The sequence below is a fragment of the Streptomyces sp. NPDC056503 genome, from assembly GCF_042794995.1.
In the GTDB taxonomy this organism is placed as follows: Bacteria; Actinomycetota; Actinomycetes; order Streptomycetales; family Streptomycetaceae; genus Streptomyces.
The window spans coordinates 1-57671 of the sequence record NZ_JBHTST010000031.1; the positions used below are offsets into that span (position 1 = coordinate 1).

Consider the following 57671-nt stretch of genomic DNA (forward strand, 5'->3'; position numbering starts at 1 on the left):
CGGGTGATCTTGGTCGAGAACCCGTCTACCAGGAGCTTCGCCGTTGCGCAGGCCCGTCCAACTCGCGGTCATCACCGCCAGCTTGGAAAGAGCTCAGTACTTGTCTCTCCGACTACCGGCATGGGGAGGGCTGCGTCGAGTGGCATCCCCGGCCCTGACGACGATGCCGACACGCCGGAGTCTTGGAACGAGGGCCGCTCGAGGCTCTTGATCGAATGGGGCGACGGCACCGGCAACGGTGTCATCGGCCTTGAGGACTTTCTCGCGGCAGCAGGCTTGGCGTTGGCGCCGGGTGCATCGGTGAGCTGAGGTCGTGGCACGCGGTCACGTGCGGAGCCAGACGGCGAGTGCGGCCACGGTGACAGTACCGAGGAAGACGTAACCGCGCTTGTCGTAATGGGTCGCGACGGCGCGGGGGGCTTTGTCCACGACTTCGAGGTTCTGCCACAGATCTTGGGGAGCCGTCGCGGAGGGTGACGGTTTCGTTCGATTGGAAGGGAGGTGCACGCGCCCCAGGCACGTCAGCGTTCCCGCATTCTGGTCCACCACCAGCCGAACGTCGCGAACTCGATGTAGTTGGGTTCCGGCAAGGTACGGCGCTCCAGTTCTTCATCGATGCGCGTGATCAGTCGGCCCAAGTCCCGTTTGGCTCCCGGAGGAAGGCACCGTAGCGCCCACTCCAGATCATCACGGGCATCGTTTATCCCGGGCGAGCAGAACACGGAGGCATCCAGGTACCGGCCAGGCTGCTCGAAAGCCCACTCGATGCGAGAGAGCGCGTCAGCAACCGCGTTGGGCCACATCTCCTGGTCCTCGGCCCTGCGGATCGCTGCACGAGTCCGCGAGGAGACACCATGGACTTTCAGGACCGGACACTGCCATCGTGGCCGCCACCGCTCTGCGCGGACGGCCTTGGGACGCCTACGCGGCATCGCCCTTTCGGATCAGCATGAGGCCATCCTGCCACGGCTGGGCACCTGCCTGGGCCTCGATCCGCACGCCCGCCGCAGCAGGTGCTCCTGTTTCCCGGTTCCGGCGCAGGTCTTTGGGGGGGCGTCTCGGGGTGCTACTGGAGCAGGATCATCTTGCGGAGTAGTTCGCATCCGGCTGGGCCGTAGAGCTGTCGTTTGATCTTCTTGATGCGGTTGACCACTTCCTCGATGCTGCCGGCGCTCCAGTGCAGGGTGAGGCCGGCGGTCACGGCGTCGAGGTCCCGGAGCAGGTGGAGTGCGAAGCTGGTGAGCCCGGGCAGCCGGCTGGCGTCGACGGCGTCGATCCAGACAGGGAGGGTGGCGCCGAGGCGGTCGGTGAGTATCTCCGAAGCCGCGGCCGTGTCCGGCGGCCGTGTCCGGCGGCCGTGTCCAGTTCGGGGCAGCGTGTCAGGACCTCCCTCAGGCTGACGCGGTCTTCCTCGCTCAGGGCGGCGGGGTGGCGGGTGAGCCAGCCGGTCGCCTGCCGTACCGTCGGCGGCCGCGGCGATGAGACGGAGGAGCCCCGCGCAGGGTGGCGATGTGGGCGCGGAGCATGCCGTAGGTGACGGGAGCCTGTTCGGCGGCCGGCTCGCCGTACAGTCGGGTGACGCTGGTGCATCCCTTGGCGGAGCGCCGTCCCTGGTAGGGCTTGTAGGGGTCCAGCCTGTTGGGCCGGGGCCGGTTGTCGCGGATGGTGTCCTGCCGGCGTGCGGTGTTCGCGTACCGGAGCACGGTGTTCAGGCCCCGGTCCAGGTGCCGGGTGGATCGCCCGGCGTGAGTGGCCTTGGGTGAGCAGTTCGTGGACCAGGGCGTGTACGGCCTTCTTGCGCTCGGCCCGCCGGCCGGCGGGGTCGGAGTCGTCCTGCGTCGGGCCAGAGTCCGGGTGGGGTGTCTTCGGCAGTGTGCCGCTGGGTGATGGGTTGCGCAGGCAGTCGCGGTGGGCGGCGACGCAGGTCTCCACGGCCCGGCCGAGGTCCTGCCCCAGGTGGAAATCGGTCGGCTATCTGCAGGGCGTCGGGGGCGCCGCGTCGGGCGCCCTCGGCGTAGGCGCCTGCCCGGTCCCGGCAGATGATCTTCGCGCCAGGATGGCGGTCCAGCGGCCCGGCTTCACGGGTCGGGAGCACGTCGACCACGCGATGGTCTTCGACGCTGGTCAAGACGGTGGAGTAGGTCTGGCCACGGCGGATAGCGAAGTCGTCCATGCCCAGCACGCGCGGTGTGGTGAACTGCGGATCGGGCGGTGCCATGACCCTGCGTAGCAAGGTCATCCGTCCCGCGCCGAAGCCCAGCCGGGCCGCCAGTCGGGCGCCGGCCCGCTCCGCCAGGGCGATCCCCACCCGCTCCAGGGCGTGGTTGAGCCGCGTGGGGAACCGTGCGTGCGGGACGGCCGGCCGGGAGAACGGCTCGGCGAACGTCCGGCGCGGGCAGTCCGTCGACCCGCAGATGAAGCGCCGGACCGTCAGCCGGATCGCAAAGCCCTGTTCAGCGAGCGGAAGGTCTCTCAGTCTGCGCTGGTAACGGTCGTGGACCCGATCCGAGAAACGGCCGCGATCCGGACACGCCGCCGCGGCCGCCCGGCCTCTCGCCCCTCCTCGACCGTGCCGAATGAGGCCGCAACCGCCTCGACCTCCACATCGTCGATCCCCTCGAACACCAGCGAGCGCCAGAACGGTGCATCGGTCTGCATGACCAGCACCATCACCGTCCACCGCCGACCACGGCATCGACCGACAAGCACCTGAGGGAGCGCCACTTCTGGTTGCCGGACGACAAGGCGTACGCCGTCTCACGCGAACCACCCACTCGCAATCGAACGACATCGTCACCTTCCGCGACGACTCCCCAAGGTCTGTGCCAGAACCTCCTAGAAACAGACGAAGCCCGACACCCGGACACCGTCATCGTCCCAGTTCGGCGCCAGTGAAACCGATGGCATACAACCCATGCACAACATGCACAACACGAGAACCGTCACCGAGTGAGGCACGCAACGTGATGCCCATTTGGCCTAGCGTCACGCGCTCGGGGCTCGGTCCGCTTTTAGCGTGGGGTGAGGCCTACAGGGCCCTGAGGAGGTCTTCCGATGAGCAGTCGCACTGTGGTGGCGGGTATGGCGCTGGCGATCGCCGTTGTCGCACCGTTGTCCGGTACCGCTCATGCCCAGGATCTCAACTGCCGGGACTTCCGCTTCCAGGAAGACGCGCAGGCGGAGTTCGACCGGAACCCGAGCGACCCGAACCGGCTCGACGAAGACCAGGGTCCCGATGACGGCATCGCCTGCGAAGCACTGCCCAGCCGCTCCGGCATGGGTATCACGCCGCAGGTGAGCCCGAGCTCCACCACTCCGCCACCGGTGAGTCCGAGCGCTACCGCCATCCAGCCGGTGAGCCCGAGCGCCACCGCTCTGCAGCCGGCGGCTTCTGCCGTCCCGAGCCGCGGTACCCGGGCCGGAATCGGCGGAGCATCCGGCCCGTCCGCTCTCAGCGTGGGCGTGGGCCTCACCCTGGCCGTCGCAGCCACCGTGGCAGGCGGCTACCTCACCGCACGCCGCCTGCGCCGCAAAGCAACCCGGCTGTGAGAAGCGTTTCTCGGCGAGCCTCTCTTTCATCCTGTACCGGGGGGTGAAATGAGCTGGCCAGCGAGTGCGGTGACGAGGCAGGGCCCCTCGTCGTCGGCGTGGTGATTCCACTCAACACGCTGGCGACCGAAGGGGCTCTGATGGTTTTCGTATCCTGCCACGCTCGACGTCCCGCACGAGCTCGTCGAGCAGGTCGCGGAAGGCAGTGGCGGAGGCGCACAGGGCGAGGGCCATGCGTACGGTGTCGAAATCGAGCGTGCTGGGCATGAGCGTCTGCTGCTGGCGGTCCACCTCCTGGTGGGCCAAGTCCCGGATGGGTGGGCAGCCCTGCTCGGCGGGGGACCAGAGAAGCAGCCGCGGCGCGAGATCGTGCACGCGATCCACTACATCTCCTTCCCTGTCAAGTCAGCATGTCAGAGGTTGACTTGCTGACGCGATTCGCTGCGGCTACCAGGACAGGTGTCGGCTTATAGAGTCCCGGCATGTCACTAGTGAGTGCTGAGAGTGAGTTGATCCGACTCTGCGGAAGGGCCGGGCTCAGTAACGGCCAACGGGCCCTGCTGGAAGCTGTGCTGGCGGCTGGCAATCCTGGGGCGCTGCTGACCCGACACGTCAGTAGCGAGCCGACCGGGGTCGCCGCGATTGCCCGGGTGCATTCTGCCTTGGAGTCTCGGGCACGGCCGGGCCGGGCGACGCTGCAGCCCTATGCGAGCCTCGCGTTCAGCTTGGTCGAGGCCGCGCTCGAAGAACTGAAGGTGGTCCGGCTGCACGTATCGGCGGGCCGACTCGACGGACCGGTCGGCGTGCTGGAATCGATCAAGGCAGGCGGCAAGGCGGGACTGACCAGTGCGGCGGACTGCCGGACGAAGGCCGTGCTCGTGGAGGGCATGAGGGCCGACGTCCGCGCCGCCGTCGTAGACGGATTCGCAGAGGCGTGGCGGAGCCATGGGGCGGAGGGCACCGGACAAAGGCTCGCGCTCGAGATGGCTGCCCTGTGCGTGATGGAAGGCCGCCAGCATTACTTGCTCAGCGCTGAGGTACGCACCGCGCTGAGCAGGGGAAGCCTCGATGCCGACCATATGTTGAAGGTGCTGCTCCCGGCGGAGCGGGATTTCCGTGTGGCAATGATCGTCGAAGGTACCTCCGGACTGGAATCGCTGGGAGGGTTGATGGACCCGGCCTGTGCGGCGATGGGGGTTTCGCCTGGCGAACCCATGACCGGGTGGGGTCGAGGGGCGTCCGACCTCGAAAAACTAGGCGCCATGGCCAAGAAGGCATCCGACACGCGTCGCGAATGGTCCCGGGACCAAGCAGGCGGCCAGGTCCTGCTGACCCTTAGCGTTCGTGCGCGCGACCTGGGTGGCGCCGCGCTGCTGGGCCGGCGCCGGGCCTCGGAATTGCTCGACCAGTACGTGGCAGGCCAGCGGAGGTCGGAGATCCGGCTGCGTCCCGAGACACTCGCCTATGACCCAGGCTCGGATCGGACGCTGCGGCTTTCCGTACCCGCCCTGGGGACGCGCCCGGTGCAGCCACTGACGACAGGCTGGCCGCCCGCTCTGCGCGAGAGCCTGCGCACCGCCCACATCGCCCGGGTGGTCGAGGCGCCCACCACGGCTGCCGGGTTGTGCTGGGCCGCGTTGGAGGCGCTGGACGTGAAAACGAACAAGGGCCCGGATCAGAAGACGGGCCCTGAAAAGTTGGCACAAGCTCTGAGTCTCCAGGCCGCCCGTCAGCAGATCGTCGACCTGCACCAGCGGACGCGCACCGCAGTGGCGGCCGAGGTCGCGGCCGCACGCGCAGCACACCACGACGCACAGGCCAAGGCCGACAGGTTGGAGGCTGCCGCCCAGAAGGCCACAGGCGACCACGCGGCAACAGTGGCACGGAAGGCGACGGCGGCGCGGGCCGCCGAACTCGATCAACGCACCGCACTTGAGGAGGCAAGGAAAGCCGAGGCACACTGCGCGGCCCTGGACGCCTGGACCGGGGTCGGTGACGACGGGTTGCTACGCAAGCCGGACCGTTGGCTGGACGCGTTCGCGCCGCCCGCCGACGCGGAATCGGCACTTCACACGGCCGCCGAAGCTCTGGCTGCCCTCACCGACTTCCTCGGTGGGGAGACTGCGGCTCGACTGCGTTACTGGCGTGCCATGCTGGCCGCACCCGCCTCTCTTTCCCTATGGATCGAGGAGACCGCGGACCGGTTCAAGAAGAGCCTCGATTGGCTGTACGTGATACGGAACACCGCCTTGCATGACGGCCGGTTCGAATCCGCGACCGACCTCCTGGACGTTCACGTCGGGCGTGCCCTGGTGGACCTGACGCTGGAGTTCCTGGGCAACTGGTACCAGCACGGGACCAAGGCCACCCCGGAACAAGCTGCTCTGCCAGCGATCAAGGTCATCGAGCACCTGGCCGCCCGTCAGGAGGAGGTGCTCGAGAAGCTGCGCGGTGGTACCCGGGAGGGATGGCACGTAGCCAGGCTGACGAGCTCCACCTCCACTGGGTGGGACCGGGGCTGACAGGCGATTCGATGTCGGTAGGAGGGGGAAAGTCCTCCGCCCCGTCACCGGATCAGCGATCCGGTGACGGGGCGGAGTAGGGGAGCGTCCTGCCAATTGAACGAGTTCGCCACGAGGGCGTTGGGGACTTGAACCCCGATTTCTCCCTGTGAGCCGACGCGATGGCGAATCGCTGCACCTGACGTGCTCGGCCCTGCTCGGCACATCATACGGCCACTTCCCCGCCAGTCACCCTCTGGCGGTCCGGAAGGAAATGACGATGGGGTCAGGGCGGTAGCGGCCTTCACACCGTCCTCTTCCAGACCGGCAACACCCTGGGGAAAGCCGGACAAGCCGCCGCCCACGACTCCTACGAACACCTCTGCACGACCGCAGACCTGCTCCTCGGCCCCGCGCACCCTGACCACCCGCAACAACCTCGCCCATTGGCGCGGCGAAGCCGACGCCCCCGCCACACCCTGGCGACCCGATAGCAGTGGGCGGTCTGCATCGGGAAGGCCGTCCTCGATGCCGAGAGCGAGGCATGAAGGCTCGGCAGGCGCAGCGCGACGGCCCAGGGTGGCCGGTGGGTCCGGCTCGGGCCACCTCGCAGGTTCCCGTCAGCGAGCACGATGCAGGGCGGCACCCCAGCAGGCGCAGGAAGGACGGGGTGGGGCCGGTACCGAGCGGGGATGGTGCGGTGCGGTGCTCACTGGTCCGGTGTCTGCCGTGCCCGGGCTGTTCGGCGGCGGTGAAAAGGACTTCGAGGAAAGTTGTCGTCGGATGTCGAGGGCCTGCTGTTGGCTCCGACCAAGGGGTGACAGCGCGCCGGCGGGGCGTGCGGCATGGGGAGGACACCCGGGATGAAGTACGTCGCGATGATCTACGGCAGCCAGGCCAAGTGGGACGCCATCCCGGCCGAGGCGTGGCCCGAGGCGATCGCCCGCCAGGAAGCCTTCAACCGGAAGTACCGGCAGAGCGGTGAACTGCTGGGTGCCTACGGGCTCGCGGACGCGGCCGCCGCCCAGCTGGTGCGCCGCAGGGACGGTGCCCCGGCGGTCGCCGAGGGTACGTACCTGGAGGTCAAGGAACACATCGCCAGTTTCTACCTCCTCGACTGCGACAGCCTCCAGCGGGCGCAGGAGATCGCCGCGGACATGCCCATCGCCGACGTGGAGCCGGTCGAACTCTGGCCGATCCTCCACGAATCCCCGGCGGGCATGTGAACGAGCCGGGCAGCGGCGCCGGGGGGGCGAGTCCGCAGGCGGTATGGGGCGGACCGCCCCATCGGGCTCGGGCCCGTGGGACCTGACACCCGGTCTCACGTCCGGCAGGAGGGCGGTCCCCCCTGCGGGACTGTAAATCGTTCGACTCTGTTCCATATTCGGTGATGGCGGCACATGACGGGTCTCGCTGACATCACATGCGAGATCTCGACTCTCTTGACTGTCATGCCTCATCAACCTGCTGTACCGATCGCCGGTGGCTACTCCTTCAGGTCACATCGTGGGGCGAAGAAAGTACGTAGCGTGCCGGGCCACTGCGGCTGTGATGCATTGGCCCGCTCCTGTGTGTGGGCGGTGTCAGTCGGCGCTTGCGGGGCGGGAAGTCTCCTTGTGGCGTGTCGTGCGCTGGCGCGCGGCTTGGAGAGTGCGCCGCTCGGTGAAGGCTGTGTCTGCCTGCCGCAGCTTCGAGGCGTACGGGTCGGTGGTGATCTGGTCGATCCTGGCGCTGTACCGGCTTGCGGCGGCTTTGAGTGCCTCGGCCGGCGGCAGGAGATCTTCTGCGGTGCGCAGGGAGCGCAGCACGTCTTGGGTCAGTTGCATGAGCCGGGCCAGCTCGTCTTCGACCGTGCCGCTGCCTACTTCCGCGTGGCCGTTGCGGGCTGCGGCACTGCGGGCTTGTTCCTCCATGGCCAGGATCACTGCCTGGCGTCGGCGTTCGAGGGTGCGGAAGGTGTGGTGTGCCGGGTCGGCCGCTACCGATTCGGCGGCCTGGATGGCCTTGGCCAGTTTCGTGGAGAAGCGGGTGGCGGCCAGCGCGGCAGCCTCCTGCTCTTTCCTTGCGGCTTCTCGGCGCTGCTGCTGCAGACCGGGCCATGCAGGGAACTCCTCCCTGCCGGCGAGCTGGGCTCTGGTCCGGGGGCTCGCCTTCTCGGACTTCGTCAGGCGACTGTCCCAGTCGCCGTGCAGGGTGAAGCTGTAGGCGCTGCATCCGACAGTCCCCCATCCCCCGTACCCATAGCGGCCGTGCGACCAGCGGCCGTCGAAGCGGGTGATCGCCTCTCCGCAGTTGCGGCACAGCTCGGATTCCTGACTTGCCAAAGTCCACCCCCACGGTGTCTCTGCCTGCCGACGCGGGCTTCGCATCAGATCGGCGCCTTTCATCCTTGCATCGGGTACTGACAACCGTTCAAGGGCAGGTCGGTAGCGCGGGGCTGTCCGGACAAGGCGGCGGGCGGAGCAAGGCGCTCGCTGCCAGGACGTGCTCCACGTGCTCCAGGTGCCCCTCGGCTCTCTCAGATGCGCGGACCGGACGACGCCGACGCCGACGATCGTCGCGAGGACGGCCGCCGAGGGGTGGAGGAGTGGGGGACGTTGCCCTCGGGCGGGGTCGTGGTGGCTCAGCGGTACGGGATGGCGGGTTACGAACTGGGCCGGTTCAACGTGGCGCTGTCAGGGCATCACCAGGCTCGGGATCGAGGTAAGCGCGCAGGCCTGGGGTTCCGCTGCGGGTGTGTGGCGGTCGCTCCTGGCGCCCTCCCCTCCAGGGCCGATGCAGTGCGTCACGGAGCGGGCGTGCAGTGCGCATGGGGGGTTCGTCCTGGGGTCGGTGGCCGGGGATGCCGACGATGATCCGGTTTGGGCGGTGGCGTCGGTGGGCACTTCGGCGTGGTTCTGCCCGGGAAGCCGGCTGGGAGGCGCACTTCTTCGCCGCCGTGGGTGGCGTCTCGACGCGATCAGCTCCTGTGCGGGGCCGGCCGTATCGAACTTCCTCCGGTCGTCCCGCGACCTGGCCACGTGGGGCGTCGCACACCGGCCGGCCAGCAGCGCCGCGAGGCCCGGCTGGGCCACCGGTGCCATGAGTGGGTTGGGCTGACGGGAACGTTAGGGGCCAGTCGATCCCGCATTCCCCCGTACGGATGCTTCTTTCCGGCCAGCGGACCAGCCCGCCCGGTGCTGCCGTCGTTGGGAGCATGCAGATCGACGAGCAGCACATCGCCGAACCGGTCCTGGTCGTTCTGGACGTCACCGCCACTGACGGGGAGACAGCTCACGCAAGGCTGGACGGTCTCCAGCAGCAGTGGGCCACCTCCGGCGTCACGTCGGTGTGGCACGTACCGGGCCAGGAGGGGGTGCGAGCGCGGGTGTACGCGGACATCCGCGCTCGGGCCTGCCTGGCACTCCAGATCTCTAGGCCCGGGGTCGTTCGTACGCGGCTCGGCCATCTCCTGGCCGAACTTCACAGTTTCCGCACATGCGGCGCTCTTTGGCGGCGGTAATCGCTCTTCGCAGACGCCGCCCCCCTTTCGCCAGATAGGTGCTTGATGAGCCGTACCGTACGTATCGCCGCACTCGCTTCCGTCGCACTCAGTGTGGTCGCTCTGGCCGCGCCGAGCCAGGCGGCCTCCACCACCGGCGTTCTGATGGTCACGCATGTGCGGCCGAACGCCTCTGGAGCCGACACCAGCGGCACCGCCTACGGCTGCTGAAACCCCCCGCGCCCGGAGCAGCGGGACCACGCTATGGCGCCAGTTCCTGTTGCGGGCTCCACCGTTCGGAAAGGCCCTCTCGCACACGGGCACCGGGACTTCCTGCTGAAGGACCACCCTGACAAGCGCGACGAGACCAACTGCTGGGGTCAGGACGACCAGAACGCCCTCGTACCGTTCCGCGTCAGCACCGGGTGAAGCCCCGGCTGGCCAGGACTTGCCCGGCCGATCATGGCTGTAGGCGGTCGGGCATGCTGCCCGGGTGAGCATCATCGTGAAGTTCTTCGTGGCGCCGGACGACACGTCAGCGGGTCTGGCCCTCCAGTCCGGGCCGGGACCGGCATTCGAGTCGCTTTCCTTCGGCAACTTCGATCCCGAAGAGGCCGTGGTGGAGTGGGAATGCCTTCTGTCCGGCGGCAGCTTCGAGGAACTCTTCGAAGCCGGTGAGCCTCGCCTCGTCGCCGGCCAGGACAATGACGGGTGCGTCGTCTTCGCGCTCTCGCCTCGCCTGTCCACTGCACTCGCGGACGCCGAGCACGCCAGGTTGCGAGACGTCGCCGCCTCGTGGACTCGGCTGCGTGCGGAGGACGGCGAGGTCATCGGCACGGAGATCGCCGACGCGATCGTGGGTGATCTGGCCGCTCTCGTCAGCAGCGCCCGGCGCCGGAACCAGAGCGTCTACTGCTGGGTCGCATAGCAGTTCACGCCCGAAGCCAGATCACGACGGCCGCCGCAGTGGCGGTGCCGAGGATGAGCTTGATCATGCGGTTGATGCCTTCCAGAGGCCCGCGTACCGTTCGATCGTGCTGCCGTACTCGAACAGACCGTCCGCCGAGGCCATTCTCGCCGCGGTCCCCACTCTGGCTCCCTACGCCCGGCCCGCGATCGTCCTCCATCCGACGCCAGGGACACCAGGGCACCAGGACAGCTCCATCGCCGGGCCGATGCTCTGGCCGGTACGCGAGCCGTGGCCGCACTGCTCCGTGCCGGACGAACAGGAGCCGTCCGGGCTGCCGCCCGTGGCGATGGTCCCGGTGGTGCAGGTCTTGCGACGGGACGCGCCGGGAGACTGGTGGCCACAGGGCGCCGATGTGTTCCAGCTGTTGTGGTGCCCGAACCCGCACTGGGACCCGCCGGCTCCGCACGCGGACGGAAGCCCGGTCGTGGACGTTCGCTGGTGGCGGGCAGCCGACCTGCCAGAGGAACCCTTTCCGGCCCCCGGGCCCGTGCGGCAGGAAGAAGACGACTACGGCTTCTCGCCCCGGCCGTGCCTGCTGACCCCCGTGCCGCTGACGGATTTTCCCTACCCGAAGGAACTGCCGGACGACGTCGCGGATGACGTGAAACGGCTGGTGAAGGAGACCTCCGACGCGGACGGGGACGACGTCATCACACGCGTGGCGGGATGCAAGTTCGGCGGCTGGCCCACCTGGCACCTCACTGAACCCTGGGAGTTCCGCTGCCGTACGTGTGACACCCCCATGAGACTCCTGTTCACCGTGGCAAGCGACCACACCACACGTATCACCGTGGGCAGGTGGGGAGACCTCCGGGTGTTCAGCTGCCCCCAGGACATCCGGCACGGCTACAAGTTCGACGTGCACTAGTGACCTGAGTCGGAGATTCGTCGCTGGTTGGGCATGACATGAGTCGTCCGGGTCCGAAGATTCCGCCGTTGTCGGTGACCGGTGCCCAGCGGGCTGTGTTGGAGGGCTGGTTACGTCGCCGGACGACGGCTCAGCCCTGGCCCAGAGGTCGCGGATCGCGCTGGCGTGCGCCGAGGGCCACTCGATCATGGAGGTGTCCCGTCGACTGCGGATCACTCCGGACACGGTCCGCACCTGGCGTCGCCGGTTCATCGAACGTGGTCTGGACGGCTTGTGCGACGACCCGAGGCCCGGCGTCCCCCGGAAGATCACCGACGCCGACGTCGAACGGGTGATCGTCAAGACGCTCGAGGAAACGCCGAAGAACGCGACCACTGGTCGACCCGGTCGATGGCCGCGGCCACGGGTACGTCGCAGTCGACCCTCTCGCGGATCCGGCGGGCGTTCGCCCTGGCACCGCACCGGTCGCAGTCGTCTCCGCTGTCGACGGACCCGTTGTTCGTCGACAAGGTCCGCGATGTCGTCGGTCTGCATCTCGACCGCCGGAGAAGGCGCTTGTTCTCTGCGTGGACGAGAAGTCGCAGATCCAGGCCTTGGACCGGTCCCAGCCCGCCCTGCCGATGGGGCCCGGCACTCCTGAACGGCGAAGCCACGACTACGTCCGGGCCGGCACGACCACTCTCTTCGCCGCCCTGGAAGGAGCGGCCGGCAGGGTCATCGGTTCCCTGCACCGCCGTCACCGGGCGGCGGAGTTCAAGAAGTTCCCGGCCAAGCTCGACAAGGAAGTCCCGGCCGGCCTCCAGGTCCACCTGATTCTCGACGAAGTCGCCGCCTCCTGCCGACGAATCTCCGACTCGGATCACTAGGTCCTCCTGCTGGGAGTGCCGGCCGTCGATTGCCTGGAAGGTCGCGTCGTCACCGAGCCGGGCACCGATGACGACGCCGCTGTCCAGCGCGCCGCCCGCCCCTGTGAAACGGGACCGGACCGAGCCGCCGAGCGGCCGGTGCGGTCCCTTCCTCAGCCCAGGGGCAGGGGTCAGACGGCCGAACGGAAGGCGGGCAGGTAGCCGCCCGACTGCCCGGCGGCCTTGGGGTGGTAGGAGTTGTAGACCGGTACGGACAGGCTGTGCAGCCAGGAGTCCCCGGAACAGATCTCGTGGCCCGTGAACTCGTCGACGACGCTGGAGAAGGTGAAGCCCGCGTTCGCCGCCTGCTTCGCCAGAACACCGTTGAGGGTGTCAGAACCCCGATTGATGGCCGCTCGCTCGGTCTCAGTGAGTCCGGCGATACAGCTTCCGGACAGCTTGTAGAACCGGGGGTACCCGAGAACCACCACGCGCGCCTGGGGTGCGCGGCTGCGGATGTCTCCGTAGAGGGCGGAGAGGCCACCGGGCAGCGTGCTGTTCATCTTCACGACCGCAGCGTTCACGGCCGCGACGCAGGTGGCCTCGCTGTTGAGCACGCATGTCTGCATGATGTCCGCGAACCCGACGTCGTTGCCGCCTGCCGTGACGCTGACAAGGGTCGTGGTCGAGTTGAGGGGGCCGAGCTGGCCGCTGCGGACGGATCCGGTGGTCGCACCGGAGCATGCGGTGAAAGAGAACGAGGAGGGGGAGTTGGCTGCCGCCCACAGGCGGGGGTACGCATTGGTGCTGCGACGGCAGTCGCCGCTGTCCGAGAGGTAGCTGCCGGCGCCGACGCCGGAGGAGTACGAGTCCCCGAGGGCCACGTAGCGGTGGCCGGCAGCGGAGGCCGGCTGGGCGAATCCGAGGGTCGCGGCGGCCACTGCGAGCGCGGTTGATGCGGACAGCACGAATCTTCGCCAGAGCATGGCGATCAGCCTCAAATCCAGAGTGCGGGAGGTGGGTTGGTTGAACGCGACACTTCTAGCAGGGTGTACGTACCGGCGGGTAGCCCCCGGTACGGATGTCTTCCGCTTTTGGGCGCCCGCTTTTTCTCCGCGCGTAGACTCGTCCCGATTGCGCCAGGTACGCGCGTCAAGCCGCGACCTGGATGTATGGATCCCGAGTGTTGTCGACGCTGCTTGGTCTTGATCATGGCGAAGACCTCCGGTGTGGTGGAGGTGTCCAGGCCCCACACCGCACACGGAGGTCTTCGTGTCCCACCGTGATGTCCGGCTGACCGTTCACGGCAGACGGATCCGGGTCTAACGTGTCCTCACCGGCCGGCCTGGCTCGACCGGCCCACCGGCCAGCCGATCCGCCGCTACGAACGCGGCCGGCCGGGCAAGCTGGTCCACGTCGACATCAAGAAACTCGGCACCATCCCCGACGGCGGCGGATGGCGAACCGTCGGCCGCCCGGCCGGCGACCGCAACCGCCAGGCCACCACCACCACCGAGCGCAAGAGCTGCACTCCGGTGATCGGCTACAGCTACCTCCACTCGGCCGTCGACGACCACTCCCACCTGGCCTACAGCGAAGTCCTGCCCGACGAACGCCAGCACACCGCCCTCGCCTTCTGGCAGCGGGCGAACGCGTTCTTCGCCGGCCACGGCACCACCGTCGCACGCGTCCTGACCGACAACGGCGCCTGCTACAAGTCCAAGCTCTTCACCCAGACCCTCGCGACAGCGGGCATCGCCCACAAGAGGATCCGGCCCTACCGGCCACAGACGAACGGCACGGTCGAACGCTTCGACCGCACCCTGCTCGACGAAGGGGCCTACCAGCGGCCCTCCACCTCGAACACCGAGCGAACCGAAGCCCTGGCGGACTTCCTCCACACCTACAACCACCACCGCTGCCACACCGCGCTCGACGGACACCCGCCCCTCCCCCGCGTCAGCAACGCCGCAGGTCAATACAGCTGGCCGGGGAGGTGGTGAAGGCCGCCCGGTCGTTCCACCGGGCCGGCTCTCGGTCACCCTCGGTTCAGCTCTCGCCGCGGCCGGTCGTCATGGCGCAGAACGGGTCGGCCGTCCCGGTGCCCCAAGACCTCGCCGCAGGCGACGACCGCCTTCGGGGCGGGGCGCGGGGTCGATGAGATGCGGGCGTCGTGCCCTGCGGGCAGAGTGGGGAAGGAACTGTCCTATCGAAGTGGTCCCCTATGGTCCTGCGCGCTGGAGACGGAACGGACTGATGCGAGGATTATCGTGACGGCGGAGTGATCGATGTTCCGCAGACGGCCGGCCGACAGCAGCGAGGACCTTCTGGTCCGGCTCGGGTCGCTGACCGCCAGGGCACGGGAGCTGGCCGAGACGCAGCGTTCCCGTGTCGAGCTGGCCGTGGCCTTGCAGCGCGGCATGCTGCCCCGGGACCTTCCCAGTTTTCCGGGCGCCCGGCTGGCCGTCCGCTATGAGCCCGCCACCCACGGGCTCAACGTCGGCGGTGACTGGTACGACGCCTTTCCCCTGCCCGGCGGGCAGATCGGCATGTCCATCGGTGACGTGCAGGGGCACAACATCGAGGCCGCCGCCTTCATGGGACAGGTCCGCGTGGCACTGCGCGCGCTGGCCTCCGTCACCGGAGACCCGGGAGAGCTGCTCGGCCGCACCAACGACCTGTTGATCTCTTTGGGCGCCGACCTCTTCGCCACCTGTACCTTCCTGCGGCTCGACCCCGTTGCCGGCACCCTGGAGTGCGCCCGGGCCGGTCACATCCCCCACATCTGGGCCACCACCGACGGCCGCTCCGGCATCGACGACGGTGAGGGCGGGCCTCCGCTTGGTGTGTTCCGCGGTGTCGACTACCCCGCCACGCTCCACCGGCTCACCACCAGCGGTGTCTTCGTCCTCCTGACCGACGGGGTGGTGGAGGGACCCTCGCTCCCTCTCGACGACGGTCTGGACCGGGTGATACGGCTCGCCGGGATCACCGCTGTCGCCGGGCTGGACGTCGACGCGCTCGCCACCGCCGTCATGAAGTTGGCGGCCACGGTGGGGCACGAGGACGACGCGGCCGTCCTGGTCGTCGGCCATGACGGCGGTCCGGCCCAGTCGACGGTCGAGAGGTAGAGGGGGCTCGCCCCGGGTCGGCCTGCCCGGTTCGGGCCAGACCTCGGGCCAGACCTCGGGCCAGTCCGGACTCGTGTCGTACGGCGGCGCCCGACACGCAGGGGTCCTTGCCCGGTCGTGGCGGCCCGGCCGGTGTCTGATGGCTGGCGTGTTGGTTATTCGACAGTTCCGGCCCTTTACCGAGGCGGCTCTGATTTCGCTGGCCGTGGCGGTCTGCTACTACGCGGCCGGACGGCTCGGCCTGCTGGGCCGCCTCGTCGTCGAAGACGTGGTGGCCACCCCCATCTGGCCGCCCACCGGCGTCGCCGTCGCCGCCCTGCTGTTGTTCGGCACGCGGGTCTGGCCCGGGATCGCCCTCGGCTCCTTCCTCGTCATCGCCTCCCTCACCACCCCTGGGCCCACCACAGTGGTCACCGTGGTGAGCAACACCGTCGCGCCGCTCTGCTCCTTCCTGCTGCTGAGACGGGTCGGCTTCCGGCTCGACATGGCGCGGCTGCGGGACGGACTCTCACTGGTCTTCCTCGGCGGGTTCGGCGCCATGCTGATCAGCGCGACCGCGGGGGTCGGACTGCAGGTGGTGACAGGCTCCCTGGACAGGAGCGAGTTCTGGGCCGTGTGGCTGGCCTGGTGGGCGGGCGACACGATGGGGGTGCTGCTCGTCGCTCCGCTCCTGCTCGTACTCGCGGGGCCGGCCGTACGGTTCCGGATACGGCGCTGGAAGGAGGCGGCCTTTCTGGGGCTGACGGCCCTGGCCCTCGTCCCCCTGGCCGTGCTCAGCCCGATGAGCCTGCTCTTCCTCGTCTTCCCCCTGCTGGTCTGGGCAGCGCTCCGCTTCCAGCTCGCCGGCAGCGTGCTGTGCGCGCTCTTCGCGTCCGTGTTCGCCACCATCGAGGCGACCTCCGACCGGGGCGCGTTCTTCCACCTGTCGGACGTCGAGATCATGGTCAAGCTCCAGATGTTCAACGGCTCCGCCGCCCTGACCGCCCTGCTCCTCGCCTCCGTCATCACCGAGCAGCGTGCGACCCGCCGTTCGGTGCGCCGCGCCTGCGAGGAACTGGCGGAGGTCCTGGAGCACCTCGCGGCGGGCGAGCCCTCGCCGGGTCCGCCCACCGGGCCCCCGCCCGACCCCACCGAGAGCCGGGCAGCCCCACCCGGCGGACACCGGGATCCGTGACCCCCGCGTCCGCGACGGATCCGCTCAACGGTGGCTGCGGCACTCACGGTCGGGGCGTTGGTCCGGGGGGCGAGGGCGGGGGCAGGGAGGTTCCTGACGTCGCGTGGGCGGCGGTCGAACAGGAGCGACGTCGGATCCGGTGTCGGTGTCGGTGTCGATGTCGGTTCAGGAACCGGGATCAGGAGCCGTGCTGCGGCGGGCATCCGCGGATCTCAGCCCCGGTTTGCCGCGTTCGCCCTGGCCGACCGGGCGGCTGGGCGGCTGGGCGGCTGGCCGACCGGGCGGCTGGGCGAGCAAACGGTACGGGTCGAGCAGCGCGCCCCGGTCGTACGCGCTCCCGACCACCGGTGCGGCAGGGGGTGGACTCATGGGCCCCGGCAGGGCGCCCAGGGCTGCCGCCTCCGTGGCCCCACCGGTCAGGTCCGGCACCGTGAGGGCGGTCCGTTCCGCGCCGGCAAAAGGGCGTACGGCGGCTCTGGCGGCCCGGCGCACCATCTCGGCGTCGTAGTCGTCACCGTCGTCGGTCGGGGCCGAGGCCCACCGCGAGGAGCAGGCCGGTCCGGACACCGGCGGGCGCGGGCAGTGGGACCGCTTCGCCCTGGGCGGCTGTTTGCCTCCGCTGTCACCGCCGTACGTCTTGTTCCTGCCGGGAGAGAGGACGGGCCGGCGGAAGGCCGGCCGGCGTCGACCGGCGGGTCAGGGCGACGCCGGTGAGGACGACCGCCATCCCCAGGGCGATCCGGAGACTGAAGTCCTCGTGGAGGACGACGGCGCCGAGGGCCACGGAGACCACGGGCAGCAGGTAGCCGACGGTGGCCGTGTGGGTGGCGCCTTCGGCCGCGATGTTCCGGTAGGTGAGGTGGAAGGTGACACCGGTGGCGACGACGCCGAGGATCACCGTGGCGATCAGCTGTCTCGGGGTGATCTCGATCGGTGTCAGGCCGCCCGCCGCCAGGGTCGGCGCGGTGAGGACGGTCGCGGCGGTGAGCTGCGCCGCGGACAGCGCGAGGGTCGGGATGCCCCTACCGACCAGGTGGCGGCTCATGAACAGGAAACCGACCGCGTAGCCGGCCGCCGCGCCGACGATGGCGACGGCTCCCCAGCCACCCGACTCGCCGGCCTGCCACGGCGCCAAAATAAGCACCACCCCGGCGAATCCCAGCAGCAGGCCGGCCACCCGCGCCGGCCGCAGACCACCTTCGGTGCCGACGGCCGTGCCGAGGAGCAGGGACCACAGAGGGGTCGTGGCGTTCAGGACGCCGGCGACGCCGGAGTCGATGCCCTGCTGCCCGAAGCTGAAGAGAGCAAACGGCAGGGCGTTGCAGAAGAAGGCGGCGACGACGATCCGGCCCCAGACGGCCGGGCCGCGGGGCAGCCGTCGGCCGGAGAGCAGGCAGAGGGCCAGCAGGGTGACCGCCCCGAGCAGGCACCGGCCGAACGTCACCTGCACCGGTGTCAGCGCCTCCAGGGCCACCTCGATCCAGAGGAAGGTCGAGCCCCAGAGCAGGGCGAGCACGCCGATGCGCACCCCTGTCCGACTTCTGTCCATGACGCCGTTCACCGCTGCCTCCTGATCGGTCCCGTGGACATGAACGCTGCCGCACCCTTCTCGGAAGGACAAGAAAAAGATTCTGCACTTCTTTTAAGCTGTGCTGCATGATGGACGTGAGACGCATGCAGGTCCTGCGCGCCGTGATCACCAGCGGCTCGGTGACGGCGGCGGCCGCGCATCTCGGCTACACCCCCTCCGCGATCAGCCAGCAGATCGCGGCCCTGGAGAAGGAGGCGGGGACCGCGCTGCTCGAACGGGTCGGCCGGGGAGTACGGCCCACAGAGGCCGGGCTGCTGCTCACCCGGTACACGGCCGTCATCAGCGAGCACCTCGCCGAGGCCGAGACCGCGCTCGCCGATCTGCGCGCCGGGCGCGAGGGCCGGCTGACCGTCCGCTACTTCGCCTCCGTCGGGCCGACCCTGCTGGCGCCCGCCCTGGCCCGCGTGCGCCGCGAGCACCCGGCGGTCACGATCGACCCGCGGCTGGCGGATCCTGACGACGCGGCGGCGGAGGTGTACCGAGGCGACGCCGACCTGGCCCTGGTCGTCCGGCCGCCGGCCGACGCGCCCCGGCAGGGCCTCCAGGTCGTGCACCTGCTCGACGACCCGTACCGCGCGGTGCTGCCCGCCGGGCATCCGCTCGCTCCCAAGCGCGTGCTCGACCTCGCCGATCTCGCCGGTGAACCCTGGGTCCGAAGCGAGCCCCCCGGCCCCTGCCTCGCCCCGGTCACCGACGCCTGCGCCGCGGCAGGCTTCAGTCCGGACTTCGCGGCCACGTCGCAGGACTACGCCACCGCACAGGGCTTCGTCGCCGCCGGCCTCGGCGTCAGTCTCGTCCCCCGGCTCGGACTGAGCGCCCGTCACCCCGGCGTCGCGGTCCGCCGCGTCAGGCACCCCGAGCCGGTCAGGGCGATCCACGCCGTGATCCGGGCCGGTTCTCTGGAACAGCCCGTCCTGCGCACGCTCTTCGACGCCTTCCGCGAGTCGGCCGGGGCAGGACGGACGACGCCGGAGGCCGAAGGGCGCGCGGCCCCGCGTAACCGGAGCAGCAGCTGAAGCGACGCGGTGCGGTGCGGTGCGGTGCGGTGCACCGGTCGTCGGAAACCCTTCCTGGACTCCGAGTCGTCATGACGGGCATCGAGAGGATTCATCCGTGTTCGACGAGCGGTGGGAAGAGTTCTCCCAGGACGAGGACGGCAACTTCTACGGGTACTGGCCGCACCCGCAGCAGCGGCCGGACAGGCAGCCGCCTCCGGTTGAACCGTTCCGACTTCTCTGCCGCTCCGTTGTGAGCCTTCAGGGATGGAGGGGACACGTGCCCAAGAAGGTCGAAGGCCGACCAGGACCCAGCGCAGTGGATGCCGTCACTCCCGGACTCGCGCTCGCGCTGCCGGTACATCGGCGAGTGGACGGCGACGAAACTGCGCTGGGGCCTGTTCGCGGACCAGGCCGAGGGGGACGCGCTGAGCGTGGACGCGGAGGTGTGCGAGACGGCCGTCGTGCACTGCACCCCGGCGCCGCAACCGCTCGCGAGCCGGGACAGCGCTGAGGGACCCGCCTACCGCTGGTGGAGGTCGGGGCGGCCGTCGTGGCCCTGCTGCTCCTGCTGGGTCCAGCCCTGCGGCGGGCCGTACGGGTCCTCCTGGGCGTACGACTGGTGGTGCTGTCGGGGCGCGTACGCCTGTTCCCGGGAGGAGCTTTGCTCCTGGCCGCCGAACTCCTGGCCGTAACCGGAACCCTGGCCATAGGACGGCCGCTGGCCGTACTGCGTCGCGCCGGCCGGTACCGGCGGCGGGAGGCGCAGCTGCCGGGTCTCGTCGGAGCCGGTCGCGTGCCGGCCGCGGCGGGCGGAGTCCAGGTTGCCCGGCCACCAGTTCCACCGGCCGAGGGCCGTCATCAGGGCCGGCAGGACGAAGATGCGGATCACCACGGCGTCCAGCAGGATCGCCGCCGCCAGGCCCACGCCCAGCTGCTTGAACTCCACCATGCTGAGGGTGCCGAAGACCGCGAACACGGCCACCATGACGATCGCCGCACTGGTCACGACGCCGGCGGAGCGGGTGATGCCGTCCCGGACGGCGTCGCGGACGTTCGCCCCGTCGAGGGCGGCCTCCCGGATCCGGCTCACGACGAACACGTGGTAGTCCATCGAGAGGCCGAACAGCACGACGAAGAGGAAGAGCGGGAGCCAGGAGACGACCGCCCCGGAGCTGTGGAAGTCGAGCAGGCCCTCCGCCCAGGTGTTCTGGAACACCGCGACGAGGGCACCGAAGGAGGCGGCCGCCGACAGCAGGTTGAGGAGGATCGCGGAGAGTGCCACGGCGAGAGAGCGAAAGATGACGACCATGGTGGCGAAGGTCAGCAGCAGGATGAAGCCGACCACCCACGGCATCCGGTCCTCCAGGTGGCCGGTGAAGTCGACCCCCTGGGCGACTTTGCCGCCGACGGCGCCCTCGGCGTCCTGGACGGGTGCGATCGCCTCGGGCACCCAGGCCCGCAGCAGTTCGAGGGACTTCCGCGCCCCGTCGCTCTTCGGCGAGTGCGGGGTGCCGACGGCGACGGTGTGCACGCGCTTGTCGGCGGACGCGCGGATCGTCGGCGTCCGGTCGTGGGCGAACAGCTCCTGGCCCTCGGTGCGGCTCAGCAGGGTCTTGAGCGCGGTCTCGACCTCATCGGCCTTCTCGGCGGGGGCCCGCACGGCCACCTGGTGCACGGTGCCCTTGCTGGGGAAGGCGGAGGTCAGCCGGTCCATGGCCTGGACGACCGGGATGTCGCGTGACAGGTCGTCGGAGCCGGGCTGCTTCAGCTTCATGTCCAGGGCGGGCAGGGCGAGGGCGAGCAGGGCGCCGACGGAGACCACGAGGGTGAGCACGGGCCGTACGAGGGCGGGGCGCAGCAGCACGGGCCAGAGCCGGGACTCGTCGGAGCGCATCGTGAGCCGCCAGAGGAGCGGGACCTTCGGCCGGTCGACCCAGCGGCCGAGCTTGGCGAGGAGCGCGGGGAGTACGGTCAGCGAGGCCAGGACGGCGACGGCCACGACGATGATCGACCCGGTGGCCAGGGAGGCGAAGGTGGCCTCCTGGGCGAGGTAGAGGCCGGCCATGGAGACGACGACGGTCGTGCCGGAGACGACGACGGTGTGGCCGGAGGTCTCGGCGGCGATCTCGATGGCGTGCAGGTGCGAGGCGCCCTTGTGACGTTCCTCCCGCTCCCGCTTGAGGTAGAAGAGCGAGTAGTCGACGCCGACGGCCATGCCCATGAGCAGGATGACGTTGCTGACCGCGCTGGTCTCGGGCAGGACGTGCGAGGCCAGGGTCGACAGCCCGATCGCGGCGCCGACACAGGACATGGCCAGCAGCACCGGCACACCGGCGGCGATGACCGCGCCGAAGACGACGAGCAGGATCAGCAGGGTCAGCGGAAGGCTGATCAGCTCGGCCTTCTTGAAGTCCTCGCCCAGGGTCTCGCCGAGCCCCTGGGCGGTGGATCCGGTGCCGATCTGGTCGATCCTGATGCCCTCGTGGGCCTTCTCGGTCGCCGCGCTCGCGTCGAGCAGCGGCTGGACCCGCGTGTCGGCGTTCTCGGTGTCGCCCTTCATGGTCACGGGGAGCAGCAGGGCCTTGCCGTCGGGAGAGGGGAAGGCGGTGCCGACGCTCTCCACCTCGGGCAGGGCCTTCATCTTCCCGGCGAGTTCCTCGGCGGCCTTCCGCGCGGTGGCGACGTCGAGCTTCCCGCCGTTCGCGGCGCTGATGAGGACGTTCTCCTCGGGCTTCTCGAGGAAGTGCCCCGAGGCAGTGATCCGGCCCGCCCGGCCGGACTCGCCGACTCCCGACTCCTCGTCGCTGATCTTGTTCGCGCCGGCGGCTCCGCCCAAGAAGAGACACAGCGCGACGAAGACCACCCACAGGCCGATGGCGGACCACGGATGCGTGGCGCTCCATCGCGCGATCCGTACCGTTGCCGGTTTCTTTCGCACCTTCTGTTTCCTCCCCTTGCTGCGGAAACCGCCGGGGCGGCTGCCGTTCTGCGACGAGTGGAACGCTATTCATGGGCGGAGGGCGGGGACACGAGGCAAACCGCCTGGGTAGGACCGGCTTTCCGCAGTCCTGACCCTGCGGTTTCCCGTAACGAGGACCCTGCGGTTTCCCGTAACGCCTTGAAGGAAAATCTTGATCCGAGCAGAAGAAGACGGCTGGCTTCACTCTCCGATTCGCCCTTCGGGCCGCACGGCAAATCGAGTCCGGCGACAGGGAAATGCCGTCTCGTGGCGTTGGTCAAGGGGGAATGAAGGCAAACCGGAGGAGTTGTTCGCCCCGTTGATGGCTGCAGCCGTGTACGACCCGGATCCCAGCTCCTGCCGCTGGTTCGTTGAGCCGGTGGTCCACGCATTCGGACGCCGCCGTGTGAAGGCGGCATGGGTCGACTACCTGCGGAACGGCACCAGCACCGACCCGACCGGAGTACGGATCGATGACGCGGAGATGGCGGCGCTGCCGCTGCCCCGCCGTGGCTTCCACGGCGGCGACTGGAACCACGTCCTGCGTCCCCAGCCGGCCCGGCCATCCCGGCGGCCCGGACTCCGGAACCGTGCGCGCCGGAGTGGGCTCCGGTCCTGCTGTCCGAGCCCGCGCTGACCGGGACGTCCCCGGACCAGCTGCACGACCTGGTCCAGACTCGGACACCGGACGGGGACACACAGCGCGGCCGCCCGTCCCTGCCGGCCTTCCCTGACCAGGTCCTGGCCGCAGTGCTCCACCTGCGCGTCGATCCGGCCGCGGAGCCCCTCGCCGTACTCCTCGGCAGCAGCCGCACAGCCATGCACCGCACCCTCCTGAAGATCAGGAGGGTGCTCAAGGCGCATGGCATCGCCATCCCACCCACCGCTCCCCCGCCAGCCGCCCTCGCGGTCGTCCACACTCGGGTTCTCGCTCGGAGCGGCAAAGTCGGCAGCAAAGCCAGCAGCAAGATCAAGACGACGTGTTGACGATCTGCAAGCCCTTAGGTGACGCGCCGAGGTGCCGGACGCCAAGGGCGGGCAGGAGTCGGGTCAACGGTCGGCCAGCCGTGGACGCGGGGCCTCACCCGTGGATTCCGCATCGGTGCCGTCGGTGCCGACCGGGCCGCCGGGAAGCATCCGGTCCAGCCACTTCGGCAGCCACCAGTTGGTCCGGCCGAGGAGTGTCATGGTCGCCGGTACCAGCACCATGCGTACGACCGTGGCGTCGATGAAGATCGCGGTGGCCAGGCCGAGCCCGAACATCTTGGTGGAGGGGTCCTCGGCGACGGCGAAGGACAGGAAGACCGCCACCATGATGAGGGCGGCCGAGGTGATGATCCGGGCGGTGCCCGAGACGCCCTCGACGATCGCCGTGCGGTTGTCGCCGGTGCGCTGGTACTCCTCGCGTACGCGGGAGAGGAGGAACACCTCGTAGTCCATCGACAGGCCGAACAGGATGGCGAAGAGGAACATCGGGATGAACGAGACGATCGGAACCGTCGCTTCCAGCCCGATGAGCGCGCCTCCCCAGCCCCACTGGAAGACCGCGACCATGATCCCGTAGGCCGCGCCGATGCTCAGCAGGTTCAGCAGTACCGCCTTGAGCGGTACGAGGACCGAGCGGAAGGCCAGCATCAGCAGCAGGAACGACATCGCCAGCACGGCGGCGACGAACGCCGGCAGGCGTTGGCTGGTGCGTTGGCCCACGTCGGACAGGCTCGCGGCGGCGCCGCCGACGTGCGCCTCGGCCGGGCCGTGCCCGATCGCCGTGGGCAGCACGTCGGTGCGCAGCCGGGCGATGGTGTCGGCCGTGGCCTTGTCCTGAGGGCTGGTGGTCGGGAACACCACGAGGGTCGCGATGCCGGTGGCCCGATCGACGCGCGTCGGCGCGACGGACGCGATGCCCGGATCCGCCGCGACCGCCCCGACGAGTCGGTCAGCACTCCCGGATCACCGGTGGGGTCCGCGGCGATGACGAGGGGACCGTTGGTGCCCGGGCCGAACCCCTCGGCGACGAGGTCGTAGGCCCGGCGCTCGGTACGGCTGTGGGGCAGCGAGCCGTCGTCGGGCAGGCCGACGCGCAGGCCGAGCACGGGCAGCGTCGCGGTCAGCAGCAGCCCCGCCGCGCCGACCGCGTACGGCACCGGGTGCCGGCTGACGTGCCCGATCCAGCGACGCCACCCTGCGGCGTGGGCGGCACCTGCCGCCGGGGCCCGCCGCCGTGCGAGTCGGCCCGGCTTCCCGGTCCGCAGAGCCCGGCCGATCCGGCCCGCCCGGGCCAGGCGTGGGCCGGCGGCACCGAGGAAGGCCGGCAGGAGCGTCACCGACGCGACCACCATGGTCAGAACGACGATCGAGACGGCGAGCCCGCCCACCGTCATGAACGGTACGTTCGCGACCGCCAGGCCGAGGATCGACACGACGACGGTGCCGCCGGCGAAGACCACGGGCCTCCCCGCCGTGGCCACCGCTCGCCCCGCCGCCTCGCGGGGGTCGAGCCCGCGCGCGAGGTACTCCCGGTGTCTGGCGAGCACGAACAGCGCGTAGTCGATGCCCACTCCGAGCCCGACCATGCTGCCCAGGACGGGGGCGAAGGTCGGGACGTCCGTCACTCCCGCCAGTACCGTCATCGTGGCGACCCCGACGGTCAGCCCGAAGACCGCCATGCCGATCGGCAGCGCGGCGGCGACGAGTGAACCGAACGCGAGGAACAGGATCGTGGCCGCGGCGAGGAGCCCGATCAGCTCGCTCGTGCCGCCGTCGGGGTCGGAGAAGGCGTAGAAGAGGTTCCCGCCCATCTCGATGCGCAGGGGCAGCTCGGCGCGCAGCCGGTCGCCGAGTGCGACGAGGGCGTCGAGGTCTTCGGCCGACAGCCGGCTCTGGTCGGGGTACTGCACCCGGACGACGGCGATCCGCCCGTCGGCCGAGACAAGGCCGCCGCGCACGGTGGCGTCCCCGCCTGCCGTGAGTGCCCCCGCCGGGTCGCTCGTGCCGAGCACGTGCGGCAGCCGCCGCACCTCGGTCTGCAGTCGCGTGAGAGCGGTGCGCGCGCTGTCGTGGCCGAAGAACGTCGCACCGCCGTCGAGGGGGGTGACGACCACTTGGGCGGTCATGCCCTCCTGGCCGGTGCCGGCCCGCTCGATCAGTTGCGCGGCCCGTTGGGAGTCCAGTCCCGGAGCGGTCATCGAGTCCGCGGTCCGCCCGCCGACGGCGATCGCGGCGAGGACGGCGAGCGTGGCGGCGATCAGCCATGCCGCGATCACCCGCCAGGGATGGCGGGCGGCGCTTGTGCCCAGGCGCAACAGGGCTTTCGAGAGCATCGGGTCCTCCAACCACCTCGTCGGCCGTCCTTGTACGGCCTCCGATGCCGAGGTTCGTCGCCGCGGCGCTCCGTGGCATCGGCTCGCGGGCCGCGGATCCGTCGGCCCCGGGGCCGAGGGACACCCCGTCCTTTCGGCCGATGCGCGGCACGGCGCGGCCCCTAAGCTGAGAACCGTGCTGCGAGACGACCTGCGAACCCTGTGGACCGAACCCCGGCCGCCCGACGCGCCCGCCCGGGTGTGGCGGGACTGGGCGCTGCTCGCCGTGAGCCTGGTCGCCGTGGTGCTGGAGGCCACGCTGCGCGAGAACGTCGTGTGGCGGCCGGTGGTGGTGGTGTTCGCCGTCTGTACGTGCCTGCTGCCCCTGTGGCGCCGGACCTGCCCACTGGCGATGGTCACGCTGGGGTTCGGCTCGGTGATCCTGCTCCAGCTGGCCTCGCTGGTCGCCGCACCGGGCGAGCACGTCGGCCTGGACACCGGCATGGTCGTGCTCGTGCTGGTGTACGCGCTGCCCCGGTGGGGATCGGGACGGGAGATCGTGCTGGGTAGCGCGGTGATCCTCACGGCCTTCGCGCTGGGGGTCGTCGCGGACGACATCCCGGCCGCCGAACAGGTCGGGGGCTTCGTCTTCCTGTCGCTGCCCGGCTTGATCGGGGCCGCCGTGCGGTTCTGGGGGACCGCTCGCGAGCGGCAGTTGGAGCAGGTACGTTCCCGCGAGCGTGAGCAGCTCGCCCGGGAACTGCACGACACGGTGGCCCACCACGTTTCGGCCATGGTGATCAGCGCCCAGGCGGGCCGGGTGCTCGCGGGCACCGACCCGTCCGCCGCCGTCGAGGCGCTGGAGGGGGTCGAGGAGGAAGGGGCGCGCACGCTGGAGGAAATGCGCGCCATGGTCGCCGCGCTGCGCGACCGCGGGGCCGGCGCCGAGCTGGCGCCGCCTGCCGGTGTCGCGGATCTGGAGCGCCTGGTGCGCACCCCGGGTGGTCGCCTCAGGGTCGACCTGGGTCTCGACGGCGAACTGGACACGCTGCCCCCGGCCGTGGACGCGGCCGTCTACCGCATTGTGCAGGAGTCGGTGACCAACGCCATGCGCCATGCGGTCGACGCGACCGAGGTCGTCGTCCGGGTCACCGCGGACCGACACACGGTACGGGTGAGCGTGCGCGACAACGGCCACCGCACCGGCCGAGGCCGTGCCGGATACGGACTCACCGGACTGCGCGAGCGCGCGACGCTGCTCGGTGGCACGCTACAAGCCGGCCCCGGCGCCGACCAGGGCTGGCATGTCGAAGCCGAACTGCCGAGAGGGAGGACCGAGAGCGGTGCCCATCCGCGTCCTCGTCGCTGACGACCAGACCATCATCCGCACCGGGCTGCGGATCATGCTGAACGCCCAGCCCGACATCGAGGTGGTCGGCGAGGCCGCCGACGGGCGGGAAGCGGTACGTCTGGCCCGCGAACTGCGCCCCGACGTCTGCCTGTTCGACATCCGCATGCCCGTGATCGACGGGCTCGAGGCCACCCGGTCGGTCGCCGGCCCGGGCGTCGCCGATCCGCTGGCCGTGGTCGTCATCACCACGTTCGACCTCGACGAGTACGTCTACGGCGCGCTGCGTGCCGGCGCCCGCGGATTCCTCCTCAAGGACACGGGACCGGACCTTCTGGCCCAGGCCGTACGGTCGGCGTCCGACGGGGAGGCGCTCATCGCGCCCAGCGTCACCGTCCGTCTGCTCCACGCGTTCGCGGACCTGCCCGCCGGCCGGCCCGTGGCCCAGCCGGTCTCCCCCGTCACCGCCCGCGAGGAGCAGGTGCTCCTCGCCGTCGCCCGCGGGCTGACCAACACCGAGATCGCCGACGTGCTGCACATCAGCCTCAGCACGGTGAAGACGCATCTGGCGAGCCTGATGGCCAAACTCGGCGCCCGCAACCGGGTCGAGATCGCGATGTGGGCCTACGAAACGCGCCGTATCCTCCCCGGAACCTGAGCCGGGTGCCGGGCCATGTCCCCTGGGTCCCCGCCCGGACATCAGCGCACCGGTCGGCTCACGTCGGCTCCATGTGCCTCACCCGCCCCGGAGCGTGACGTACCAGGAGGCCGGAACCGGGACGGTGAGACACCCGATACGACAAGACTCCCGACAGCTACCTCGCCGGCTTCGATCTCCTGCGCAAGCGAGCCCTGCCGGCGTGACGACCTGTACCGGCTCCTCGTACACGTCGATCTCGGAGGGCCTGCGAGCAAGCAGCGGTTCGAGGTGCCTCTCCATGGCGGCGAGCCACTCGTCGAGGGCTTCCTCCCTCCGCGGTCTGTCGTGCACGCCGGCTCTCCTCGGTTCGCGATCAGCACCCCAACCTCGTAGGGCCGGATCAGATCCAGCCCTGACCAGCGAGGCAGCTGCCTCCCGAGGCGCGACGCTCCATTACTGCTGCACGGAACCCCGGCCAGAACCCGTTCTCGTGGGGTGCATCAGTACCCGCACCGGGCCGCCGGCTGAGGAGGCGAATGGGCCCGCGGGTGCGCGTGTCGTTCGCTCCGGCGTGGTGCGTCAGCTTTGTCCGTCCGGGTGAGGATGGCAGTGGTCCAGGCAGCAGCGGACGAAGTCCTGGACGGCGGGGTCGGTGTCGGCGGCGGGCGGCCAGGCGACGCCGACGCTGGTCGGAGCGACGCCGGTGACGGGCCGGTAGACGATGCCGGGGCGCGGGTAGAAGCGGGCGGCGGACGCGGGGGCGAGGGCGATGCCGTAGCCGTTGGCGATGGCGGTGAGCCAGTCGTCCGGGTTCTCGGTGACGGCTCCGATGCGGACGGGCCGACCCTCGCGGGCGTCGACGGCCAGCCAGTAGTCGTGCCAGGGGCCGGTCTCGGGCGGGGCGGCGACGAAGGGTTCGTCCCACAGTTCGGGGAAGGGGATCTCGGCGCGACCGGCCAGGGGGTGGTCGTCGGGCAGGACGGCCCACCGGTCCTCGGTCAGCAGCGTTTCGGTCCGCAGGCCGTCCTGACCGGGGAAGGGCAGCCGGAGCAGCGCGACGTCGACGTCCCCGGCGGCGAGTCCGGCAGTGGGGTCCGACCACGGTGCCTGGCGCATGTCCACGCGCCAGCCGGGTCGGCTGGCGGCGAACGCGGCGGTGATGCGCGGGGTGAGTTCGTTGGCGGCGCTGGCGAGGAAGCCGACGCGCAGGACGCGGGCGGCGCGCGAGGCCGCGCTCCGGGTCTCGCGGCGCACCCGGTCCCAGTCGGCGAGCAGGCCGGGGACGCCGGCGGCGAGGGCGCGGCCTGGGCCGGTGAGGGTCATGCCGGCCCGGGAGCGGGTGAAGAGCCGTACGTCGAGGAGGGTTTCCAGCTGCCGGATCTGTTTGGTGAGCGCCGGCTGGGAGATGAACAGCCGTTGCGCGGCGCGGGTGAGGTTGCCTTCTTGCGCGACGGCGGTGAAGTAGCGGAGCAACCGGGTGTCCACATCCATGCCGTCAGGTTATGGATGCAGGTATTGGACCCGCAACTGCGGGTGCGGGGAGGGTGGTGAGCAGGGCCGAACGCCCTCTTGTCGGGCTCTTCGCCATGGAGGTTTCCGTGTTCGCCGTGTACGTGGTCCTCGCCGTGCTCACCGCCGCCGTCCTCGCGTACGGCGCGTGCCTGGACTTCGTCCGGCACCCGTCGATCGCCGCGATCGCGGACCGGGTGAGCGTGCCGCGGACGTGGATGGTGCCGTTGGGGGCGTGTCTGGCGGCGGGTTCGGCGGGGCTGCTGGCGGGGATCGCCGTCCCGTGGGTCGGAACGGCGGCGGGGGTGGGGCTGGTGCTGTACTTCCTCGGGGCGGTCGGTGCGCATCTGCGGGTCGGTGACCTCCGGATCGGCGGGGCGCTCGTCTTGCTGGCGCTGTCGGTCGCCGTGCTCGTCCTGGGCATCGCGGTGCACGGGGCGCAGTGAGCGCGGACTCCCCCGTACGGGCCCGGCCCCTCGCCGTCCCTACGGGGAGCGGCGAGGGACCGGGACCGGGCCGGGACCGGGGTCGGGGCCGGGGCCGGGAGCGGGGCCGGGAGCGGGGCCGGGACCGGTCAGCGACTGACCGGGATGTGGGGCGGGCTCGATCGGGAGTCTCGACCGGGTGATCGCGGGCCCTGCCCGGCAGGTGAGCAGGGCCTGGCGGTCTGCGGGCAAAATCCAGGGGGAGCGGACGGCCGCGCGCTGCTACGGTCGGGCGCCATGAGCTGGCTTCCCGATGACTTCGTCCACCCCGTCCTGGTACCGCTGCCGGGCGGTGGCCATCACCTGCGGCCGATCCGGGAGGCGGACACCCCGCTCGACTATCCGGCCGTGATGGGTTCGCGCGAGCGGCTGTGGACCGTCTTCGGCCCGGCCTGGGGCTGGCCCGCGGCCACCATGACCTACGAGGCCGACCAGGCCGACCTGTTGCGGCACGAGAAGGAGATCGCCGCGCACCAGTCCTTCAACTACGCGCTGTTCGACGCGGCGGAGACAGCTCTGCTCGGCTGCGTCTACATCGACCCACCGGAGAGGGCCGGCGCGGACGGCGAGATCTCCTGGTGGGTGGTGGACGAGCTGGTGGGCGGCAAGGTCGAGCAGGCCCTCGACGCGCTGGTGCCGCAGTGGATCGCCGCCGACTGGCCGTTCGAGCAGCCGCGCTTCCTCGGCCGCGAGATCTCCTGGTCGGACTGGCTCGCCCTGCCGGAGCATCCCGACACGTAAGTGGTTGGCGCACGTACCGATCTCGAAGGCTCTCGATCGAACGGGAGTCTCGACCGAGTGACTGCGGCGGTTTCCGCGCGTGAAAGCAGGGCCTCCAGGTAGCTCGGGGGTGCGATCCCCTTCCGAGTGGTTCCCGGAGGCCCTGTTGTCTTTGAACGGTCGTCATCAAGGTGATCGTCTTGCCGAACGCGAGCAGCGCGCGTCCACCGCGCAGGGACTTCACCGGGGCAGTGGGGATCACCGGGGCAGTGGGGATCACCGAGATCTTCGTCGCTGAACAGACTGGGCTTGGGCGCAAGGCGCTACGGGGAAGAGGCAGGGGTTTCGCACACGGGGCCGTATCCGCTGTCGGGAGTACCCCGTGCGCCGGACCAGCATGGATGTGCCCGGGCGCTTTCGTGGTGTGCGAGCTCTGTCCAACGGCTCGTGCATCCCCTTCACGACCGGTCGTTGGTCTCCCCCTCGAGGTCGGTAGCGGCGGCGGAGCAGGTATCCGTCGGTCCTTGATGTGTGGTGGTTCCGCTGGTTATGTGTCCTGCCGGGGATTCCGCGGCCATGCGCCGGCTCCTCCGCGGAGACCCGGCTGTTTCTTGCGTTCGGTTCGGTTCTCGACGAGGGCTTGGCGGATTTGAGCCGCGGCTCTGCGGGCGTGCTCACTGGTGGAGGTGACCGTCGCGGTGCCGGGAACGAAGCGATGCTCGGGCTGCTGGCAGTAGCTGCAGGGGATGTCGTCGTGGATGAGGTGGCCGTCTTCGCAGGCCGGGTTCTGGCAGGGGCCGCGGCCGACGAGGAACTCGGCGATCTCCTGGGGCGCCCAGCGCCGCCGGTTGTCCTCGTCGCGTTCGTGGATCGCGTGCGACCAGCGGGTGTGCCAGCGGCGTTCGACCCGGGCGAGGAGCTGGGCGGGGGTGCGGTGTCTGAGCTCGTCGAAGAGGATCTCGGGCAGGCTGCGGGGAAGGCGGTGGCCGAGGGCTTGGAGCAGTGGCTGGGGAAATCCCTGCATGACGAAGCCGACGGGGTCGCCTCCTGGCCCCTTCTTCCAGGTGCGGCATGTGCAGGTGCCTGTGTCCGGGGTCCGGTTGCCGCAGCGGGCGCACCGGCCCTGGCATTCGGCGCAGACGCCGTTGTTCAGTCCTTCGAGGTGGGGCGCGGGCGCCCGGCCGCACGAGACGCAGCATGATGCGCACAGCCCACAGAGACGTTCGTCGCCCAGGCGGGTGGTCCAGGGACGTTGCTGGCAGCGGCAGCACAGGTGTGTCTTGCAGTAGTCGCTGTGCGCGCCGTCGTATCGACCGAGATTGTCGAGCACTGCGGCCTTCCTTTCAGGTCTGGGCCATGTCGACGAACCGGGAGTAGTGCCCCTGGAAGGCCACGGTGATCGTCGCGGTGGGGCCGTGCCGGTGCTTGGCGACGATGAAGTCCGCTTCGCCGGCTCGTGGTGACTCCTTCTCGTAGGCGTCCTCACGGTGGAGAAGGATGACCAGGTCGGCGGTTTCCTCCAGGGTGCCGGAGTCACGCAGGTCGCTGATCATCGGCTTCTTGTCGGTGCGCTGTTCCGGGCCGCGGGTGAGGTCGGAGACAGCGACGACGGTGATGTCGAGTTCCTTGGCGAGGGCTTTGAGGCCCCGGGCGATCTCGGAGACCTCTTCGTAGCGGGAGCTGAAGCGGCGTGTCCCGTAGTCGAGGGACTGGAGGGAGTCGACCACGACGAGCCGGACGCCGTTGCGCATGCGCAGGCGTCGGCATTGGGCCCGCAGGTCGAGGAGGGTCGGTGAGCCGGCGTCCTGGATGTAGAGCGGGGCGGAGGAGACGTCGGGCATCCGTCGGGCGAGGCGGCGCCATGCTTCGTCGTCCATCGTGCCGCTGCGCATGTGGTGCAGGGCGACGCGGGCCTCGGCGGACAGGATGCGCATGGCGGTCTCGTTGCGGCCTGACTGGAGGCTGAACAGCACGCTGGGGATTTCGTGCTTGATGGAGGCGCTTCGGAGAAGGGCCAGGGCCAGGGTGGATTTGCCCATGGCGGGCCTGGCGGCGACGACAGACAGGTGGCCGGGCATCAGGCCGCCGGTGAGGGCGTCGAGGTCGGTGAATCCGGTAGGGATGCCGGGCAGGGTTCCGAACCGGCTGCCGATGGCTTCGATCTCGTCGAGGGCGCCTTCCATGACGTCGCTGAGCGGTTGGGCGTGGTCTGCGGGCTGGTGCCGGCTGGTTGCCTGGAAGAAGGCCTGCTGGGCTGCGTTCACGACCTCGTCGGCGTCGTCGATGTCCGCGGCCGTCACCAGGCGCTCCGCCTTGCGGGCAGCTTCCACAGTGGCTCGCAGGATCGCCGCGTCCCTCACACGGTGGGCCAGCGCGGTCGGGTCCCGCCTTGCACCGGATGCCCGCACCAGCTCATGTGCCATGCCGCGCCCGACCGTGTCCAGTTCATGCCGTTGGGCAAGTTCGGCTTCGACCGCGGCGGGGTCGGCGGGTATGCCGGCGCCGAACATGTCGAGGACGACCGAGAACAGCTTCTGGTGGCGGCTGTCGTAGAAGTCGTGTGGTGCCAGGATCATGACCACGTCTGCGAGGGAGTCTTTCGACAGCATCATCGCCCCGAGCACGGCCCGCTCTGCTGTGGTGTCGACGTGTACGACGTCGTCGTCGGTCACAGTTCCCCCCTCACGGAACGGGGCCTGACCCCGCCGGTGTTGCCCCGAGGGTCAGCGTAGTGATCTCTCTGACGCAGGGGCTCGGCGCCATGAGGTTGCGGACTGTTGAGTGGCTGATGTCCGCTCAGATGGTGTCGTGAACCGGTCTCGTTCTTGGAGAGCGCCGATGTGCGCCGTCTACGGGACTGGTCGGCGTGGGCTGCGGAGCGGATGGAGATCAGCCGGCCCTGCTGCCGGCGTTGAAGTCGTACCAGCGGATCGGCCGGTTCCCGAGGCCGGAGGAGTATCCGGAGGCGGTGGTCGACTTCGTGCGCCGCACGGTGGAGCTGCCGGAGGCTACGCCGGTTTTGGTCGGTGGTCGTACGGCGGTGCGGAAGCGGCGGGTGGCGCGTTCGTCGACCCTTGACGGCCTCGGTCTCCTGTCCCGGACCCGGGTGCAAAGCAGGCTCTCGGCGGGGGCGGCGGGCCGGTCCGCTTGCCGGGAATCGGATCGCCATCAACGGGGTTGGTGGGGGGTGAGCCGTTAATTGGAGGGTCATGCGAGCGATTCAGGTGTACGAAGTGGGCGGTCCCGAGGTGCTGCGGGAGGCCGAGGTGGACCAGCCGCGGCCGGGTCCGGGCGAGGCGGTCGTGGAGGTCGCCGCATCCGGCGTCAACTTCCTCGACGTCTACCACCGCGAGGGCCGGTACAGCCTCCCGCTGCCCTTCACCCCGGGCGCTGAGGGCGCCGGCACGGTCGTCGAAGTCGGACCCGGCGTCGCTGACGTCGCAGTCGGGGACCGGGTCGGTTGGGTGGAGATTCCCGGCACGTATGCCGAGCGGGCCGTCGTGGACTCCTCCCGGCTGGTGCCGCTGCCCGACGATATCGGCTTCGAGACAGCCGCCGCCGTGCTCCTCCAGGGCATGACCGCGCACTATCTCGTCAAGGACGCCTACCCGGTTCAGGGGGGCGACACGGTGCTCGTGCATGCGGCTGCTGGCGGCATGGGGCTGCTTCTGACCCAGCTCATCACCCATCTCGGCGGCAGGGTGATCGGCACGACGTCGACCACGGCGAAGGCCGAGCTGGCGAAGCGCGCCGGGGCCGCCGAGGTGATCCTTTCCTCCGCGGTCGACGATCTCGCAGCCGAGGTGAGGCGGCTCAACGGCGGTCAGGGACTGCCGGTTGTCTTCGACGGCGTCGGCGCGCACACCTTCGATGCGAGCCTCGCCAGCCTGCGAACCCGCGGCCATCTCGTGCTCTTCGGCGCGGCAAGTGGCGCCGTGCCTCCGTTCGATCCGATTCGGCTCGCCCACGGCGGTTCGCTGACCCTGATCCGGCCCAGCCTCGGGGACTTCATCGCCGATCGGTCCGAACTGCTCCGACGGGCCGCCGATGTGTTCGAGTGGGTGCGCTCCAAGGCGCTTGAGGTCACCGTGACGGGCCGCTACGCATTGTCCGAGGCCGCCCAGGCCCACAGCGATCTGGAGGCTCGGCGTACCACCGGGAAGCTGCTCGTCGTACCCGATGCGGCCGCCATGGGGCGCCGCGAGGAGACGCAGAGCTGATCGCGGGTGACGAGGTCGGGGATCTTGGAGACCGAGATGTCGAGGGCATGGCCGACCTTCATCGCCAAGATCCCCGACACCGTCAGGCACTCGGCAGGCCGAGATCGAGTTCTGGCGGGTTTCTGGCGTATCCGGGTCACACCCCTTCACGATCCCTCAGCCGAGACCTGGCTCACCCGTCCCCAACCTCCCGGGACAGAACACCTAGGCCGCGATCCGCACCCGCCACGCCCTCCGGGAGTGGAGCGCGTTGTCGCAGTTGTCGCAGTCGGCGCCGGTGTCGAGCCGAACGCCGTCGTCGCACCGCACGTTCGAGCACGACGGCCGGCGCACCAGCCCGCGGTGGGTGATCCACCCGAACCGGTTGCTGATCAGGGCCTCGCCGTCGGTCTCCTCAAGCCGGGGCGTCAGCCGGGCACCAACACCGGTGGCAACGCCGCCTGGCTGGCTGCGTAGGTGAGAACCAGGTGCTGGCACACATTCCGTGAAGCCGGGCCGATCCTCGGTGTCCGAGGCCGCCGACCAGGTGAACCGGCCGGTCGGCGGCTCGCCCCGCGGCGGCCACGAACCCGGACCGGGTGGTTTCACGGAAAGTGAGCCCGAACCGGAACGCGTGAACAAAGCCAGTCGGGCCTGGTGCCATGCCGATGGCGCGATGGCCGAGGGGCGAAGACGGTCGACCGCCAACAGGCCGTGGGTGGATCCCGCGCAGCGGGGTGACCGGCGCCTTCGCGGACGGTAGGGCCGTCCCCGTGCGCAGCAGTACGTCACTCTTCAGGCGCGCGCCCTGAATCGCGCGCAGGTGCGTCGCCCGGATCCGAACCGTGATCGCGCTCTTCGTGGGGCCGGGCGGCGCCCCCCGGTGGGGTGCATCGATCGGTCGCCCCGCCTCTGTGCCGCCTGGGCACTGGGACAGGCCTGGTCCTTCCTCCGTGCTACTGCGCCGGGTCCGCTCCTGCGCGCGGCCCGGGATCGTGGTGTTTCAGGGGCGGGTGCCCATCGGTGGGAAGGCGAGGCCCGTCGGCGTGTTCAGGCCGGTGGCCGGGAGGGTGGTCTGGCCACCGCCTGTCTCCTGGACGCGGACAACCCGGTCGTTGCGGCCGTCGGCGATGTACAGGCCGCCGCAACCATCGAGCGCGAGGCCGAGCGGATCGTTGAGACCGTTGGTGGGGACGGTGGTCTGGCCGCCGTCCTCCGCGATCTTGACCACGCGGTTGTTGCCGCTGTCGGCGATGTAGAGGTCCCCCGTGGCGCTGAGTGCCAGGCCGGTCGGCTGAGAGAGGCCGAGGGCGGGGATCGTGGACTGGCCGCTCCCGTCGCCGGCCACCTTGACGACGCGGTCGTTGACGAAGTCGGAGACGTACAGGTTCCCGGCGACGTCCGTCGCCAGCCCCCAGGGGTGCAGCAGCCCCGTGGTCGGTACGGTCGTCTGGGTACCGCTCGCCAGGGACACCTTCACGACCCGGTCGTTGAAGCTGTCGGCGACGTAGAGATTCCCGGCCTGGTCAAGGGCGAGCCCCAGGGGGCGCGACAAGCCGTCGGTGGGGACGGTGGACTGGCCACCCCCGTGCTCCGTCCTCACGACCACGCGGTTGTTGCCGGTGTCCGACACGTAGAGGCGGCCCGACGCGTCCCAGACCATGCCCGTCGGCCGTACGAGACCCTCGAAGGACACGGGTGTCTGATCGCCGCCTTCCGTAGGCAGGGCGACAACCCGGTTGTTGCCGTAGTCGGACACGTACAGGGGCGCATGCGCGGAGGTGCGGCCGTCCTGCGACGGGGTCGCACCCGCCATCGTCGTGGGCAGCACACACAGCGCCGCGAGGCCCACCGCGACAGCAAGCCGGCGGGCCCACCGGCACGTGGCACGCCCTTTCGAGGGCACGAACGTCACCGTTTCCGGCCTGACCGTCGTACGCACCATGACTCCCCATCGGGTCTGAGCGGCCGGCCCACTGCCGTACCTGCGCCGACCATAGGAAGTGGCGCTGGGAGATGCGGGAACCACGCCGCCCGGCCTCCCCCGGGCCACTCCAATGTCCGGGACGGATGCATGACGGCGAAATCCGGCACCGGATACCGGCCGCCCGCGCTCACGTGATCCCGCCCCGTGAAGGCGAAGCACACAGGGCAGCACGGCCCACCACCGTCCTACCACCCGACCTTGGCAGTCGAGCAGGACACCTGGGTTCAGGATGCGCTACGGGTCCAGGGCGCGGCCTGGCGGCGGTCGAGGAGCGGCCGTTGCAGTGGGCGCGCTCCAGGGCGTCGCGGTCCGTGGAGCGCTCCAGGGCGAGGCCGTCGTAGAGCCGATGGTGGAGTGGCGTTGCTGTTCGACCAGCTCGGCAGCACCGTTCGCGGGCATGTGCGGGCCCTCACTCCGATATCGAAACCCCTCTCCTGGCTCCGACCCAGGGGTGACAGCGCGCCGGCGGGGCGCGCGCGGCATGGGGAGGGAACCCGGGATGAAGTACGTCGCGATGATCTACGGCAGCCAGACCAAGTGGGACGCCATCCCGGCCGAGGCGTGGCCCGAGGCGATCGCCCGCCAGGAAGCCTTCAACACCGAGTACCGGCAGAGCGGTGAACTGGTCGGTGCCTCCCCCGGCAGGATGCCGCGTGACCCGGTCCTGGCGGCGTTCATCCGGGGAGCGGGGGGCGCCCCTGGGGTGAAGGTGTACGAGATCCGCGTACATCGCCGGTTCGAGGAGTTCCGCATGCTCCTGCGGGAGCGGGAACAGGACGCGGGACTGGTGATGACGACCGGTCTGAGCAGGCCTCTGATTGCGGGGTTCGCCGCCCTGTCGGCCTTCGCCATGGGGCTGCACGTGCTGCTGGCCGACGCGCCCGTGCCGTTCGAAGAGGACGGGCGGTTGGCAGCGTGGATCTTCTGGGGTCCGATCGACTGGATGGCCATGGCCGCGGTGTCGCTCCTGTGGCCCCGCGATGACAGACGCCGCTGGCCGGAGCTCGACGCGCACTGCCGAGAGCAGGTGGAACGCGCACGTGACGCCGTGCCGGAGAGCACCCGCCACGCCGTGATCGCCTCGAAGCACCGGCCACTACCGGCCCCAAAGGCCCGGCGGGCAGACAGCCGCCCGAACAGCTCCTGGGCCAACGGCATCGACGGCGTCAACGGCGAATCATGTGGTGGCGAATCATGCGGCGGTTGCGGCGGCGAATGACACGGCCCGGGACTCTCTACCGCTACAGACCTGCCACCAGGACAACCCGCACTTCGGCAGAACACTTCAGCACCGCATCGGTGTCACATCTTCAGTGAACAGCTACTTCACCCATCCCCCACCACCAGCCACAGCCAAGCGCGGAAAACAAAACGCCGACCGCTGAAAAACAGAAGCCGCCCATCAACGTGCGCGGGCGGGTTGTCAGAGTCCGAGGACCGCCATGGCCGCGTTATGGCCAGGGATCCCGCTCACCCCGCCGCCCCTGACGGCGCCCGCGCCGCAGAGCAGGACGTTGGCATGAGCCGTCTCGACACCCCAGGGGCCGATGCCCTCGTCCGCGTAGGGGAAGGAGAGATCACGGTGGAAGATGTGCCCTCCGGGGAGCCGCAGATCGCGTTCGAGGTCGAGCGGCGTCTTCGCCTCGACGCAGGGCCGCCCCTCGCTGTCGAGCGCAAGACAGTCGGCGAGCGGCTCGTCGAGGACCGCGTCGAACTCCGCAAGGGTCGCCTTGAGGAGGGCGGCACGGGTGGTCTTGTTGTCGGCAGCGAACAGCCGGGCGGGGGCGTGCAGCCCGAAGAGCGTCAGAGTCTGGTAGCCGCTCCCGGCGAGCTCCGGTCCGAGGATGCTGGGGTCGGTCAGCGAGTGGCAGTAGATCTCGGACGGTGGCGCGCTCGGCAGCCGCCCCGCGGCCGCCTCGGTGTACGCGGTGGCCAGCTGGTCGTATCCCTCGGCGATGTGGAAGGTGCCTGCGAACGCCTCGCGCGGGTCGACGGAACGGTCTCGGAGCCTCGGCAGCCGGGTGAGGAGCATGTTGACCTTGAGCTGGGCGCCTTCGGCGGGCACCGGCGGCATCTCGCCGAGGAGGGCGGCGAGGGCCTGCGGGGAGGCGTTTACCAATGCGTGCCTCGCAGCGACGACGCCTTCTTCCTCGGCCGTGCGATAGGTGATCTCGGCACGAGTGCCATCGGTCTCGATCCGCACGGCTTCGTGGCCGGTGCGAATCTCCGCGCCGGCGGCGCGGGCGGCGTCGGCGAGGGCGTCGGTGAGAGCGCCCATGCCCCCTACGGGAACGTCCCAGTCACCGGTGCCGCCGCCGATCACGTGGTAGAGGAAACACCGGTTCTGGAGCAGCGAGGGGTCGTGGGCATCGGCGAAAGTACCGATCAGCGCGTCGGTCAGGACGACTCCCCGGACGAGGTCCTCGGCGAAGTTCTCCTCGACGGCCACGCCGATCGGCTCCTCGAACAGCATCCGCCAGGCCGTCTCGTCGGCCACGCGGGCACGGAGCTCCTCGCGGGACGGCAGCGGCTCCGTGAGCGTGGGGAAGACACGCTTGGCCACCTCTCCCATACGGCCGTAGAAGGCCTGCCAAGCCTCGTACTCCCGCTCCGAGCCGGTGAGGGCCGCGAAGGATGCGCGGGTGCGGTCGGCACCGCCGCCGACCAGCAGGCCGGTGTCGCCCTTCGGGGTGTACGACGCGATGGACCGCTTCCGCACGGCGAACCGCAGCCCGAGCTCGCGCACGATCTTCTGCGGCAAGAGCGAGACGAGGTAGGAGTACCGGGAGAGCCGGGCGTCGACCCCGTCGAAGGGCCGGATGGACACGGCGGCGCCTCCGGTGGAGCCGAGCCGTTCCAGGACGAGGACCGTGCGTCCGGCGCGGGCCAGGTAGGCGGCGGCGACCAGTCCGTTGTGGCCACCACCCACGATGACGACGTCGTACGAGCGCTGTGCGGTCATGTCTCTTGCTAGCACGTGGAAATCGTCCACGGAACCCCCCACGGGCGTTGTCACGTGGTCGTCTGAGATGGCTTTGTTCATGTTCGGCGGTTCTGGCACAGCTTCTGTGCAATCGAGCCGGTTCTCGGTGTCCCCGGCCGACGGTTCTGGTGAACCGGCGGGTCGGCGGCCCGTTCCGTGGCAGGCGCGAACCGCGCTGGGAGGGGTTCGCAGAAGCTGTGCCGGAGTCCGTCGTCGTGGACGGGGCCGATCGCCGCGTGTCGCCGTTGCGCGGTGCGTCTCCGGTCAGGGCAGAGTCTGTTCGGCCCAGATGACCTTCCCGGTCTCGGTGTACCGGGTCCCCCAGCGCTGGGCGATCTGCCCGACCAGGAAGAGGCCGCGTCCGCCCTCGTCGGTGTCGGCGGCCAGCCGCACTCGCGGCGCGGTGCTGCTGGCATCGGCGACCTGGCAGATCAGCGTCCGCGCGTAGACCAGGCGTACGCCGATGGGGCCGGCGCCGTACCGGATGGCGTTGGTGACCAGTTCGCTGAGGATCAGTTCGGTGCCGAGGGCCAGTTCTTCCAGGCCCCAGCGGCGCAGGTGGGCGGTGGCGGCGGCTCGGCTCGCGGCTACTGCCGAAGGGTCGGGCGGGACGTTCCATTCGGCGATGCGGTCGGCGGGCAGCGCCTTGGTGCGCGCTACCAGCAGGGCGATGTCGTCGGCCGAGTCGGCCGGGAGCATCGCGGCCAGTACGGCCTGGCAGGTCTGCTCCGGACTGCGCCCGGGGCGGGCGAGGGCGGCGCGCAGCCGGTCCAGGCCGACGTCGATGTCGCTGGTTCGTGACTCCACCAGGCCGTCGGTGTAGAAGACGAGCTGGCTTCCTTCGGGGATGTCGAGCTCGATCGTGGTGAAGGGCAGCCCGCGCAGCCCCAGGGGCGGGCCGGCGGGGGTGTCGGGGATGTCGGTGGTGCCGTCGGGGTTCACCAGGATGGCGGGCAGGTGACCGGCGCGGGCGATCTGGCAGCGGCAGGAGACCGGGTCGTAGACCGCGTAGAGGCAGGTGGCGCCGATGACGGCTTCCTCGCGGCCGCCGGCCGTGTGTTCCTCGTCGATGCGGGCGACGACCTCGTCGAGGTGGGTGAGGAGTTCGTTGGGCGGCAGGTCGAGTATGGCGAGGTTGTGCACGGCGGTGCGCAGCCGGCCCATGGTGGCGGCGGCGTGCAGGCCGTGTCCGACGACGTCGCCGACCACGAGTGCGACCCGGGCGCCGGACAGCGGGATCACGTCGAACCAGTCGCCGCCCACTCCGGCGTGTGCGGGAAGGTAGCGGTGGGCGGCCTCGACGGCGTCCTGCGCCGGCAGCCCGCGCGGCAGCAGGCTCTGCTGGAGGGTCGCCGCGAGCGGGTGCCCGCCGCTGATGGCGGCCACGAGCTGTTCCTGGCTGGTGTACCGGGCTTCGAACACCCCGCCGTTGCCGCCCAGGCGGAGCACCGTGATGCGGTCGGCGACCGCCTGGACGTCGTCGAGGTTGTGGCTGACCATGATCACGGCATGGCCCTGGTCCCGCATCCGGCGGATGAGGTCGAGCATCCTCGAGGTCTGTTCCACGGTGAGGGTCGCGGTCGGCTCGTCGAGGACGACCAGGTGGGGGTGGCCGAGCAGTGCCCGGGCGATGGCGACCGTTTGGCGCTGGCCCAGGGTGAGCGTGCTGACGGGAACCCGGATGTCGGGGAGGGCGAGGGCGAGCCGGTCGAGCAGGGCGAGTGAACGTTTTTCTATTTCGATCTGCCGCAGGACCCCGAACCGGCGCAGTTCGCGTCCGAGGTAGAGGTTGGCGACCACGTCCAGCCGGTCGATGAGTGCGGGGTCCTGGTAGACGGTGGCGATGCCGAGCCGTTGGGCATCGGCAGGCCGGCGCAGTTCGACGGGGACGCCTTGCCACTCGATGGTTCCCGCATCCGGTGGGGTGACTCCGGATACGGCCTTGACCAGGGTGCTTTTACCGGCTCCGCTGTCGCCGACCAGGCCGAGGACCTGACCGTGGTCCACCTGCAGGTCGACCGAGTCGAGGGCCACGACCCCGCCGTAGTGCTTGGTGATCCCTCGCAGGGACAACAGCGGACTCCGGGGCACCTGCCCACCTCCACCTTCTCCACGGCCCGTCGGGGGCAGTCGGTCCACCGCCCCGCCCTGCCCCGGGCAGCTCTCTTGCGAGAAACCTGTGGCACGGGTTGTCCACCCTGGCACCGGCGCCGCGGGCGGTGGAGATGGGACACGCGGGCGCACCCCGTTCGGCTCACGTGGCTCCTGGGGCCTGGTGTCGTCGGCGAGGAGTTCGCCGGCAGCGCACCTGTCTGCCCGAGGCGTCTCCTGCGGCTGCCCGGCGGGTTCGGGCGTACGGGTTCCTGCTGCGTGGAGAAGAGTCCGTGGGGGTGTTCCATGGCCTCGCGCTCCACCGTCCAGGATCATCTGAATGCGGTTTCTCAAACGGCTGACGGGCGGCGTGGGGCCGGTTCTGCCACTCGGCCATCCCCTCGGGACCTTGTCGGTGATCGTGGAGATCGTCTGGCGCGGATCGTGGAGATCGTCTGGCGCGGATCGTGGGGATCGTCTGGCCCGGATCGTGGGGATCGTCTGGCGCGAGACGTCGGCGCCATAGATCTCGGCCCGGTGGGCCTGGATCCCGCCCGTGGTCAGCCCCTTCGCGGACAGCGCGATGACCATCTCGTCCACGCCGGTCAGGTGCTTCTGCCGCTTCTGCCGCTTCTTCCGCTTCTTGACGATCTTCGGCTCGAACGATCCGTCCCGGTCACGCGGTACGGATGTCCCCACCGGCCTCCTCCCCCGTCTCCAGCGCGCGGGCCGCCGCCCGGCACTCCGGCGGCGCCTGCGGGTCCTCGCGGACGGCCCGCAGGAGGACCGGGACCGGCATCGTCGCGAGCCGGTGCCGCCAGGCAAGGTGACCGTGCGCGGCTGCGTACCGGGCCGTCAGGACCTCGGCGGGGGTCAGTTCGGTCCCGGACCGGAGCAGCAGCGTCGCGATGCCCCGGTGCGCGAGACCGTCGCAGATCTGCTGTGGGGTGACGTGGTTGCTGCGGTGGTCGTCGTGGACCTCGTACAGGAGGCCGTACACGAGCCGTTCCTCGCGCGGGGTGGCCGTGGCGGGCAACGGCGTCCGCCACCACAGCGACTCGACGCCGGCCGGCGAGACCGGCACGGGCAGTCCGCAGGCCAGCGGGCTCGGGGCCACCGCCAGCCGGATCGCGCCGAGCGCCACCGCCCGTTCCGACAATGCGCGGTGGAACGCGAGCCCTTCGGCTGCCTCCGACGTCCATACCGGCACCCGGGCCGCCTCCGCGACCTGGTCGGTGGTTGGCCCGTCCGTCCAGACCAGCGCCAGCCCACCCCCTGTGTCCGCCTCGACGGCGAAGGCCGTCCCGAACCTCTCGCCCAGCGCCGCCGCCAGGGCCTCGACCGTCGTACGCCGGGCATCCGTCATGCCCCGAATCTAGCCCCCGCCACGCAGAGTCACCCTTGGGAGAAGTTGCTGCGTGCCACGCGCCATGGGGCCAGCCCCTGTAGGAGTGCCATCAGCCCCGCTCGTCCCCCGCGGGCGTCACCGCCCTTCCCCCTGGAGAGCACCGTGGATCTGAGTGCCACCGGCGACCCCCTCGTGGCACAGGACGACCCGCCGGTCGGCGTCTACCTCGACCACGAACACCTGCTGAGCGACGTCCTCGGCGTCCTCGACGTCCTCGGCGTCCTCGGCGTCCTGGAAATCGATGCAACTGCGTCGGGCCCAACCCGGCACAACGGGATGCCAGTGGGTGAAAAAAGGGGGGCGGAGGCCTCGCGCACGATATCGCCGTGCGGGGCGCATTGTCGTTCCGGGCCAAGCAATGGACACACGGGGATCACCGTGCGCCATCCCCCGCAAGCCGACCGTGAGACCCGCGCCGGCCTCCTCCCCCGCCGAACGCGGGAAACGGCGCGCGAGGGAGAAACCCCTCGCGCGCCGTTCGCCACTCCCCACAGACACGACCTACGCGTTTCAGTCGCCGTGGCCCGTACCGCCGCTACCGAAGCCGCCGCTTGAGATGCCGCCCCACTTGCGCCTCTCCTCACTGGGCGGATCGGCCGAGGCCTCGCCACAGTTCTTCAGGTTGTAGGGCAAGAGACGGTGCTCCCCGTCGGTGTGTGGCATCTCGGAGGGCTTCCGGTACTCGGACGTCTCACCGGGAAGCCGGCTCGTCTCGGGCCGGTGCGGCTGGGTCTCGGGGTCCGGGGGTGGCAGCTCCCTCCTCGTGAGCCTGACCCCCAGCACGAAAGCACCGATGAGCACGACGACCACGATCAGGCCGCCGAGCACCTGGGCGAGTCCGGATTGCCAGACACCGGCAGCCAGTCCTTGCGCTGCGAGGGCGTGGGTGGTGTTCATGGAAGTGTCCCCAATCGTCGAACCCCTGGCCGAAAGGCGAGGCCCGGTAGGGTGTTTGTTCCGTCGGGTACCTCCGCGACGCGCCGTGCGACCGAGGGGCAGGGGGCGACGAGGCGTAGGAGAACCAGCGTCTCTCCGGCAGGCCCGTACGGCCAGTCGCATCGTTCTTGCATCGTTGTGGCGATTCCTTGTTCGCGCACCCCTGGGTCGGCCTCCGGTGGACCGATCCGCCACCGTCCCTCTGCTCACGGAGGGCTTCGGGTTTCGGGTTTCGGGCTTCGGGCTTCGGTGGGCAGCGCCGACCGGCGCGGTCCCGTATCGGCGCGGATGGCGTTCGCCGCTCCCTCTTCAACCTCGCGTACGTCGCGATTCGCCCGGGTGCTTCCCGCCGCGCCTTCGACGCCTGTCTCAGCGGGCCTCGCGCCGGTCGTTCGACCGTTCGGCAGTGGAGCGGTCTATCAGCCTCTCCTCGATGCGCCCGCCCTCGCCGAGGAGCCCGGTCTGCTCGAAGGAGTGGTCCCGCATGAGCCGGGGCAGCGTCCGCCGGGAGAGCAGGTCGACCGCGAGGGGGAAGAACGGCCGTCCCGCCTGGGCGAGCCGCAGCCATGGGGGTGCGTAGACGGAGGCGGAACGTCGCTCGACGCCCCGCACGAGCCAGGACGCCACCTGGCCCACCGGGTAGACGCGGCGGGCGGGGGCCGGCATGTGTCCGCGCAACTCGCGCAGGACCGTGTGGCGGTCGACGTCCTTGACCATGTTGGTGTCGGTGTCGGTCCAGTGCAGGTACGCCACGCCCACGCCGACACCCCGGTGGACCAGTTCGGCACGGACGGAGCGGGCGAAGGCCTCGGCACCCGCCTTGGAAGCGCAGTAGGCGCTCATCATCGGGGCCGCGCCGAAGGCGGCCGTCGAGGCGACCTGGAGGAAGTAACCCCGGGTGACGAGCAGACCGGGCAGGAAGGCTCGCGCGGTGACCGCGCTGCCCACGAGGTTGACCTCCACGACGCGACGCCAGAGATCGAGGTCGGAGGACTCGAAGGGGCCGCCTTCCGCGACCCCGGCGTTGGCGATGACGACGGACGGGGCACCGAGCTTGCGCGTGACCTCTGCGGCAGCTCGCCGCATCCCTGGTTCGTCGGTGACGTCGACCTCCACGACGCAGCTCTCGGTGTCGAGCGTCACCGCGACCGCTTCGAGAGTGGCCTGTTCCCGTCCCAGCAGCGCCACCCGCATGCCGTGTCCGGCGAGCAGGCGGGCCAGGCCGGTGCCCAGACCACGGGCGGCGCCGGTGACGACCACACTTCGCCCTTGCAGTTCCCAGGAGCGGGTCACGGGGGGGGACCTCCATCGGTGTGGGTGAGCCGAAGCCGCCGTGGCGCGTCCGGCCCGGCACGTCGACCGCAACAGGCGGCTTCCTGCTTCCTGCTTTCTGCCTCTCTTTGGGGTACTTCTTCGATAGAGCGGGCGCCGGATGCGGGCTGCCGCAACTCCCGGATCGTCTTCGTGATGATCCCGGTCGCGATCACCGTCCGCGGGAACTGGAGACCCGAAAAGGGGGACCCCGTCATGGACGTCCAGACCCTGACCGCGTGGCTCAAGAGCCACGCGGTCAGGGTCTGGAGAGCCGAGGGGACGCCGGGCAGATTTCCACCCAACTCGCTCTGATCACTGGTGTGTTGCCGGTCGGTGCTGGTCTGCTGGTCCTTGCGATGCGCTCCAAGCTCCCACAGGAGTTCGGCATCATCAGCGGCGGCCGAGACGCCGCCAGTCCCACCGGCACTTCCCACGATCAGGAGAGCCCGTGACCCAGCACCCCGCCCCCACCGACCAGCCGCCCTGGACTCCCTTCGACGAGTACCTGTGGCACACCTGCGAGATCGTCGCCGACATCGTCCAGGGGCGGCTCGACCGTCGCCCGCTCGTCGCGACCGTCGCCCCGCTGCCCCCGGGCGACCGGGCGCTGGTCACCGGCCCGGCCCGGTCTTTCAAGTGGACGGCTCTGGGCGACGGCAGCTACCACCACACCCAGATCGTGGCTGCGGGATCGCCGGCGTTCGTGCTCGGCAGCCTCCTCGGCTCTGCGGCCGGCAACTCCTCACGGCGCGCTGCGGCCGCCCGCGACGCTCAGCCGCGGTGGGTCGCCGGGGATCCCGGCGAGGTGACGGTCAGTCGGATGGGGGCGTTCATCATCCATCCCGTCAAACCGGCCGACTCGGTCCTCCTGTACTGGTCCGGCCTGCGCTCGATCGACCTGGTCGCGCCCGACGTCTTCCACACCCATCTCGTCACCACGGACGGGGCCCAGGTGGCGATGCGCATCGCCACCCCCTGGGCCTCTCTGATGTTCGCCCTCGCCGCGCTCACTCGGTTCCCCGCGCACCCCCGTCTTCTGGAACGGGGATGGCTCCCGCCGGGGTTCGAGCAGCGCAGCGCGGCCTTCGGCAGGCCCTGTCGGCCGGCCACCGACCTTGTCCTCGGCGGAGGAGGAACGTGAAACCGGGCGGGGCTGACGCCTCCGGCGGCCGGGTACGTGCCGATGCCCCGGCGGGCGACCCGCCGGGGCATCGGTGCCGGGGCGTCCGTCGCCTGTACGGTCAGGAGCCCGTCGCCACGCGTCCGAGCCAGATCCAGCCATGGGTGCTGGCCGTGTCGCCGCCGTTCCAGGCGTAGACCTCGGCGCTGTTCCCCGCGCCCGCCAGGACGTAGTCCGCGTGACCGTCCCCGGTGAAGTCACCGAGCTGGACGCGCGTGTGGTCGGTCGTCGCGCCGGTGGCGACCTGGCCGACGGGCTCCCAGCCGTGTCCGGGGTCGCCGCCCCGGTTGAGGTGGGCGTCGACATGACCGTCGGGCCAGATGATCTGGTAGTCGGCCTTGCCGTCGCCGTCGAAGTCGGCGAACCGGACCCGGGACCGGTCCCCGTTCACGCCGGTCGCGATCCGGCCCATCCACTGCCAGCCGCCGCCGATGTCCCCACCGCGGTTGAGGTGGGCGAACACCTGCCCGCCGTCGTCGAAGTTGAGGTAGTCGCTGCGGCCGTCTCCGTCGAAGTCCGCGAACCGGACCTTGGACGGATCATTGGTGATGCCCGTGGCCACCTGTCCCAGGTTCTGCCAGCCGCCGCCCGGGTCACCGCCGTGGTTCAGGTAGACCACGACCGACCCGTTGGGGTTGATCATCAGGTAGTCGGCCTTGCCGTCGCCGTCGAAGTCGGCGAACCGGACCCGGGACCGGTCGGTGGTCAGACCGGTCGCGACGCGGCCGAGGTACTGCCAGCCGCCACCGGTGTCGCCGCCGTGGTTGAGCCAGGCGGCGACGTTCCCGTTGTCCGCGACGGTGAGGTAGTCCAGCTTGCCGTCGCCGTCGAAGTCGGCCCACCGCACCCGGTCGCCGCTGTTGCCCACCTCGTTCGCCGCGACGGGTGTCCGCGCGCGCTTCCCGTCGATGGCGAAGTCGGCGCCGAAGGCGCGCCCGTCCGCGCCGGGCACGATGCCCGGCCAGCCCATGACGGTGTCGTCGGCCTTGCGCGCCCAGAGGTCGGGCAGCTCGTCGCCGCTGATGTCGCCGACCGACCCGACGGTGGGGTATTCGGCGAGGGTGATGCCGTAGCCGATCCTGACGCGGCCGGCGGTCCCCCAGGTCGCGGGGTCGAGGCGCCCGTTGCCGCCCTTGCTGCCGTAACTCCGGTAGATGTCGCCGGTGGCGTCCTCGCGCAGCCACAGGTCGGAAACGCCGTCGCCGTTCACGTCGCCGGGGACGATGACGGTGAACCGGTCCCAGTCCCCGTTGCCGACCAGCACCGGGCCGCCGTCGTTGTCGAGCGTCTTGGTGGCGCGGTTGCCGTAGTAGGCCCACAGCTGCCGGCCCTGCTTGACCAGCAGGTCGGGGACGCCGTCCCCGTTCATGTCCCCCGGTGCCACGATCTGCTCGGCGTCGGACCAGTGGTCGTCGCCGCTCCAGTCGTCGCCGAAGTCGCAGCCGAGGTCGGGGTCCTTCGCCGGGCAGGCGACGGTCAGCTCGACGCTGCCGTCGCTGATCGTGCCCTGCCCGTTGTTCGGGTAGACGAACAGCTTCTTGCGCTTGTCGTTCGCGACGTACTGGAGGGAGACGAGGTCGTTGTAGCCGTCTTGTCCCCAGTCCCCGGACGCCGTCACCTGCGCGCCGTCGAAGGTCATGCCGCCGTTGCCGGCCGGGGAGAAGGTGCTGCCGCCCTGACCGGCGTAGGTGACGAGGCGGCCCTCGCCGTCCGCGCTCCAGATGTCCCGGTTGCCGTCCCCGTTCAGGTCACCGGGGCCGTCCCGGTCCTGCGAACGGGTCGCGTAGTAGAGGTACGTGGCGAGGTCGGAGCGGTTGCCCGCGGTGTCGACGCTGTACGCGTACACGTAGTGGGGACCGTATCCCGGCGGGGTGATCGACACGCCGCCGCCGGGAGCCACCGAGCGGGTGCGCGGATCGAAGTCCGTGGACCAGCGGATCTCCTTGACGTCCGGCACGCCGTTGGCGTCGAAGGTGAAGGTGCCCGCTGTGCGCGCCCGGCCCGTGGTGGCCGGCCAGCCCTTGTCGCCGTTCGGGAAGGTGGTGGAGTCGATCACTGGCTGCCGGTCGGGCCGGGTACGGTCCACGGAGAACGCGCAGGTCTCCGACCAGTCGGAGGTCAGCCCGTCGCCGTCCACGGCCCGGACCCGCCAGCGGTAGTCGCCGGTGGGGAGCGCGGCGTCGGGCACGGACCAGGTCGCCACCCGGCCGCGGTTCGCGGAGACGGACGTCGTGGCGGACGGCGTGCCCGAACCGGCCGGGAACACCTGGAATTCGGCGTTCAGGTTGCCGGCGTCGGGATCGTCCACGAGGGCGTACACCGAGACCCGGGTGTTGCCGAGCAGCCCGCCGTTCGCGCACGGGGTGGCGGGGTTCGTGCCCAGGCCGGAGGGGGTGCGCGGCGGATTGTTGTACGCGGTCTCCAGCGTCGCCGTCTTGGGGTCGAGGCGCTTCCAGCCGAAGGTGTCGCTCTCGTTGGAGGCGTAGAGCCCCAGGTTCACGCTCGCCCAGTTGCCCGCCGCCGCCTGGCGCGCGAGGGCGGTCGCGTCGAACTCCAGGTCGCCCGCCGCGCACGTCGAGCTCCAGCCCTTGGAGTCGTCGACCGTGTCGAGCCGGGAGACGCGGGCGGGCTGGTTGTTCCAGGTGGTGGCGGAGGATATCGAGCCGGTGCTCCACAGCTCCACCGGGCGGTCCTGGCAGGACCAGGACCAGGTGTTGCGGATGCGGAACGTCGATTTCTGTACCTGCGCGCCCCTGATGCCGGACGTGTCCATCTGGAAGAACGAGCGGGACAGGCCGTTGGTCTGGGCCTCGTACCCGACCCGGACGTCGTCCTTGCTGTTCCAGTAGGAGGTGTTCGGGTACTTCTTGTACGCCCGGGTCCAGTTCTGGCGCTTGCCCCACGCCCACGACGGGTCGATGAACACCGGGTAGCGCGTCGACACGCCGGTCAGCAGTTCCTAATCGGGCGTGATCTGGAGCGAGCCGCCCGCGACCGTGGTGTCCATGTGGGCGTCCCGCGCACCCGCCTGCGGGGTGAACAGGTCTCCCGGTGCCGCAGGTTCCTCCTCGGCACCCTCGGCGGTCGTGGCCGCTATCGCCGGACCGGACGCGAGCGACCGCGCGGCGAGCGCCCCCGTACCGCCGTCCGAGGAGACGGTCGTCGAGTCCCACATCAGCGGCGACGGGCTGGTGAACACCGTCTGGCCGGCCGGGTTGACGGCGGTCAGGGCGCCGGTCTCGGCGTCCGCCGACACGGTGAGGCCGACCGTGTCCAGCTTGAACTTCAGGGTGGCGAGGGCCGGGTTCCGCGCGGCCTCCGCGGTCTTGACGACGAGGAGCTGGGAGAAGCCCTCCACCTCCGCCTTCAACTGGAGGTCCACGCCCGGCAGTACGTCCGCGTAGGTGGCGACATTGGCGTCCAGGGTCGGGCGCGGCAGGGCGGCCGGCCACGACAGGGACAGGGTGCGTCCGTCCTTGACGCCGCTGAGCAGCGGCATGGTGCCGCCGCCGGAGAACCTCACCGAGACCGTCGTCGCCTTGGCGGCCACCGCCCCGTCCGCGGTGAACTCCAGGGTCGGGTCCGTCGACACCCACCGGCCGTCGCGCAGCACCCGGACCGGGGTGCCGTAGCGCTTCACCGTCCACGAGCCGGCCGGCTGGGCCCAGGTGTCCGAGGACTCCGTGCGGGCCGAGACGAGTTCGTACGGCAGGCCCGTCTCCTTCGCCCGCTTCAGGGCGAAGTCCTCCTCGCTCATCGAGCCGTCGGCGACGGGGTCGGGTTCGACCCAGGCGGCCGCGGCGGGTACCGCCGTGACCGCCGTCAGGACGCCGGCGCTCACGCCGACGGCGAGGACGAGCGCCAACGCCCGGTCGAGCGCCCGTCTGTGCCGGTGGGTCCGGCGGGATCCGTGATGGTGCATTCGTGCTCCTCGGTTCGTTACCGAGGCGGGACTCTACCCAGGTCAGCGCGGTGCGCCAGGTGGTTCACCCAGTGTTTCCGGGCGTCTGACGATCCCTCTTTTCCGTTGCCGGAAAAGGTCGATCTCCGTTCCAGAACGGCTGTTACGGTACCCCGATCATTCCATGATTCTTTGAAAGGTACATGGTGAGACAAACCATCGGGCGAGGGCTGGCAGCCTCGCTCACCGCGATCGTGCTCGTGGGGATGCTGCCAGCGTCCTCCATAGCCGACGTGAACAGACACGGCGGGCTCTCCCTGCCCGAACTCCATCAACCGAAGCCCGTTCCGGTCGCCCCCATGGCGGTGGGAGGCACCACACGCAAGGACGACGCTGCGGCGCATCCCTGGAAGGGCGCGCCCCCTGTCACGTGGCCCGCCCCGGGACACACCACGCTCGACCTCGGCGCCGTCCCGGCCGGAGCGCGCCGCTCGGCCACCGGCAAGCCGGGGTCACTGCCCGTCACGGTGACGAGCACCGGCGCCGCGCCCGACGCCCGGTCCCGGAGCGCCCTCGCAACGAAGCCCGGGACGACGGAGCCCGCGGCGACCCGGATCGACGTGACCGTCGCCGACCGGGCGGCCACGCGCAGGGCCGGAGTCGACGGCGTCCTGCTCTCGGTACGCCCCGCGGACGGCTCCACCGGCTCCACCGCCTCCGGGCGGTCCGAAGTCTCCGTCGACTACGCGGCGTTCAAGGGCGCCTACGGCGGCGACTGGGCGGCGCGGCTGCGCCTCGTCGAGCTGCCCGGCTGTGCGCTGACCACGCCCGAACGCGCGGAGTGCCAGCGCCGTCGGCCGCTCGCCGGCCGCAACGACACGGAGAAGCTGCGGGTCTCGGCCGAGCTCCCCGCCGCTTCCGGCGCGGGTGCCCCCAGCGGCGCGGCGTCGGCCCGTACGGCCGCGTTCTCGTCGGGTGGCGCGATCGTGCTCGCCCTGACCGCGGGCGCGGGCGGCTCCTCCGGTGACTACAAGGCCAGCCCCCTGCAGGCGTCGGGTTCCTGGAGCGCCGGCGGCTCCACCGGGGCCCTCAGCTGGAACTACCCGGTCAAGGTCCCGTCCGTGCCGGGCGGTCTCGTCCCGGGCATCGCTCTCGGCTACAACTCGCAGTCGGTGGACGGGCGTACGGCGGCCTCCAACAACCAGCCCGGCTGGCTCGGTGACGGGTGGTCGTACGAACCCGGCTTCATCGAGCGCCGTTACATCGGCTGTGAAGACGACAAGGTCGACGGCACCAACACCGCCAAGCGCTTCGACCAGTGTTGGTTCGGCGACAACGCCATTTTGAACCTGGGTGGCAAGTCCACCGAGCTCGTGTACGAGCCCGGCAAGGGCTGGCACCCAGAGGCGGACTCGGGCGAGAAGGTCGAGCGGCTGACCGGGGCTGCGAACGGCGACAACGATGGTGAGCATTGGAAGGTCACGACGCCCGACGGCACCCAGTACTTCTTCGGTCTGAACCGGCTCCCGGGCTGGAACGGCCACGGCGAGGCGGCGGACGACCCCGTCACCAACTCCGCCTGGACGACGCCCGTCTTCGGCAACCAGCCGGGCGAGCCCTGCTACAACGCCAGCTTCCCCGCGGGCTGGTGCCAGCAGGCCTGGCGCTGGCAGCTCGACTACGTCGTGGACTCCCACGGCAACGCCATGGCGTACTACTGGAACACCGAGACGAACAACTACGCCCGCGCCTTCGACTCGACCACGGGCAAGGGGACGCCGACCCCGTACGTGCGCGGCGGCTGGCTCGACCACATCGACTACGGTCTGCGCGGCGACGCCGTCTACACCGGCAAGGCGATGGGCCGGGTCGAGTTCGGCGTCTCCGAGCGTTGCCTCACAGGGTGTGGCACCTTCGACGAGACCAACGCCAGGAACTGGCCCGACACCCCGTTCGACCAGTACTGCGAGAACGGTGACGACTGCACGGACCGCTTCGCCCCGACGTACTGGTCCCGCAAGCGTCTGACGACGATCACCGCCAAGGTCCTCACCGGTGGCGTGCACAAGGACGTCGACGTCTGGGCCCTGGACCAGGACTTCCCCCCTTCCGGTGACGGAATCTCCACTCCGATGTGGCTGAAGTCCATCACGCACACCGGCAAGGTCGGCGGCGGTCTCACACTGCATCCTGTGACGTTCGCGGGCGAGCAGCGCGCCAACCGGGTCGACAAGACAGGTGACGGTCTCGCGGCGTTCGTCAGGCTGCGGATGTACCAGATCACCACGGAGTCCGGCGGAACCATCGGCGCGTACTACTCGCAGCCGGACTGCACCGCGAGCTCCCTGCCCCCTGCGGACGCTTCCAACGCCACGCGCTGCTTCCCGGTGAAGTGGGCGTACGAGGGCGAGACGGCGAAGCAGGACTGGTTCAACAGCTACGTGGTCACACAAGTCGTGGAGGGTGACAACCTCCTCACGACGCCCGACACGGTGACCTCGTACGCCTATCTGGACGGCGCCGCCTGGGCGAAGAGCACCGACGAGTTCACCAAGGCGGAGGACCGTACCTACTCCGTCCCACGCGGCTACGGCCGGGTGCAGACCCGCACCGGCGCGGCCCTCGACCCGAAGACCCTCACCGAGACCCGGTACTTCCGCGGGATCGACGGGGCCCAGGTCGCCGACTACGCCGGCCGGACGGCCACCGACCGCGAGCAGTTCGCGGGAATGCCGCGGGCGTCCGCCGTCTTCGACGGCGACGACACGAGCAAGCTGCTCTCCGCGACCGCCACGACCCCCTGGCGCTCCGAGCCGACGGCTACCCGCGCCCGGACCGGTCTGCCGGATCTTCAGGCGTACCACACGGGGGCCGAGAAGGAGGAGTCGCTCACGACCGTCTCCGGCGGCACCCGCACGGCCGCGCTGACGCGCCGCTTCGACTCCTACGGCATGGTCGACCAGACGTCCGACCTCGGTGACGTGGACAAGACGGGCGACGAGTCCTGCACGACGGCGTACTACGCCCGGAACACGGCCGCGTGGATCGTCGACCGGGTGTACCGCACGGAGGTGGTCGCCGGGGCGTGCGACGGCGCGATCAGCCGGCCCTCCGACGTCATCTCCGACAACCGCAGCTACTTCGACGGCGCGACCGACCCCGCCACCGCCCCCACCAAGGGCGATGTCACCCGCCTTGAGTCGATCAACGGCAGCGGCACCGGATACGAGGTCACCAACACCACCCCGGTGGGCGACTTCGACGTCTACGGCCGCCCGCTGAGCACGACGGACGTGTACGGCAAGAAGAGCACGACGTCCTTCACCCCGGCCGTCGGCGAGGTGCCCACCACTACGGTGACCACCAACCCGCTGGGCCACCAGATCACCACGGTCTCCGACCCGCTGCGCGCACAGCCACTCACCGTCACCGACGCGAACAACCGGGTCACCACGACGGCGTACGACCCCCTCGGCCGGGTCGTCAAGATCTGGACCCCGACCCGGCCGGCCGCCACCTACCCGACGTCGCCGACGTACGCCTTCGCCTACACCGTCCGCAACGACGGCCCCAACGTGGTCGCGACGAGCACCCTCGACCACAACTCGGTCTACCGCACGGCCTACGCCTTCTTCGACGGCCTGCTGCGCTCACGGCAGACCCAGACCCCGTCACCCGACGGAGCTGGGCGGCTCGTCCGGGAGAGCTTCTACGACACTCGCGGCCTGGTCTGGCGCGACTCCGGCACCTTCTTCGCCACCGGATCGGCCGAGCCTGTCCTGGCCACCGGCGAGGAGCTGAACTACCCGGCCTCCACCGACACCCTGTACGACGGGGCGGGGCGGGTCACCGATGTCGTCTCCCGCCGGTTCGGGGACGAGACCAAGCGGGTCACCACCGTCTACACCGGTGACACCACCACGGTCGTCCCGCCGCGCGGCGGGACTGCCACGACGACGCTGACGGATGCCAAGGGCCGCACCACTGAGATCCGGACGTACACCGATGCGGCCCGGACTGCGTTCCTGACCACCCGGTACGCCTACGACAAGCGCGGCTTCCTCGCACGGGTCACCGACCCCTCGGGAGCCGCGTGGAGCTACGGCTACGACGTCCGCGGCCGGCAGGTCCACGTCGACGACCCTGACAAGGGTGTCACCGACACCACCTTCGACCGGGGCGACCGGGCCACCGACGTCACCAAGGCCGGCGGCGTCACGCTGCACAGCGACTTCGACGACCTGGGCCGTCAGACCGCGCTCAAGCAGGGCACCACCACCCTGGCGACGTGGACGTACGACACCGCCACCGGCGGCAAGGGCAAGCCGGCCAAGTCCACCCGGTGGATCGACGGCCTGGCGTACGAGGAATCCGTCGTCAACTACAACGGGGCCTACAGCCCGGTCGGCACCCAGGTCACCATCCCGGTGTCCACGGAGAACGGCGCGCTGGCCGGCACCTACAAGTGGACCACCAGCTACAACATCAACACCAACCAGGTGATGTGGGTCCAACAGCCCGCCATGGGCGGACTGCCGTCGGAGAAGCTGGTCAACACCTACACCGCGGCCGGCGGCCTGCCGAACACCATCGGCGCGGGCACCGACCCGCTGGTCTCCGCGATGACGTACGACCACTACGGCCGGGCGACACGGACCGAGTACGGCGAGTTCGCGAAGCACCTGTGGTCCTCGTTCGAGTACGACGAGCACACCGGCGACCTGACCCGGGCGGTCACCGACCGGGAGCTGGCGCCGCAGCGCATCGACGACACCCGCTACGCCTACGACCCGACCGGCAACATCACCTCGGTGAAGACCGTGTCGGGCCAGGACGCGCAGCAGGTGACGGACACCCAGTGCTTCACCCTCGACGCCCTGCGCCAGATCACCGAGGCGTGGACTGCGGCGTCGGCCGCCCCGGACGGCTGCGCCACCGGCCCGTCGGCCTCGACGGTGGGCGGACCGGATGCGTACTGGACGACGTACTCCTACGGCGTCACGGGAAACCGGACGAGCGAGGTCCAGCACGCGACGGCGTCCGGTCCCACGGGTGACATCACCCGGACCTACGGGGCGCCGGCCACCGGCAAGCACAGTCTGCCGTCCGTCAGCCAGACCGGGCCCGGCGGGAACGTCACGGAGGAATACGGCTACGACGCCGGCGGGCGCACGGTCAGCCGCACGATCGGCACGGCCGCCGAACAGAAGCTGGAGTGGGACGCCGAGGGCCGTCTGGCCAAGACCACCCAGGGCTCCACGGTAACGAGCTACCGGTACGACGCGGCCGGGTCCCGGCTGTTCCGCACCGACTCCACCGGCACCACCCTCTACCTGCCCGGCGGCAACGAGCTGAGGAAGGGCGGCGAGGGCAACGTCACCGGCACCCGCTACTACTCCGCCGGCGGCACCACGATCGCGCTGCGGACGGGCGGGAAGCTGACCTTCCTGCTCGCCGACCACCACGGCACCGGCACGACCCAGGTCGACGCCGCCACGCAGACGATCGTGCGCCGCAAGACGGGCATCTTCGGCGGACCGCGCGGAGCGCAGCCCACCGTCTGGACCGGCGACCGCGGCTTCGTCGGTGGGACCAAGGACGCGGACACCGGGCTCACCCATCTCGGGGCGCGCGAGTACGACCCGGCCATCGGCCGGTTCGTCTCGGTCGACCCCATCATGGACCTGAACGATCCGCTGCAGCTCGACGGCTACGGGTACAGCCACAACAACCCGGTCACCCGCAGCGACCCGTCGGGGCTCTTCGACCCGGAGCTGAGGGCCTACTGCCAGGAGAATCCCGGCGATTGCGAGGGTGGGCGGCTCAAGCACATCAACGAGCGCAGGTCGCTCACCGCCGACGTGGACGGCAAGGGCGAGATCAGGACGGTCTATGACAGGCAGGGCGTCCCGCACCACATGACCAACAGAGCGGACGGGTCCGCCTCGAAGGTGTTCGACACCTTGAACGATGACCTGAAGCGGGCCGGGATGTACTACGACCAGAAGACGGGCAACGGCGTGCGGTACCTGCTCCAGGACGACGGACAGGCGGGTAAGACCACAGTGAGGAAGGGCGCGCCCGTCAAGGACGCCGACGGCAACGCCGTCCTGTCCGAGACCACCGCCGACTTCGTGAAGGTCACCTGGAAGAACGGGCAGATCGTCGGCGTCGAGACCGCCGACGCCACCGAGTCCACCCAGAGCGTCACCAAGAATCACGGATCGATCGACAAGAAGTTCACGAACCAGACCGGCACGGTCGTGTTCGTCGCCAAGGACATGGCCCAGGCGGAGGAGTACGCCGCCCACTACCAGAACAACCCGAACGTCCGGGTGATCTACCCCCAGGGTGACTTCGACTCACGGCGGGTCGCGCCTCCGGCACAGGCGACGACGCCGAAGCCAGGCCCGACGAAGCGGCCCAAGGGACCCAAGGTCAAGGTGAAGTTCCCCGGCATCGGGGCGCTCCTGACCGGGATTCAGGCACCCATCTACGTTCGGGACTACGGCTGGAAGCAAGGCGGGTGGGAGATGTTCAAGGACTCGGCTGACCCGTTCGGGTTCATGGACAGCCAGCCGGATCCGTTCTTCCCCAAGCCGCCGTCGACCATCTGCGACCCGACAGGGCCGTACTGCGCGTAGGCGACGGCCTACCAGGCAGCGTAGAGGCGGTGCGTCCGCGAGGGCGCACCGCCGCCGGGCCGGTCAGTGGCCGGGCCGGTCCGTCCGGGAGAGGACGCCGGTGATGGTGTCGGAGAACGGCTCGCGCCGTGTGCGCGGCAGCGGCACCTCAACCAGACGTCCGTCGACCAGCATCCACAGCCCGAAGCAGTCGTCGTCCTCGTCCCGAAGGAGGACCTGCACCGACCAGGGGGCCGGCCACGGCAGGGACTCCAGGTGTGCAAACAGGCCGCGCCAGTTGCTGCGGATGAACTGGACGACCCATGCGTAGCACTCGTCCGACGGAAGGCCCTCGTTCGCGAAGACGTTGTCGTCGACCCGGGTGAAGCTCTGGTGCCATTCCCGGCTCTCGTCGGGCCGGGTCAGCGGCTCCATCACCTCCTCGGCACGGCGCGCCAGGACGATGACCTCGGTGTATCTGCTCATGAAGGCAGTATCGCGTGTGGCGTCCGGCCCCGGAGAATCACATTCCCTCTCTCAACCCATCTACCGTCATCTGTCCACCGAACGCTGTGAATCGAACGAAGTGAGAAGAATGTCCGTCATACCGAGCAAGAGTCGTTGGAGACGGGTGCTCCGTGGCACCACTGTCCTCGCCGCGGTCCTTGGCATCGGCTGTACCGGAGCGCTCGTCCCCGTGGCGTCCGCCGTCCCGTCCGTGGTCACCGACCCCGGCGACGACGGCCGACTCAGCCCTGAGGACAAGGCGCTGCAGGCTGCGAAGGCCACGGGGCAGCCGGTCGAACTGACCACCGCCCGCACCGAGCTCTCCGACACCTGGGTGAACCCGGACGGAACGTTCTCCGTGAAGCGGTACGGGACCCCGGTGCGGATCCTGCGCGCGGGCGCCTGGGTCGTCACCGACCCCACCCTGGAGTTCGCCGCCGACGGATCGGTGCGCCCCCGGGCCACCTCGGTCCT

45 protein-coding genes and 7 pseudogenes (1 of these 52 running past the window's edge) are annotated in these 57671 nt (G+C 70.3%); 24 read left to right on the forward strand and 28 right to left on the reverse strand.

Annotated elements, in window-relative coordinates:
- A pseudogene (locus ACFQ8C_RS12295) lies at positions 1-309 on the forward strand (hypothetical protein); the annotation flags it as partial.
- Between the two features lie 212 nt (positions 310-521).
- Here ACFQ8C_RS12295 and ACFQ8C_RS12300 read toward each other — a convergent pair.
- From ACFQ8C_RS12300 to ACFQ8C_RS12320, 5 genes are all read right to left on the reverse strand, one after another.
- On the reverse strand, positions 522-803 hold the full coding sequence (locus ACFQ8C_RS12300) for a hypothetical protein (RefSeq protein WP_383455387.1): 282 nt from the start codon (positions 801-803) through the stop codon (positions 522-524).
- A gap of 263 nt (positions 804-1066) precedes the next feature.
- Positions 1067-1201: a hypothetical protein gene (locus ACFQ8C_RS12305; RefSeq protein ID WP_383455390.1), complete on the reverse strand. Its 135-nt coding sequence runs from the start codon at positions 1199-1201 to the stop codon at positions 1067-1069.
- A gap of 214 nt (positions 1202-1415) precedes the next feature.
- Positions 1416-1703: a hypothetical protein gene (locus ACFQ8C_RS12310; protein WP_383455392.1), complete on the reverse strand. Its 288-nt coding sequence runs from the start codon at positions 1701-1703 to the stop codon at positions 1416-1418.
- Positions 1704-1708: 5 nt separating this feature from the next.
- Positions 1709-2476, reverse strand: coding sequence for a transposase (locus ACFQ8C_RS12315; protein ID WP_383455502.1), 768 nt, complete (start codon positions 2474-2476; stop codon positions 1709-1711).
- On the reverse strand, positions 2473-2658 hold the full coding sequence (locus ACFQ8C_RS12320) for a hypothetical protein (protein WP_383455505.1): 186 nt from the start codon (positions 2656-2658) through the stop codon (positions 2473-2475). The genes ACFQ8C_RS12315 and ACFQ8C_RS12320 overlap by 4 nt, the downstream gene beginning before the upstream one ends.
- Before the next feature lie 396 nt (positions 2659-3054).
- On the opposite strand from ACFQ8C_RS12320, the gene ACFQ8C_RS12325 reads away from it, so the two are divergent.
- Complete coding sequence (locus ACFQ8C_RS12325; protein WP_383455395.1) at positions 3055-3549, forward strand: excalibur calcium-binding protein; 495 nt, start codon at positions 3055-3057, stop codon at positions 3547-3549.
- A 111-nt stretch (positions 3550-3660) separates the two neighbouring features.
- On the opposite strand, the gene ACFQ8C_RS12330 is transcribed toward ACFQ8C_RS12325, so the two are convergent.
- Positions 3661-3933 carry a hypothetical protein gene (locus tag ACFQ8C_RS12330; RefSeq protein WP_383455397.1) on the reverse strand — a complete coding sequence of 91 codons (273 nt, stop codon included), beginning with the start codon at positions 3931-3933 and terminating at the stop codon, positions 3661-3663.
- Positions 3934-4031: 98 nt separating this feature from the next.
- Between ACFQ8C_RS12330 and ACFQ8C_RS12335 the strand changes: the two genes are divergently transcribed.
- Together ACFQ8C_RS12335 and ACFQ8C_RS12340 are read left to right on the forward strand one after the other, a co-directional pair.
- A complete protein-coding gene (locus ACFQ8C_RS12335; RefSeq protein WP_383455399.1) occupies positions 4032-6071 on the forward strand; it encodes a hypothetical protein in 2040 nt (679 codons plus the stop codon).
- Between the two features lie 842 nt (positions 6072-6913).
- Complete coding sequence (locus ACFQ8C_RS12340) at positions 6914-7276, forward strand: YciI family protein (protein ID WP_383455401.1); 363 nt, start codon at positions 6914-6916, stop codon at positions 7274-7276.
- Between the two features lie 357 nt (positions 7277-7633).
- Here ACFQ8C_RS12340 and ACFQ8C_RS12345 read toward each other — a convergent pair whose 3' ends face one another.
- Positions 7634-8374 (reverse strand): hypothetical protein, encoded by a 741-nt coding sequence (locus ACFQ8C_RS12345; RefSeq protein WP_383455403.1) that lies wholly within the window; start codon positions 8372-8374, stop codon positions 7634-7636.
- 872 nt (positions 8375-9246) lie between these two features.
- Between ACFQ8C_RS12345 and ACFQ8C_RS12350 the strand changes: the two genes are divergently transcribed.
- From ACFQ8C_RS12350 to ACFQ8C_RS12375, 6 genes are all read left to right on the forward strand, one after another.
- On the forward strand, positions 9247-9552 hold the full coding sequence (locus ACFQ8C_RS12350) for a DUF6207 family protein (RefSeq protein WP_383455406.1): 306 nt from the start codon (positions 9247-9249) through the stop codon (positions 9550-9552).
- Positions 9553-9597: 45 nt separating this feature from the next.
- Entirely contained in the window at positions 9598-9762 is a 165-nt protein-coding gene (locus ACFQ8C_RS12355) for a hypothetical protein (protein WP_383455407.1), read from the forward strand.
- Positions 9763-10024: 262 nt separating this feature from the next.
- Positions 10025-10459: a hypothetical protein gene (locus ACFQ8C_RS12360; protein ID WP_383455409.1), complete on the forward strand. Its 435-nt coding sequence runs from the start codon at positions 10025-10027 to the stop codon at positions 10457-10459.
- A gap of 286 nt (positions 10460-10745) precedes the next feature.
- Entirely contained in the window at positions 10746-11369 is a 624-nt protein-coding gene (locus tag ACFQ8C_RS12365) for a hypothetical protein (RefSeq protein ID WP_383455412.1), read from the forward strand.
- Between the two features lie 187 nt (positions 11370-11556).
- On the forward strand, positions 11557-12009 hold the full coding sequence (locus ACFQ8C_RS12370; protein WP_383455414.1) for a helix-turn-helix domain-containing protein: 453 nt from the start codon (positions 11557-11559) through the stop codon (positions 12007-12009).
- On the forward strand, positions 11936-12235 hold the full coding sequence (locus tag ACFQ8C_RS12375) for a hypothetical protein (protein ID WP_383455507.1): 300 nt from the start codon (positions 11936-11938) through the stop codon (positions 12233-12235). Before ACFQ8C_RS12370 ends, ACFQ8C_RS12375 begins: the two co-directional genes overlap by 74 nt.
- A 170-nt stretch (positions 12236-12405) precedes the next feature.
- Here the strand turns inward: ACFQ8C_RS12375 and ACFQ8C_RS12380 are convergent, their stop codons facing one another.
- Positions 12406-13200, reverse strand: coding sequence for an SGNH/GDSL hydrolase family protein (locus tag ACFQ8C_RS12380; protein ID WP_383455417.1), 795 nt, complete (start codon positions 13198-13200; stop codon positions 12406-12408).
- A gap of 351 nt (positions 13201-13551) precedes the next feature.
- Here ACFQ8C_RS12380 and ACFQ8C_RS12385 point away from each other — a divergent pair.
- From ACFQ8C_RS12385 to ACFQ8C_RS12395, 3 genes and pseudogenes are all read left to right on the forward strand, one after another.
- Positions 13552-14217, forward strand: a pseudogene (locus ACFQ8C_RS12385) (DDE-type integrase/transposase/recombinase); the annotation flags it as partial.
- Positions 14218-14502: 285 nt separating this feature from the next.
- Positions 14503-15345, forward strand: coding sequence for a PP2C family protein-serine/threonine phosphatase (locus ACFQ8C_RS12390; protein ID WP_383455420.1), 843 nt, complete (start codon positions 14503-14505; stop codon positions 15343-15345).
- Between the two features lie 139 nt (positions 15346-15484).
- A complete protein-coding gene (locus ACFQ8C_RS12395; protein ID WP_383455423.1) occupies positions 15485-16519 on the forward strand; it encodes an MASE1 domain-containing protein in 1035 nt (344 codons plus the stop codon).
- Positions 16520-17141: 622 nt separating this feature from the next.
- Here ACFQ8C_RS12395 and ACFQ8C_RS12400 read toward each other — a convergent pair.
- Positions 17142-18068, reverse strand: a complete 927-nt coding sequence (locus tag ACFQ8C_RS12400) for a DMT family transporter (RefSeq protein ID WP_383455425.1) — start codon at positions 18066-18068, stop codon at positions 17142-17144.
- Between the two features lie 107 nt (positions 18069-18175).
- Between ACFQ8C_RS12400 and ACFQ8C_RS12405 the strand changes: the two genes are divergently transcribed.
- Positions 18176-19126: a LysR family transcriptional regulator gene (locus ACFQ8C_RS12405; protein WP_383455428.1), complete on the forward strand. Its 951-nt coding sequence runs from the start codon at positions 18176-18178 to the stop codon at positions 19124-19126.
- 502 nt (positions 19127-19628) lie between these two features.
- On the opposite strand, the gene ACFQ8C_RS12410 is transcribed toward ACFQ8C_RS12405, so the two are convergent.
- Positions 19629-22046 (reverse strand): MMPL family transporter, encoded by a 2418-nt coding sequence (locus ACFQ8C_RS12410; protein ID WP_383455430.1) that lies wholly within the window; start codon positions 22044-22046, stop codon positions 19629-19631.
- 463 nt (positions 22047-22509) lie between these two features.
- On the opposite strand from ACFQ8C_RS12410, the pseudogene ACFQ8C_RS12415 reads away from it, so the two are divergent.
- Positions 22510-23054, forward strand: a pseudogene (locus tag ACFQ8C_RS12415) (ISAzo13 family transposase); the annotation flags it as partial.
- A 63-nt stretch (positions 23055-23117) separates the two neighbouring features.
- Here the strand turns inward: ACFQ8C_RS12415 and ACFQ8C_RS12420 are convergent.
- Both ACFQ8C_RS12420 and ACFQ8C_RS12425 read right to left on the reverse strand, forming a co-directional pair.
- Entirely contained in the window at positions 23118-23915 is a 798-nt protein-coding gene (locus ACFQ8C_RS12420; RefSeq protein ID WP_383455433.1) for an MMPL family transporter, read from the reverse strand.
- Positions 23916-24265: 350 nt separating this feature from the next.
- Positions 24266-25387, reverse strand: a pseudogene (locus tag ACFQ8C_RS12425) (MMPL family transporter); the annotation flags it as partial.
- A 175-nt stretch (positions 25388-25562) separates the two neighbouring features.
- On the opposite strand from ACFQ8C_RS12425, the gene ACFQ8C_RS12430 reads away from it, so the two are divergent.
- Entirely contained in the window at positions 25563-26735 is a 1173-nt protein-coding gene (locus ACFQ8C_RS12430) for a sensor histidine kinase (RefSeq protein ID WP_383455436.1), read from the forward strand.
- Complete coding sequence (locus ACFQ8C_RS12435) at positions 26710-27372, forward strand: response regulator (protein ID WP_383455439.1); 663 nt, start codon at positions 26710-26712, stop codon at positions 27370-27372. Before ACFQ8C_RS12430 ends, ACFQ8C_RS12435 begins: the two co-directional genes overlap by 26 nt.
- A 78-nt stretch (positions 27373-27450) precedes the next feature.
- On the opposite strand, the gene ACFQ8C_RS12440 is transcribed toward ACFQ8C_RS12435, so the two are convergent.
- Both ACFQ8C_RS12440 and ACFQ8C_RS12445 read right to left on the reverse strand, forming a co-directional pair.
- Complete coding sequence (locus tag ACFQ8C_RS12440) at positions 27451-27705, reverse strand: hypothetical protein (RefSeq protein WP_383455442.1); 255 nt, start codon at positions 27703-27705, stop codon at positions 27451-27453.
- A 228-nt stretch (positions 27706-27933) separates the two neighbouring features.
- Entirely contained in the window at positions 27934-28845 is a 912-nt protein-coding gene (locus ACFQ8C_RS12445; protein ID WP_383455445.1) for a LysR family transcriptional regulator, read from the reverse strand.
- Between the two features lie 107 nt (positions 28846-28952).
- Between ACFQ8C_RS12445 and ACFQ8C_RS12450 the strand changes: the two genes are divergently transcribed.
- Positions 28953-29309 (forward strand): DoxX family protein, encoded by a 357-nt coding sequence (locus ACFQ8C_RS12450; protein ID WP_383455448.1) that lies wholly within the window; start codon positions 28953-28955, stop codon positions 29307-29309.
- A 276-nt stretch (positions 29310-29585) separates the two neighbouring features.
- On the forward strand, positions 29586-30089 hold the full coding sequence (locus ACFQ8C_RS12455; protein WP_383455451.1) for a GNAT family N-acetyltransferase: 504 nt from the start codon (positions 29586-29588) through the stop codon (positions 30087-30089).
- 526 nt (positions 30090-30615) lie between these two features.
- On the opposite strand, the gene ACFQ8C_RS12460 is transcribed toward ACFQ8C_RS12455, so the two are convergent.
- Complete coding sequence (locus ACFQ8C_RS12460) at positions 30616-31398, reverse strand: hypothetical protein (RefSeq protein ID WP_383455454.1); 783 nt, start codon at positions 31396-31398, stop codon at positions 30616-30618.
- A gap of 13 nt (positions 31399-31411) precedes the next feature.
- On the reverse strand, positions 31412-32740 hold the full coding sequence (dnaB, locus tag ACFQ8C_RS12465) for a replicative DNA helicase (protein WP_383455457.1): 1329 nt from the start codon (positions 32738-32740) through the stop codon (positions 31412-31414).
- A gap of 537 nt (positions 32741-33277) precedes the next feature.
- Between dnaB and ACFQ8C_RS12470 the strand changes: the two genes are divergently transcribed.
- On the forward strand, positions 33278-34288 hold the full coding sequence (locus tag ACFQ8C_RS12470) for a quinone oxidoreductase family protein (RefSeq protein WP_383455459.1): 1011 nt from the start codon (positions 33278-33280) through the stop codon (positions 34286-34288).
- Between the two features lie 982 nt (positions 34289-35270).
- Here ACFQ8C_RS12470 and ACFQ8C_RS12475 read toward each other — a convergent pair.
- Positions 35271-35963: an SMP-30/gluconolactonase/LRE family protein gene (locus ACFQ8C_RS12475; RefSeq protein ID WP_383455461.1), complete on the reverse strand. Its 693-nt coding sequence runs from the start codon at positions 35961-35963 to the stop codon at positions 35271-35273.
- A 790-nt stretch (positions 35964-36753) separates the two neighbouring features.
- On the opposite strand from ACFQ8C_RS12475, the gene ACFQ8C_RS12480 reads away from it, so the two are divergent.
- A complete protein-coding gene (locus ACFQ8C_RS12480; RefSeq protein ID WP_383455463.1) occupies positions 36754-37473 on the forward strand; it encodes a hypothetical protein in 720 nt (239 codons plus the stop codon).
- A gap of 204 nt (positions 37474-37677) precedes the next feature.
- Here the strand turns inward: ACFQ8C_RS12480 and ACFQ8C_RS12485 are convergent, their stop codons facing one another.
- The 8 genes and pseudogenes from ACFQ8C_RS12485 to ACFQ8C_RS12520 form a co-directional block, all read right to left on the reverse strand.
- The gene (locus ACFQ8C_RS12485; RefSeq protein ID WP_383455466.1) at positions 37678-39216 is read right to left on the reverse strand and encodes a phytoene desaturase family protein; all 1539 of its coding nucleotides are present in this window, start codon (positions 39214-39216) and stop codon (positions 37678-37680) included.
- Between the two features lie 285 nt (positions 39217-39501).
- A pseudogene (locus ACFQ8C_RS12490) lies at positions 39502-40602 on the reverse strand (SpoIIE family protein phosphatase); the annotation flags it as partial.
- 222 nt (positions 40603-40824) lie between these two features.
- Positions 40825-41664: pseudogene (locus ACFQ8C_RS12495) on the reverse strand (ATP-binding cassette domain-containing protein); the annotation flags it as partial.
- Positions 41665-41701: 37 nt separating this feature from the next.
- A pseudogene (locus ACFQ8C_RS12500) lies at positions 41702-42072 on the reverse strand (transposase); the annotation flags it as partial.
- Complete coding sequence (locus ACFQ8C_RS12505) at positions 42005-42694, reverse strand: hypothetical protein (RefSeq protein ID WP_383455468.1); 690 nt, start codon at positions 42692-42694, stop codon at positions 42005-42007. The pseudogene ACFQ8C_RS12500 and the gene ACFQ8C_RS12505, both read right to left, overlap by 68 nt.
- A 117-nt stretch (positions 42695-42811) precedes the next feature.
- Entirely contained in the window at positions 42812-43006 is a 195-nt protein-coding gene (locus ACFQ8C_RS12510) for a hypothetical protein (RefSeq protein ID WP_383455471.1), read from the reverse strand.
- 240 nt (positions 43007-43246) lie between these two features.
- On the reverse strand, positions 43247-43633 hold the full coding sequence (locus tag ACFQ8C_RS12515; protein WP_383455472.1) for a DUF6479 family protein: 387 nt from the start codon (positions 43631-43633) through the stop codon (positions 43247-43249).
- A gap of 408 nt (positions 43634-44041) precedes the next feature.
- Positions 44042-44965 (reverse strand): SDR family oxidoreductase, encoded by a 924-nt coding sequence (locus ACFQ8C_RS12520; protein ID WP_383455474.1) that lies wholly within the window; start codon positions 44963-44965, stop codon positions 44042-44044.
- Between the two features lie 469 nt (positions 44966-45434).
- Between ACFQ8C_RS12520 and ACFQ8C_RS12525 the strand changes: the two genes are divergently transcribed.
- A complete protein-coding gene (locus tag ACFQ8C_RS12525; protein ID WP_383455476.1) occupies positions 45435-46127 on the forward strand; it encodes a hypothetical protein in 693 nt (230 codons plus the stop codon).
- Between the two features lie 100 nt (positions 46128-46227).
- Here ACFQ8C_RS12525 and ACFQ8C_RS12530 read toward each other — a convergent pair whose 3' ends face one another.
- Together ACFQ8C_RS12530 and ACFQ8C_RS12535 are read right to left on the reverse strand one after the other, a co-directional pair.
- Entirely contained in the window at positions 46228-49110 is a 2883-nt protein-coding gene (locus ACFQ8C_RS12530; protein ID WP_383455479.1) for an FG-GAP-like repeat-containing protein, read from the reverse strand.
- Positions 49111-49125: 15 nt separating this feature from the next.
- Positions 49126-50088 (reverse strand): hypothetical protein, encoded by a 963-nt coding sequence (locus ACFQ8C_RS12535; RefSeq protein ID WP_383455482.1) that lies wholly within the window; start codon positions 50086-50088, stop codon positions 49126-49128.
- A gap of 272 nt (positions 50089-50360) precedes the next feature.
- On the opposite strand from ACFQ8C_RS12535, the gene ACFQ8C_RS12540 reads away from it, so the two are divergent.
- Complete coding sequence (locus ACFQ8C_RS12540; protein WP_383455485.1) at positions 50361-56711, forward strand: RHS repeat-associated core domain-containing protein; 6351 nt, start codon at positions 50361-50363, stop codon at positions 56709-56711.
- A 63-nt stretch (positions 56712-56774) separates the two neighbouring features.
- On the opposite strand, the gene ACFQ8C_RS12545 is transcribed toward ACFQ8C_RS12540, so the two are convergent.
- On the reverse strand, positions 56775-57176 hold the full coding sequence (locus tag ACFQ8C_RS12545; RefSeq protein WP_383455488.1) for a hypothetical protein: 402 nt from the start codon (positions 57174-57176) through the stop codon (positions 56775-56777).
- 145 nt (positions 57177-57321) lie between these two features.
- On the opposite strand from ACFQ8C_RS12545, the gene ACFQ8C_RS12550 reads away from it, so the two are divergent.
- Positions 57322-57671, forward strand: the start of a protein-coding gene (locus ACFQ8C_RS12550; protein WP_383455491.1) for an FG-GAP-like repeat-containing protein. Its footprint extends 3715 nt past the window's final position; 350 of the gene's 4065 nt are visible here — the first part of the coding sequence; it begins with the start codon at positions 57322-57324; its stop codon lies beyond the right edge, outside the window.

Coding starts and splice junctions, on each gene's coding strand:
- ACFQ8C_RS12300 (WP_383455387.1), bottom strand. CDS start 803: ATGTGGCCCAACGCGGTTGCTGACGCGCTCTCTCGCATCGAGTGGGCT.
- ACFQ8C_RS12320 (WP_383455505.1), bottom strand. CDS start 2,658: ATGCAGACCGATGCACCGTTCTGGCGCTCGCTGGTGTTCGAGGGGATC.
- ACFQ8C_RS12325 (WP_383455395.1), top strand. CDS start 3,055: ATGAGCAGTCGCACTGTGGTGGCGGGTATGGCGCTGGCGATCGCCGTT.
- ACFQ8C_RS12335 (WP_383455399.1), top strand. CDS start 4,032: ATGTCACTAGTGAGTGCTGAGAGTGAGTTGATCCGACTCTGCGGAAGG.
- ACFQ8C_RS12340 (WP_383455401.1), top strand. CDS start 6,914: ATGAAGTACGTCGCGATGATCTACGGCAGCCAGGCCAAGTGGGACGCC.
- ACFQ8C_RS12350 (WP_383455406.1), top strand. CDS start 9,247: ATGCAGATCGACGAGCAGCACATCGCCGAACCGGTCCTGGTCGTTCTG.
- ACFQ8C_RS12355 (WP_383455407.1), top strand. CDS start 9,598: ATGAGCCGTACCGTACGTATCGCCGCACTCGCTTCCGTCGCACTCAGT.
- ACFQ8C_RS12370 (WP_383455414.1), top strand. CDS start 11,557: ATGGAGGTGTCCCGTCGACTGCGGATCACTCCGGACACGGTCCGCACC.
- ACFQ8C_RS12380 (WP_383455417.1), bottom strand. CDS start 13,200: ATGCTCTGGCGAAGATTCGTGCTGTCCGCATCAACCGCGCTCGCAGTG.
- ACFQ8C_RS12390 (WP_383455420.1), top strand. CDS start 14,503: ATGTTCCGCAGACGGCCGGCCGACAGCAGCGAGGACCTTCTGGTCCGG.
- ACFQ8C_RS12395 (WP_383455423.1), top strand. CDS start 15,485: ATGGCTGGCGTGTTGGTTATTCGACAGTTCCGGCCCTTTACCGAGGCG.
- ACFQ8C_RS12400 (WP_383455425.1), bottom strand. CDS start 18,068: ATGGACAGAAGTCGGACAGGGGTGCGCATCGGCGTGCTCGCCCTGCTC.
- ACFQ8C_RS12405 (WP_383455428.1), top strand. CDS start 18,176: ATGATGGACGTGAGACGCATGCAGGTCCTGCGCGCCGTGATCACCAGC.
- ACFQ8C_RS12445 (WP_383455445.1), bottom strand. CDS start 28,845: ATGGATGTGGACACCCGGTTGCTCCGCTACTTCACCGCCGTCGCGCAA.
- ACFQ8C_RS12455 (WP_383455451.1), top strand. CDS start 29,586: ATGAGCTGGCTTCCCGATGACTTCGTCCACCCCGTCCTGGTACCGCTG.
- ACFQ8C_RS12470 (WP_383455459.1), top strand. CDS start 33,278: ATGCGAGCGATTCAGGTGTACGAAGTGGGCGGTCCCGAGGTGCTGCGG.
- ACFQ8C_RS12480 (WP_383455463.1), top strand. CDS start 36,754: ATGAAGTACGTCGCGATGATCTACGGCAGCCAGACCAAGTGGGACGCC.
- ACFQ8C_RS12485 (WP_383455466.1), bottom strand. CDS start 39,216: ATGACCGCACAGCGCTCGTACGACGTCGTCATCGTGGGTGGTGGCCAC.
- ACFQ8C_RS12505 (WP_383455468.1), bottom strand. CDS start 42,694: ATGACGGATGCCCGGCGTACGACGGTCGAGGCCCTGGCGGCGGCGCTG.
- ACFQ8C_RS12515 (WP_383455472.1), bottom strand. CDS start 43,633: ATGAACACCACCCACGCCCTCGCAGCGCAAGGACTGGCTGCCGGTGTC.
- ACFQ8C_RS12535 (WP_383455482.1), bottom strand. CDS start 50,088: ATGCACCATCACGGATCCCGCCGGACCCACCGGCACAGACGGGCGCTC.
- ACFQ8C_RS12545 (WP_383455488.1), bottom strand. CDS start 57,176: ATGAGCAGATACACCGAGGTCATCGTCCTGGCGCGCCGTGCCGAGGAG.